At 67.7% G+C, this 57,344-nt stretch carries 44 protein-coding genes and 1 pseudogene; 24 read left to right on the plus strand and 21 right to left on the minus strand.

Annotated elements, in window-relative coordinates:
* Positions 1–229 precede the first annotated feature (229 nt).
* Together Aple_RS41250 and Aple_RS55125 are read left to right on the plus strand one after the other, a co-directional pair.
* Complete coding sequence (locus Aple_RS41250) at positions 230–1,981, plus strand: CHAT domain-containing protein (protein WP_155350221.1); 1,752 nt, start codon at positions 230–232, stop codon at positions 1,979–1,981.
* Positions 1,982–2,291: 310 nt separating this feature from the next.
* Positions 2,292–3,983 carry a PQQ-dependent sugar dehydrogenase gene (locus Aple_RS55125; protein WP_246265110.1) on the plus strand — a complete coding sequence of 564 codons (1,692 nt, stop codon included), beginning with the start codon at positions 2,292–2,294 and terminating at the stop codon, positions 3,981–3,983.
* A 70-nt stretch (positions 3,984–4,053) separates the two neighbouring features.
* On the opposite strand, the gene Aple_RS41265 is transcribed toward Aple_RS55125, so the two are convergent.
* From Aple_RS41265 to Aple_RS41280, 4 genes are all read right to left on the minus strand, one after another.
* Positions 4,054–5,508: a glycoside hydrolase family 3 protein gene (locus Aple_RS41265; RefSeq protein ID WP_155350222.1), complete on the minus strand. Its 1,455-nt coding sequence runs from the start codon at positions 5,506–5,508 to the stop codon at positions 4,054–4,056.
* A gap of 81 nt (positions 5,509–5,589) precedes the next feature.
* The gene (locus Aple_RS41270; protein WP_174889948.1) at positions 5,590–6,441 is read right to left on the minus strand and encodes a carbohydrate ABC transporter permease; all 852 of its coding nucleotides are present in this window, start codon (positions 6,439–6,441) and stop codon (positions 5,590–5,592) included.
* The gene (locus tag Aple_RS41275) at positions 6,438–7,454 is read right to left on the minus strand and encodes a carbohydrate ABC transporter permease (protein WP_155350223.1); all 1,017 of its coding nucleotides are present in this window, start codon (positions 7,452–7,454) and stop codon (positions 6,438–6,440) included. The genes Aple_RS41270 and Aple_RS41275 overlap by 4 nt, the downstream gene beginning before the upstream one ends.
* 4 nt (positions 7,455–7,458) lie before the next feature.
* A complete protein-coding gene (locus Aple_RS41280; protein ID WP_155350224.1) occupies positions 7,459–8,775 on the minus strand; it encodes an extracellular solute-binding protein in 1,317 nt (438 codons plus the stop codon).
* 205 nt (positions 8,776–8,980) lie between these two features.
* Between Aple_RS41280 and Aple_RS41285 the strand changes: the two genes are divergently transcribed.
* Together Aple_RS41285 and Aple_RS41290 are read left to right on the plus strand one after the other, a co-directional pair.
* Entirely contained in the window at positions 8,981–10,174 is a 1,194-nt protein-coding gene (locus tag Aple_RS41285) for an ROK family transcriptional regulator (RefSeq protein ID WP_155350225.1), read from the plus strand.
* 4 nt (positions 10,175–10,178) lie between these two features.
* Positions 10,179–10,835: a M15 family metallopeptidase gene (locus tag Aple_RS41290; protein ID WP_155350226.1), complete on the plus strand. Its 657-nt coding sequence runs from the start codon at positions 10,179–10,181 to the stop codon at positions 10,833–10,835.
* Here Aple_RS41290 and Aple_RS41295 read toward each other — a convergent pair.
* From Aple_RS41295 to Aple_RS55130, 4 genes are read right to left on the minus strand one after another with little or no spacing between them, the layout of a single operon-like run.
* Complete coding sequence (locus Aple_RS41295; protein WP_155350227.1) at positions 10,802–12,664, minus strand: N,N-dimethylformamidase beta subunit family domain-containing protein; 1,863 nt, start codon at positions 12,662–12,664, stop codon at positions 10,802–10,804. The genes Aple_RS41290 and Aple_RS41295 overlap by 34 nt on opposite strands.
* Positions 12,661–13,926, minus strand: coding sequence for a condensation domain-containing protein (locus Aple_RS41300; protein ID WP_155350228.1), 1,266 nt, complete (start codon positions 13,924–13,926; stop codon positions 12,661–12,663). Before Aple_RS41300 ends, Aple_RS41295 begins: the two co-directional genes overlap by 4 nt.
* Complete coding sequence (locus Aple_RS41305) at positions 13,923–14,153, minus strand: acyl carrier protein (RefSeq protein ID WP_155350229.1); 231 nt, start codon at positions 14,151–14,153, stop codon at positions 13,923–13,925. Before Aple_RS41305 ends, Aple_RS41300 begins: the two co-directional genes overlap by 4 nt.
* Complete coding sequence (locus Aple_RS55130; protein ID WP_246265111.1) at positions 14,113–20,127, minus strand: non-ribosomal peptide synthetase/MFS transporter; 6,015 nt, start codon at positions 20,125–20,127, stop codon at positions 14,113–14,115. The genes Aple_RS41305 and Aple_RS55130 overlap by 41 nt, the downstream gene beginning before the upstream one ends.
* A 303-nt stretch (positions 20,128–20,430) precedes the next feature.
* Here Aple_RS55130 and Aple_RS41325 point away from each other — a divergent pair, with 303 nt between their 5' ends.
* From Aple_RS41325 to Aple_RS41350, 6 genes are all read left to right on the plus strand, one after another.
* Complete coding sequence (locus tag Aple_RS41325; protein ID WP_155350230.1) at positions 20,431–21,813, plus strand: class I adenylate-forming enzyme family protein; 1,383 nt, start codon at positions 20,431–20,433, stop codon at positions 21,811–21,813.
* Entirely contained in the window at positions 21,810–23,459 is a 1,650-nt protein-coding gene (locus tag Aple_RS41330; protein ID WP_155350231.1) for a condensation domain-containing protein, read from the plus strand. Before Aple_RS41325 ends, Aple_RS41330 begins: the two co-directional genes overlap by 4 nt.
* Before the next feature lie 209 nt (positions 23,460–23,668).
* On the plus strand, positions 23,669–24,517 hold the full coding sequence (locus Aple_RS41335; RefSeq protein ID WP_246265112.1) for a thiamine pyrophosphate-dependent dehydrogenase E1 component subunit alpha: 849 nt from the start codon (positions 23,669–23,671) through the stop codon (positions 24,515–24,517).
* Positions 24,508–25,494 carry an alpha-ketoacid dehydrogenase subunit beta gene (locus Aple_RS41340; RefSeq protein ID WP_155350233.1) on the plus strand — a complete coding sequence of 329 codons (987 nt, stop codon included), beginning with the start codon at positions 24,508–24,510 and terminating at the stop codon, positions 25,492–25,494. Before Aple_RS41335 ends, Aple_RS41340 begins: the two co-directional genes overlap by 10 nt.
* Positions 25,487–26,860, plus strand: coding sequence for a 2-oxo acid dehydrogenase subunit E2 (locus tag Aple_RS41345; protein WP_155350234.1), 1,374 nt, complete (start codon positions 25,487–25,489; stop codon positions 26,858–26,860). The genes Aple_RS41340 and Aple_RS41345 overlap by 8 nt, the downstream gene beginning before the upstream one ends.
* Before the next feature lie 172 nt (positions 26,861–27,032).
* Positions 27,033–27,194, plus strand: a complete 162-nt coding sequence (locus Aple_RS41350) for a hypothetical protein (protein WP_155350235.1) — start codon at positions 27,033–27,035, stop codon at positions 27,192–27,194.
* Between the two features lie 69 nt (positions 27,195–27,263).
* On the opposite strand, the gene Aple_RS41355 is transcribed toward Aple_RS41350, so the two are convergent.
* Complete coding sequence (locus Aple_RS41355; protein ID WP_155350236.1) at positions 27,264–27,473, minus strand: hypothetical protein; 210 nt, start codon at positions 27,471–27,473, stop codon at positions 27,264–27,266.
* 253 nt (positions 27,474–27,726) lie between these two features.
* On the opposite strand from Aple_RS41355, the gene Aple_RS41360 reads away from it, so the two are divergent.
* The 5 genes from Aple_RS41360 to Aple_RS41380 all read left to right on the plus strand — a co-directional run bounded on the left by Aple_RS41360 (position 27,727) and on the right by Aple_RS41380 (position 30,946).
* On the plus strand, positions 27,727–28,053 hold the full coding sequence (locus tag Aple_RS41360; RefSeq protein ID WP_155350237.1) for a PadR family transcriptional regulator: 327 nt from the start codon (positions 27,727–27,729) through the stop codon (positions 28,051–28,053).
* Entirely contained in the window at positions 28,050–28,406 is a 357-nt protein-coding gene (locus Aple_RS41365; protein WP_155350238.1) for a DUF1048 domain-containing protein, read from the plus strand. The genes Aple_RS41360 and Aple_RS41365 overlap by 4 nt, the downstream gene beginning before the upstream one ends.
* Position 28,407: 1 nt before the next feature.
* Entirely contained in the window at positions 28,408–28,734 is a 327-nt protein-coding gene (locus tag Aple_RS41370) for a DUF1048 domain-containing protein (protein ID WP_155350239.1), read from the plus strand.
* A gap of 634 nt (positions 28,735–29,368) precedes the next feature.
* Positions 29,369–30,175 (plus strand): ABC transporter ATP-binding protein, encoded by an 807-nt coding sequence (locus Aple_RS41375; protein WP_155350240.1) that lies wholly within the window; start codon positions 29,369–29,371, stop codon positions 30,173–30,175.
* A 9-nt stretch (positions 30,176–30,184) separates the two neighbouring features.
* Entirely contained in the window at positions 30,185–30,946 is a 762-nt protein-coding gene (locus Aple_RS41380; RefSeq protein WP_155350241.1) for an ABC transporter permease, read from the plus strand.
* Between the two features lie 55 nt (positions 30,947–31,001).
* On the opposite strand, the gene Aple_RS56680 is transcribed toward Aple_RS41380, so the two are convergent.
* Together Aple_RS56680 and Aple_RS41385 are read right to left on the minus strand one after the other, a co-directional pair.
* Positions 31,002–32,363 (minus strand): Lhr family helicase, encoded by a 1,362-nt coding sequence (locus Aple_RS56680; RefSeq protein ID WP_444978889.1) that lies wholly within the window; start codon positions 32,361–32,363, stop codon positions 31,002–31,004.
* 126 nt (positions 32,364–32,489) lie between these two features.
* Positions 32,490–36,302, minus strand: a pseudogene (locus Aple_RS41385) (DEAD/DEAH box helicase); the annotation flags it as partial.
* Between the two features lie 386 nt (positions 36,303–36,688).
* Between Aple_RS41385 and Aple_RS41395 the strand changes: the two are divergent.
* Positions 36,689–37,177, plus strand: a complete 489-nt coding sequence (locus Aple_RS41395) for a VOC family protein (RefSeq protein ID WP_155350242.1) — start codon at positions 36,689–36,691, stop codon at positions 37,175–37,177.
* A gap of 20 nt (positions 37,178–37,197) precedes the next feature.
* On the opposite strand, the gene Aple_RS41400 is transcribed toward Aple_RS41395, so the two are convergent.
* Complete coding sequence (locus tag Aple_RS41400) at positions 37,198–37,374, minus strand: hypothetical protein (RefSeq protein WP_155350243.1); 177 nt, start codon at positions 37,372–37,374, stop codon at positions 37,198–37,200.
* A 95-nt stretch (positions 37,375–37,469) separates the two neighbouring features.
* On the opposite strand from Aple_RS41400, the gene Aple_RS41405 reads away from it, so the two are divergent.
* Positions 37,470–37,664: a DUF3046 domain-containing protein gene (locus tag Aple_RS41405; RefSeq protein WP_155350244.1), complete on the plus strand. Its 195-nt coding sequence runs from the start codon at positions 37,470–37,472 to the stop codon at positions 37,662–37,664.
* Between the two features lie 31 nt (positions 37,665–37,695).
* Here the strand turns inward: Aple_RS41405 and Aple_RS41410 are convergent, their stop codons facing one another.
* On the minus strand, positions 37,696–37,968 hold the full coding sequence (locus Aple_RS41410) for a hypothetical protein (protein WP_155350245.1): 273 nt from the start codon (positions 37,966–37,968) through the stop codon (positions 37,696–37,698).
* A 325-nt stretch (positions 37,969–38,293) separates the two neighbouring features.
* Between Aple_RS41410 and recA the strand changes: the two genes are divergently transcribed.
* From recA to rny, 5 genes are all read left to right on the plus strand, one after another.
* Positions 38,294–40,474, plus strand: a complete 2,181-nt coding sequence (gene recA, locus Aple_RS56505; protein ID WP_155350246.1) for an intein-containing recombinase RecA — start codon at positions 38,294–38,296, stop codon at positions 40,472–40,474.
* 636 nt (positions 40,475–41,110) lie between these two features.
* Positions 41,111–41,761 carry an HIT family protein gene (locus Aple_RS41420; protein ID WP_246265113.1) on the plus strand — a complete coding sequence of 217 codons (651 nt, stop codon included), beginning with the start codon at positions 41,111–41,113 and terminating at the stop codon, positions 41,759–41,761.
* The gene (gene recX / locus Aple_RS55135; RefSeq protein ID WP_246265115.1) at positions 41,761–42,705 is read left to right on the plus strand and encodes a recombination regulator RecX; all 945 of its coding nucleotides are present in this window, start codon (positions 41,761–41,763) and stop codon (positions 42,703–42,705) included. The genes Aple_RS41420 and recX overlap by 1 nt, the downstream gene beginning before the upstream one ends.
* A gap of 131 nt (positions 42,706–42,836) precedes the next feature.
* Positions 42,837–43,067 carry a hypothetical protein gene (locus tag Aple_RS41430; protein ID WP_155350247.1) on the plus strand — a complete coding sequence of 77 codons (231 nt, stop codon included), beginning with the start codon at positions 42,837–42,839 and terminating at the stop codon, positions 43,065–43,067.
* A gap of 1,211 nt (positions 43,068–44,278) precedes the next feature.
* Positions 44,279–45,907, plus strand: coding sequence for a ribonuclease Y (rny, locus tag Aple_RS41435; RefSeq protein WP_373869696.1), 1,629 nt, complete (start codon positions 44,279–44,281; stop codon positions 45,905–45,907).
* Between the two features lie 6 nt (positions 45,908–45,913).
* Here the strand turns inward: rny and Aple_RS41440 are convergent, their stop codons facing one another.
* From Aple_RS41440 to Aple_RS41465, 6 genes are all read right to left on the minus strand, one after another.
* A complete protein-coding gene (locus Aple_RS41440; RefSeq protein WP_246265114.1) occupies positions 45,914–47,821 on the minus strand; it encodes a S9 family peptidase in 1,908 nt (635 codons plus the stop codon).
* A 41-nt stretch (positions 47,822–47,862) separates the two neighbouring features.
* Positions 47,863–48,585, minus strand: coding sequence for a type 2 periplasmic-binding domain-containing protein (locus tag Aple_RS41445; protein WP_155350250.1), 723 nt, complete (start codon positions 48,583–48,585; stop codon positions 47,863–47,865).
* A gap of 68 nt (positions 48,586–48,653) precedes the next feature.
* On the minus strand, positions 48,654–49,520 hold the full coding sequence (locus tag Aple_RS41450) for an amino acid ABC transporter permease (RefSeq protein ID WP_155350251.1): 867 nt from the start codon (positions 49,518–49,520) through the stop codon (positions 48,654–48,656).
* Positions 49,517–50,185, minus strand: coding sequence for an amino acid ABC transporter permease (locus Aple_RS41455; protein WP_155350252.1), 669 nt, complete (start codon positions 50,183–50,185; stop codon positions 49,517–49,519). Before Aple_RS41455 ends, Aple_RS41450 begins: the two co-directional genes overlap by 4 nt.
* A 34-nt stretch (positions 50,186–50,219) precedes the next feature.
* Positions 50,220–51,026, minus strand: a complete 807-nt coding sequence (locus Aple_RS41460) for a glutamate ABC transporter substrate-binding protein (protein ID WP_155350253.1) — start codon at positions 51,024–51,026, stop codon at positions 50,220–50,222.
* Between the two features lie 56 nt (positions 51,027–51,082).
* A complete protein-coding gene (locus Aple_RS41465) occupies positions 51,083–51,838 on the minus strand; it encodes an amino acid ABC transporter ATP-binding protein (protein WP_155350254.1) in 756 nt (251 codons plus the stop codon).
* A gap of 133 nt (positions 51,839–51,971) precedes the next feature.
* Between Aple_RS41465 and Aple_RS41470 the strand changes: the two genes are divergently transcribed.
* On the plus strand, positions 51,972–52,601 hold the full coding sequence (locus Aple_RS41470; RefSeq protein ID WP_155350255.1) for a hypothetical protein: 630 nt from the start codon (positions 51,972–51,974) through the stop codon (positions 52,599–52,601).
* Here the strand turns inward: Aple_RS41470 and Aple_RS41475 are convergent.
* Positions 52,573–53,208, minus strand: coding sequence for a response regulator transcription factor (locus Aple_RS41475; RefSeq protein WP_155350256.1), 636 nt, complete (start codon positions 53,206–53,208; stop codon positions 52,573–52,575). The two genes, Aple_RS41470 and Aple_RS41475, sit on opposite strands and share 29 nt — an antisense overlap.
* Positions 53,209–53,217: 9 nt before the next feature.
* Positions 53,218–54,600, minus strand: coding sequence for an IS607 family element RNA-guided endonuclease TnpB (gene tnpB / locus Aple_RS41480; RefSeq protein WP_155350257.1), 1,383 nt, complete (start codon positions 54,598–54,600; stop codon positions 53,218–53,220).
* 710 nt (positions 54,601–55,310) lie between these two features.
* On the opposite strand from tnpB, the gene miaB reads away from it, so the two are divergent.
* Positions 55,311–56,789: a tRNA (N6-isopentenyl adenosine(37)-C2)-methylthiotransferase MiaB gene (miaB, locus tag Aple_RS41485; RefSeq protein WP_155350258.1), complete on the plus strand. Its 1,479-nt coding sequence runs from the start codon at positions 55,311–55,313 to the stop codon at positions 56,787–56,789.
* The last annotated feature ends 555 nt before the right edge of the window (positions 56,790–57,344 follow it).

The following is a 57,344-nucleotide window of genomic DNA, read 5'->3' on the forward strand; positions in this document are numbered from 1 at the left end:
AAGCGGAAGCCAATCTGGGGTTCTCCCATCCGCCTATGCCTTTGGTCTGTCCGGGCTTCGACCGACCCCGGCTGTTGCGCTGGTTCGCGTGGGCGACCACGGTGCTGGCGGGGCCGGGCGGAGCCCGGGGGGAAACAAAGGGAGGGTGGGTGGGAGATCCACCGGACCTTTAAGCGCGTTCTCTCGGCAACGGTCGGTGTTGGCGGGGCTTGCCGCCAGGGCCGCCCGATTGGCCGATCAATTTGGTGAGCTCGGTCTCTTCGACGAGGCCGAGTTCGCCCGCATGCTTTCGATTCGCGCGCTGCTGGCCGCGGGTCGTACTGCGGAGTCCCAGCGGGTGGTGTGGTCGCGTGACAACCGGAAGGTCTCGCTCGAAGTCCGGCTGATGCGGCATCTGACCGCGGCCGAGTTGGCTCGGGCCGATGGCCGGAGTGGGCAGGTTATGGCCGAATTGCGCGCGGGACTGTCGCTGGTGGACTCGCGTCGGGCCCGCATGGGCAGCCTGGACATGCGGACCGGAGCGGCAGGGCTTGGCCTCGATCTCGCTCGCGCCGGATTGGCCGCCGCGCTCGAACGCGGATCGCCGAGGATGGTGTTCGACTGGTCGGAACGTTGCCGCGCCCAGGCGTTCCGGCACCGCCCTGTCCGCCCGCCGCACGATGAGGCCAGCGCCGAGGCGCTCGCCGAGCTGCGCCAGCTCAGCCAGTGGATCAGGACCAACCCGGCACAGGCCAGGCAGGAGCCACGGCTGCGTGAACGCTGCCTGGAGCTGGAGCGATTGTTGCGCGAGAAGGTCTGGCAGTCGCCGGGGGAGCGGGAGGGCAACGCGCTCTCCTCCTCGCGCGCGGTGACCGACGAACTGGCCGCCGCCAACCTGGCCATGCTCAGCCTGCTGAACGTGGGCGGCCAACTGCTCGGCCTGGTGGTCCGCGATCACCGGATCAGCCTGCACCCGCTCGGCGACTACGCACCCATGGCCGAGGCGGCCCGCAAGCTGTCCGCCGACCTGAGTGCGCTGGCCGGACGGAACCGTCCCGCCCGCATCAGGGAGGTGATCGCCGCTTCGGCCCGCCGCCAACGCGCCATTCTGGGAGGCACACTCCTCGCACCTCTCTTGCCTGCGCTACACGGCACCAACCGCGCAGGTGGCACTAACCACACAGCTGGCGCTAACCGCGCTGACGGCACTAACCGCGTAGATGGCGCTAACCGCGCAGACAGCACCAACCGCGTAGATGGCACTATCCGCGAAGGTGGCGTCAGCGGTGTAGGAGGCGCCAATGGTGCGAGTAGAGCGAATCGTGCGAGCGGGATCGTGATTGTGCCTACTGGCGCACTTTCGGGAGTGCCGTGGTCCTTGTGCGATGAGTTGTCCGGCCTGCCGATCGTGGTGGCGCCATCCGCGCTCGCCTGGATGACCGCGCAGCGCAATCGTCGTGCCCCGGCTCCCGGTGGGGGTCCGGTTCTGGTCGCCGGTCCCGACCTGGACTACGCCGAGGCCGAGATCCGGACGGTCGCCGCGATCCATCAGGGCAGCCGTGAACTGGTCGGTGAGAAAGCCACCGTCGAAGACACCCTGGCCGCGCTGAACGGTGCCCAGCTTGTTCATCTCGCCGCGCACGGCCATCACGAACGCGAGAATGTGTTGTTCTCCCGGCTGGACCTCCGGGACGGGCCGCTTATGGCCTACGACCTGCAACGTCTGGAGCTCGCCCCCCGCCATGTGGTGCTCTCCGCCTGTGACCTGGGCCAATCTGTCGTCCGCTCGGGTGATGAGATCCTCGGCTTCACCGCCGCCCTGCTCTACCTCGGCACCCCAACCGTGATCTCCAGCGTCACCCCGATCCCGGACGACGTGGCCGCGCACGTCATGACCGCCTACCACCGCGAGATCGCCCGGGGAGCCGAGCCCGCGGCGGCATTGGCCATCGCGTGCGAAGGTCAGGAGTCCGCCAGCTTCCTCTGCTTCGGTTCAGGCTGAGAACGGGGCGCCAGGTTGCTCGCCGTTATCCAGCGCCGTCCACATGGGCGCTGGTTCTCGCCGCACCGGCGCCCAATGAGCCCGAGACTTACGCGCGACTCCCAGTGTGCCGCCCGGGCTTGGCCCACTTCGGCTGAAACTTTAGCAAGATTGGTGAAAGTTTCGAGCGGTGAGGTCTGTAAACGCAGGTCGGTGGCGTGTGCTCGGTCGGTCGATTGCTTGGGGTCAGGGGGACTGGTTACGTTTCGGGCCTCCTGTCGAAAGGCTCATGATGGCCAGACGCTTTCCGATTTTTCCTGTCTTGTTGTCGTTGACGGCGCTGTTGGGGGCGATCGGGGTCTCCGTGGCCATGCCCGCCAACGCGGCCGTCGTCGGCGGGTTCGATTTCGATCGGGCCCAGGTGTCCGTCACCGGGCTCCAGGTGCCGTGGGGGATGGCCTTCCTCCCGGACGGAAGCGCCCTCGTGTCCGAACGCAACACCGGGCGGATCATGCAGGTCCGTCCTGGTCAGACGCCGACCGCGGTGGCCACCATCAGCGGGGTGTCGGCGTCGGGCGAGAGCGGCCTGCTCGGGATCGCGGTCTCCCCGAACTATGCCACCGACCAGTGGGTCTACGCCTACTTCACCACCAGCACCGACAACCGCCTGGTACGGCTCCGCCTCAGCGCCCCCACCACCCAGAACGTGCTCTTCTCCGGGGTGCCCCGCAACACCATCCACGACGGCGGCCGGATCGCGTTCGGCCCGGACGGCATGCTCTACGTCTCCACCGGCGACGCCGCCACCACCGCCAACGCCCAGAACCTCAACTCCCCGGCCGGGAAGATCCTCCGGATGACCCCGGACGGCGGCATCCCCGCCAGCGGCAACCCGTTCGCGAACTCCCGCGTCTACAGCTACGGCCACCGCAACGTCCAGGGCCTGGCCTGGGACTCCCAGGGCCGCATGTACGCCTCCGAGTTCGGCCAGAACAACCTCGACGAGATCAACCAGATCGTGGCGGGCGGCAACTACGGCTGGCCGACCTGCGAGGGCTCGTGCAACAACCCGTCGTTCCGTAACCCGATCATCTCCTGGACCACGGCCGAGGCGTCCCCGAGTGGCCTGGCGTACGCCAACAACACGCTGTTCGCCGCCGCCCTGCGCGGCACCCGGCTGTGGACGGTCACCCTGAACGGCTCCGGCGGCGCGGCCTCCGCGCTCGCCCAGCTCCAGAACGCCTACGGCCGGCTGCGCGCGGTCGCCGTCGGCCCCGACGGCTGGCTCTGGGTCGCGACCAGCAACCGGGACGGCCGCGGCACCCCGGTGGCGGCCGACGACCGGATCATCCGGATCCCCCCGGCCGGCGTCTCCCCGTCACCCTCGCCGAGCGTGAGCCCGCCGGTCGACACGATCCCGCCGACCACCCCGGGCGCGCCCACCGCGTTCAACGTCACCAACTCGGCGGCCACGCTCAACTGGCCGGTCTCCACCGACAGCGGCGGCAGCGGCCTGGCGGGCTACAACGTCTACCGGGAGCAGGGCGCGACCGACCCGCTGCTGGCGCAGACCACGAGCAACTCCTCGACGCTCACCGGCCTGACCGCCAACACCCAGTACCAGGTCTACGTCCGAGCCCGGGACGGCGCGGGCAACCTGTCCGGCAACTCGCCGACGGTCACCTTCACCACCACGGGCGGGACCACCACCGGCGGCTGCTCGGCGGCCGGCACGGTGCAGACCCAGTGGGGCAACGGCTACGTCATCCAGCCGCTGACCGTCACCAACACCGGAACCACCGGGATCAACGGCTGGACGGTCACGTTCACGCTCCCGGCCGGGCACACCGTCACCGGGTCGTGGAACACCACGCTCACCGTCAGCGGGCAGACCGTGACCGCCCGCAACGTCGGCCACAACGGCACCATCGCGGCCGGCGGCAACGTCCAGTTCGGCTTCCAGGTCAGCCGCCCCAACGGCAACACCGCGACGCCGTCCGGCTACACCTGCACCTCTCCCTGATTCGGGGCGCCCTTGTCCGGTACGGCTCCCCCCTTGAGGGAGGGTGCGGGAGCCGTACCGGCTGGGGTTATCAACTGGCGGTGAGGAGTTCCACCGCCGCCTGCGCGTTGGCGCGGGCCGCGCCGTAAGTCGCGATGTAGGCGGCGGCGTCGGGACGCCAGATCGGCAGGCCCATCTCGACCACGATCGTGTCCGGCCGTGCCGCCAGCAGCCCGCTGATCAGCGCCTGGCTCTCCGGGTAGCGGTGCGCGTCCTTGACCACCACGATCAGGGACCGGCCGACGGCGGCGGCGAGCAGCGCGCCGGGGCTGGCGTCCGCGGGTTTCACCCGGACGATCTCCGCCTCGGGCAGCCAGGGCGCGACCCCCCACGGCACGTCGCCGACCGCGATGGTGGGCGGCGTGTCCACCTCCACCACGTACGGATCGACCAGCGGCGCGGCCGAGCCGGTCAGGCGGACCGCGCGGCGGGCCGCGTCCAGGCCGACCACGTTGTCGTCGGCGGAGTCCTGGACCAGCGCGAACCAGTCCCGCATGCGGTCCACCCGGGCGGCGGCCTGCTCCAGCCGCGCCACCGGCAGCACCCCGTCGCGAACCGCTTCGACGATCGCCGCGAGCACCCCGCGGATGTCGTCGTAGGTCGGCACAGGACCCAGGCAGAGCAGGTCGGATCCGGCCAGCAGCGACCGCACGGCGCCGCCGCCGAGGCCGACGCTCTTGGTGATCGCGTGCATGTCCAGGGCGTCGGTGATCACCACCCCGTCGTAGCCGAGCTCGCCGCGCAGCAGCCCGGTCAGCGCGGCCCGGCTGAGCGTGGCGGGAGCGTTCCCGGTCAGGTACGGCACCGACACGTGCGCCGTCATGATCGACCGGGCCCCGGCCTCGATGGCGGCCCGGAACGGGACCAGTTCCCGCTCCCAGAGCAGCTCGGGCGCGGCGTCCACCAGCGGGATCTCCAGATGCGAGTCCTCCCGGGTGGCCCCGTGCCCGGGGAAGTGTTTCACGCAGGCGGCCACCCCGAGCGACTGCAGCCCGCGCACGGCCGCGACCGTGTGCCGGGCCACCAGCTCGGCCCCGGCCCCGAACGACCGGGTGCCGATCACCGGGTTGTCGTCGGCCGTGTTCACGTCCGCGACCGGCCCCATGTCCAGGTTGACCCCGCACCTGGCCAGGTCGGCCGCGATCGACCGGTAGACCCGCTCGGTCAGCTCCACGTCGTCCACGGCGCCCAGCGCCGCGTTGCCCGGGTAGGGGCTGCCCGTGTGGTAGGCGAGCCGGGTGACGTCACCCCCTTCCTCGTCCAGCGAGACGATCGGCCGCGCGGCGCCGCCGAGCTGCCGGGTCAGGGCCGCCAGCTGGGCGGCGTCCTCGACGTTGAAACCGAACAGGGTGACGCCGCCGAGCCCGTCCTCCAGGTCCCGGAGGACCCAGTCGGGCGCGGTGGTGCCGGGGAAGGAGGCGAGCAGCGACGCGGCCGCGAGACGCCGCAGCCCCCGATCGCCGATGCTCGCGCTGTTTGCAGGCATGGCTGTCTCATGCTCCTTGGATGGATGGGATGCCGGGTACGGCCGCCGCCTCGTGAGCGGCGGCCGTACCGGCTCAGGGGATCAGCCCTTGACGGCGCCCGCGACGAGGCCGGAGACCATGCGCCGCTGCACCAGCAGGAAGAAGATGACGACCGGGATCGTCATCAGGGTGGAGCTGGCCATGATGGCGCCCCAGTCCGTGCCGCGCTGCCCGAAGAAGTACTGCAGGGCGACGGGCATGGTGTAGCCCGACGAGTCGGACATCAGAATCAACGCGAAGATCAGTTCGTTCCACGCGGTGATGAAGGAGAAGATGCTGGTCGCCACCAGTCCAGGCGCCACCAGCGGGAAGAGCACCTTCCAGAAGGTGGTCATCCGGGAGGCGCCGTCGATCCAGGCCGCCTCCTCCAGCGACTTGGGCACCGCGGCGACGAACGTGCGCAGCATCCAGATGCCGAACGGCAGGGTCAGGCCGACGTTGACCACGATCAGGCCGAGCAGCTGGTCGTACAGGCCGAGGCGCTTGACGCTGAGGAACAGCGGGATGAGCAGCGCTTCGGCGGGGATCATCTGGGCCATCAGCAGCGCGATCAGGAAGCTGGTGCGGCCCTTGAACCGGAACCTGGCCACGGCGGTGGCGGCCAGCAGCGCGAACATCGAGCCGACCAGCACGGTGCCGAGGGCCACGATGGCGCTGTTGCGCAGGTAGAGCCAGATCGAGTTGCCCGCCACACCTTCGGTGAGCACCTTTGTCAGGTGGTCGAACGTGAAATGGGTGGGGAACGGGACGAACTCGGTGGTGAAGATCTGATCGTTGTCCTTGAACGAGGTCGCGATCATCCAGTACACGGGGAACACCGCGAACAGGAACACCAGGGTCGCCGTGGTGTTGAGCACGATCTTGTTCAGGCGCTTGCGGCGGAGCGGGTTCACTGGATCTCCTCCGACTTCACCATCTGCCGGATGTAGAAGGCGGTGACGACGAGCAGGATCACCGTCAGCACCACCGCGATGGCCGCGCCGCTGCCCATCTTCGGCGGGCTGCGGAACGCCTCGGCGAAGGAGTACATGGACAGGTTGAAGGCCTCCCGGTTGGTCGGGCCTCCGATCAGCACGTAGAGCTGGCTGAAGACCTTGAAGTCCCAGATGATCGACAGGATCGTGAGGACCGCGAAGACCGGCTTGAGCAGCGGGAAGGTGATCTTCCAGAAGGTCCGCCAGGGCCCGGATCCGTCGACCGTGGCGGCCTCGTAGAGCTCGGCCGGGATGCCCTTCAGACCGGCCAGCACGGAGACCGCGATGAACGGGAAGGACGCCCACAACACGGTCAGGATGAGCACCAGGTAGACCGTGATCGAGTCGTTCAGCCAGGGTTCGCCGGTCCAGTCGGCCCGGCCGAACAGCATGGTGGAGAGCCAGTCGGGGAGCAGGTTCAGCGCCCAGTTGATGATTCCGGCCTCGGCGTCGAACAGCCAGCGCCAGATGACGCCCTGCGCGACCGGGGGGACGGCCCACGCCGACATGATGCCGATGATGACGAAGGTGGACATCCGCTTGCTGAGCTTGTTCAGCAGCACGCCCACGGCGGTGCCGAGGATCAGCGTGAGGGACACGGTGATCACGGCGAAAGCGACGGTGTTTCGGAGCGACGACCAGAAGATGTCGTTATCAAAGATCTTGGTGTAGTTCTCCCAGCCCAGCCATTCCGCCGGCCGCTTCCCGCTGATCTGCGGCAGTCCCACCTTCTGGAAGGACATGACGACGACCTGGATCATCGGGTAGAGCAGCAGACCGGCGATCACCAGGATGCCCGGGATCAGCAGCACGTAGGGGATGGCCTTGGGTGGGAGTCCACTCGCCTTTGTGGGGCGGTGGGACCTTCTGCGACGCCGCTCCGGGGCGGAGGAGGTGCCTCCGCCCCGGGCGATCGTTGACGCGTTCGTCATGTCGCTACTGGTTCAGGATCTCTTCGAGTTCCTTGTTGGCCGCGGCGAGCGCCTCATCGGCCGTGGCCTTGCCCTCGATGACCGAGCGGGCCGCGTTCTGCAGGACGGCCTTGGTCTCGTTGGCCTCGGTCCAGTTGGGGTCGGCCGGGAACGCCTTGGCCTTGGCGAAGGCCGCCGCGAAGGGGGCCTGCACCGGGTCGCTGGCCAGCGAGGCCAGGGTGTCCGGGTAGACCGGGAGCAGGCCGCCGTCCTTGGCGTAGCGGTCGGCCCACTGCTTGCTGGTGGCGAGCTTCACGAACTCGGTCGCCAGCTCCTTGTTCTGGGCGTTGCCCCAGACGGCGATGTCGTTGCCGCCGAAGAACGCCGGGGCCTCGCCGCCGGCCTTGGCGGGCAGCGGGAAGAAGGCCAGCTGGTCGGCCTTCACCTTGCCCTTGCTGTCGGTCTCGATGCCCGGGATGTCCCACGACGCGGTCAGGTACATGCCGACCTTGTCGTTGGCGAAGCGGGTCCGGATGTCCACCGTGTTCTGGGTCAGCCGGGCCTTACCGGACAGGCCCTCGGTGACCAGGTTGGTGTAGGTGGCGAAACCGGCCTTGAAGGTCGGGTCGGCCAGCTTGCCCACCCACTTGTCGCCTTCCTTGACCGCGTACTCGCCGCCCTCGGACCAGGCCAGCGCGCCGAGCAGGTGGTTGGCGTCGGAGCCGCCGTTGAAGGCGAAGCCGTCGACGTCCTTGCCCTTCTCGGCCTGGATCTTCTTGGCCGCCGCGATGACGTCGTCCCAGGTCTTCGGCACCTCGATCTTGAGCTCGTCGAACCAGTCCTTGCGGTAGAGCACGGCGCGGGTGCCCGCGCCCCAGGGCAGCGCGTAGACCTCGCCGTCGATGGTCTCCAGGCCGAGCAGGTTCTTGGGGATCTGCGCCTGCTCGCCCGCGCCGACTACGGCGGTGATCGGCTCGAGCGCCTCCTGGCTCTGCCACAGCGGCACCTGGTCGTTGCCGATCTCGGTCACGTCAGGGCCGGCGCCGCCCGCCGCCGCGGCGGTGAACTTGTCGTTCACCTGCGGCCACGGGATCCACTCCAGCTTGACGTCGGCGCCCGTCTGCGTCTTGAACTCCTTGATCAGGTCGTCCATGTACGCCTGCGACGGCGGGTTGGTGTCGCCGAGCCGCCACATCGTCAGGGTCTGTCCGGCGAACTTGGGCCCGGTCGCGGTGGGCGCGGCGGCGGCCGAGGGCTCGGTGCTGGCGGGGTCAGTGCCACCACAAGCGGCGACACCCAGTGCTAGCGCGGCGGTAATGCCCGCGATCTTCACGATCTTCACGTTGGGTTCTCCCTTCCCGGCTTCACGTCGAGGTGTGGGGTGGTCGGCGAACCGCGCACCTCGGGGTTCCCGACGGTCGGCGTCTGTGGCATCCCGGGGCTTGATCGCTTGCCTACGGGATGACTGCCGCTAAACTAACAAGAAACTTTCTTAAAAGAAACCTGTGTTAGCGGATCGTGACGAGAGACGAGAGGGGAGGCGGCCAGTGTCCCAACGACCGGGAACGCCCAGGCTGCTACGCCAGATCAATGACAGAGCGGCCCTGGAGCTCCTCCTCTCCCAAGGCCCGCTCACCCGGGCTGAGCTGGGGGAACTCACCGGGCTTTCCAAGGTCACCTCTGGCCAGCTGCTGTCCAGGCTGGAGGATCGCGGGCTGGTGCGGACCGCCGGGGAACGGGCCGGCGGGCGTGGTCCCAACGCCGCTCTGTACACGGTCAATCCGTCCAGCGCGTACGTGGCCGGGCTCGAGGTGCTGCCGGACCGGGTGACCGCCGGGGTGGCCGACATCACCGGGCAGACCGTGGCCGAGGTGACGGTCGACCCGACCGAGGCCGCCGATCCCGTCAAGATCGTGCACAGCGCGGTGCAGCGGGCCTGCGCGACGGCGGACGTGGCGATCTCGCAGCTGCGCTCGTTCGTGATAGGGACCCGGGGCGTGGTGGATCCACGCAGCGGGGATGTGCGGTACTCGTTCGACCTGCCCGCCTGGCACATGGGCGTGCTGGCCGGGCTGCGGACCAGCCTCGGGCAGCCGGTGCGGATCGAGAACGACGTCAACCTGGCCGCCCTGGCCGAGCAGGCGTATGGCGCGGCGGCCGGGCAGGACGACTTCGTGATCCTGTGGGCGGGGGTCGGGCAGGGGCTCGGGGTCATGCTCGGCGGGCGGCTGCATCGGGGGATCACCGGGGGCGCGGGGGAGATCGGGTGGCTGCCGGTGCCGGGGGAGCCGCTGCCGCTGAACGTGACCGAGCCGCAGTCGGGGTCCTTCCAGCGGCTGGTCGGCGGGCACGCGCTGTCCGGGCTCGCGGCCACGCACGGGATCGACGGCCCGGCGTTCTTGCCGACGGCCGCGCCGCCCGGGTTCGACGTCGCCCATCTGGTCCGTACGGCTGTCGCCACCGGCCAGGACGACTTCCTGACCGAGCTGGCCGGGAGGCTGGCGGTCGGAGTGGCGGCGGTGGCGGTGGTGCTGGATCCGGGGCTGATCGTGTTGAGCGGGGATGTGGGGCGGGCGGGGGGTCCGGCGCTGGCGGCGCTGGTGGAGGAGGCGGTGGCCCGGGTCTGTCCCAGCAGGCCGAGGGTGGCGGTGACCGAGGTGGAAGGGAATCCGGTGTTGCGGGGGGCGTTGCTGGCCGCTCTGGACCAGGCGAGGGAGCAGGTCTTCTCCGATACCGTCTAGCGTTATGGATGATGTTGTGCTGATCTCCGATCCTCGGGTGGCAGGGGTTACGGTCGAGGAGTGCGGGGAGGTGTTGAGCGATGTGCGGGGGCGGCTGCGGGTGGATGACCGGCTGGCCGATCCCGCGGGGGCGTTCGCGTTGTTACGTGAGGGTCTGGTGACCCGGCTGGAGGCGGCGGAGCGGTCGCTTCCGGCGGGGTATCACGTGGTGGTCGTGGAGGGATACCGTCCGGCGGCGCTGCAACGGATGTACTTCACGGACTACCTCAACGACTTACGGGCGAAATTTCCGGAAAAATCGGAAGATGAGTTGTTTGTGGCGGCCAGTCGGTACGTGTCGCCGATTGAGGTGGCTCCGCATACCGCCGGGGCCGCCGTGGATTTAACGCTTTGTGATGATTTAGGCGTCGAGTACGACATGGGGACGCAGGTCAACGCCACCCCGGAGGAGAGCGCGGGCGCGTGTTACACGGCGGCGCCCGGCATCTCCGGGGAAGCGCGGCGGAACAGGAAGATCCTGATCGCCGCGCTCGAGGGGGCGGGCCTGGTGAACTATCCGACCGAGTGGTGGCACTGGTCATATGGGGATCGGTACTGGGCGATGGTCCGGCATGCCCGGGCCGCCCTTTACGGGCCGGTCGAGTCGCCCCTTCCCGCCTGACGCCAGCGCAGGTGACCGGCCGGATCCACGGTGATCAGGTGACCGGCGTGGGCGGTGAGGGTTAGCGCTCCGGGCGCGTGGCCGAACGGGGACCATTCGGTTTCGCGGTCGGTGAAGGGCAGGCGCGCGTGGATTCGGCCGCGGCTGTCGAGAGCGTACAGGCGGCCGTTCATGCCGCTCATCGAGATCGCTCCGGCGGCGGGCCCGATGTCGCGCCACCCGGGTGAGCCGGCCTCGGCGAACGGCAGCGCCCAGAGGCGGTCGGCCGCGGTCGCGGCGAAGAACGTGCCGTCGGAGACCGCCAGGGCGATCGTGCCCTCCGGCGTCCGGGTCACGTCGGTCCAGAGACTCGTGCGGGTGCGGAGCACACCGTCGGGCGTCACGCCGTAGAGGTTGGTGCCCAGCCCGCCGACGGCCTCGCGGGGGGAGTCCAGGCAGCTCACATCCCCTGCCCAGCCGATCGGCTGCCAGGGCAGGTTCTGGGCGCACAGTTCGCGGTGCATGAGCACGCCGTCGGCGGTCACGCCGTACAGGACGGACCCGGCGGCGGCCAGCGCGCGGATGTCGGCGGCGGGGCCGATCACCTCCCAGCCCGGCTCGGCCGGACGGGACAGCCGGTCGATCACGTTGCGGGTGATCCGCTCCACCATCGGATCGTGGATCGTGTTCCCCCAGTTCACCGAGGCGGCGTTGAACACCGTGCCGAGGCCGCTGGTGAACACGCCCATGGTCGCCCAGCCGCCCTGCCCGCCGACACTCCAGTGGCGCAGGTCCGCCGTGGCCAGCACCACGAACGACGGAGGCGTGCCATCCCGGCAGGTCGCCCTCGGCACGCCCATGACCTCGGCGAACTCGGCCGCGTCGGTCTCGTAGCCGAGCGCGCCCAGGCCGAACTTGTCGCCGTCGGTGAGTTCCGTCCCCGCGAAGACCCAGTGGTCGGCGAAGCGCGCGGTGTACGACTCCTCCCGCATCAGCCGCATGTACGGCCCCCAGGTGCCCGCCCCCGCCCGGAAACTGGTCCCGGTCAGCGTGTTCTCCGGGCGCAGCACCGGCGCGTTCGACCACTCGACGGTGGTCAGCCGGGGATCCTCGACCGGATCGGTGGCCGCGTCGCGGTAGCAGACCATCTCGCGGCCCTCCATCCTGATCTGCCACCAGCAGGTGTTGCCGGACAGGAACGCGATGTTGCCGCCCCGCCGGACATACTCCTCGCAGGCGTCCCGCATGCCCGCCGTCCAGTACTCGTCGTGCCCGTTGACGATCAGCAGCCGGTAGCGGGACAGCAGCTCGAGCGACAGGTCGAAGCCGGAGCAGTATTCGACCTGGTATCCGGCCGGGCCGAGCCAGCGCAGCAGCCCGTCCTCCCAGCGCTCCGGCGGCGGGCCGCCACCCGGCCGGTCGAAGGTGACCCTGGCCGCCCGGTCGGGCTGCTCGGTCCAGTAGATGCTCTCCCCTGGCACCCCACCCCGGTTGTACGCCTGCCACGTCGCGAACGGGATCGACACCAGGATCGGCGCGACCGGCTCCGCCTGCCGCACCACGAAATACACCTCGTCGTCCTGCTCGTGCGGTGTTCCCGGAAGATCTCCCGTGGCACGGGGCACCAGCACGTCCGGTTCCGGATCCCCTTCGGTGAACCGGGCGCGATACAGCGAACTCGGCCAATCCTCCGGAATGTCCAGAACCCACGAGGGCCCTTCGACCCGCGCCGTCAGCATCAGGCGATCATTGGTCGCGTCGTGCACGGCCACCCCGGCCGGACCCTCGAAGCGGAACTCCAGGCGCTCGCCCTGCGCGCGGGACATCGCCGTCGCGTACGCCGCGATCACCGCAGCGCCGCCTCGACCAGCAGATCCTCCAGGCCCCGCAGGAAACGTTCCATGTCGGAACGCGCCAGCCAGCGCGTGTCGGCCGTCACCGACACGTCCATCGTCCCGCTCACATGCACGCAGAACCGGCAGTTCAGCTGATCCTGGCTCATCGGCCAGGTCAGCGAGGTCTCCCCGAGCGCCCGCCGGATCAGCACGTCATCCCGATAGACCGCGTGATCGGCGAACCGCATGTCATTGAAACAGCAGTACGGATGCACCGGCGTCCCCCGATCCTCGCTCACCTCCGCCAGCACCCGGGCCCGGTCGGCGGGATCGTGATACGCGCTCCGATACGCACGCAACGCCGCCGGCCTGGCCAGCGCCAGCAACTCGTCGAACCTGACCTTCTCCACGTCCAGCACGAACAGCCCCTCCTGCGCCATCGTGCTGACCGCGCCCCGGGTGTCGGCCCTGAACCGGTTGCTCACGATCGGCAACATCGCCACCGTGTCATGCCCGGTCGTCTGCGCCACCAGCGCCGTCACCGCCGTCAGCAGCACGTTCGAGGTGCTCGTCCCGTGCTTGACCGCGATCCGCTGCGCGGCCAGGTCGATCGCCGGAGAGCGCAGCGAAGCCCGCCAGATCGGCGGATCCTCCCCGGCCTCCGACGGCACCTGGAACATGGTAGGCGGGATCCGGCGATGCTCCCGCTCCCAGTGCGCCGCCGCCTCGGCCGCCACCCGGCGGCCGTCCCGCGACCGCTGCCAGCGGGCGATGTCCAGCGGCTGCGGCGGCCGGGACCCGCGCGGCTCCCCCCTGAGCAGGAGCAGGCGCAGGTCCCTGACGGCCTCTTCGGCGCCAAGGCCGTCCGCCGCGAGATGGCAGAACACCATCACGATGTGGGTGACGTCCGGCCCCGAGGTCACCAGCCCGGCCCGCAGCGGCCACTCGCGCGCGTAGTCGTAGGCGGGGGCGGTCAGCTCGGCCAGCAGCTCGTCGGGGTCGTCCCCGAGGGCGACCGGGAACTCGCCGGCGGCGTGCAGGCGCTGGTGGCCGTCCTCGACCAGGGTGCGCAGGGATTCGTGCCGTTCCACCAGCCTGGCCAGCGCCCAGCATGCGCCGTCGACCGAGGCGGGGCGGGCGCCGAGCCGGATCACCCGGCCGAAGTTGAAATAGTGGTCGTCGGGGACGGTCCGCTGGATCGCCTCCCAGATCGCCCGCTGGCCCCAGGTGAGCGGCGCGTCACCGCTCCGTTCGCCCGCGAAGGGCACGCTCGTCATCGGGCGGCCAGCCAGTCCGCCAGACCCCCCACGCTGTCCAGGAACGACACGTCCGCGCCCAGGTCGATCTCCACGTCGTACTCCCGCTCGACCGCGTCGATCAGCCGCATCTGGGCGAGCGAGGTCACCCCCAGGTAGGACAGCGGCACCGACGCGGCGAGCACCTCGGCCGGGGTGAGCTGGCCGTCACACGACTCCGACACGAGCTGCGCCAGTCTTTCCTTCATTGCTTACCTTTCGTTCCAGGCCCACGAGATCGTCGGGGGTAGCGTCGGGCACCTCGTCGTCGAACCGCGCGAGCGTGCGGGTGGCCATCGCGCCCGCCGCGACGATCGCGATGAACGCGCCGAAGACCAGGTACATGACCCCGATGTCGCCCAGCAGCCGGGTGCCGAGCGGGGCGATCACGCCGACGCCGATCGGGATCGTCGACCACGCCACCATCTGGTTGAGCGCGAACACCCGGCCGTGGAACCGTTGCGGGACCTTGGTCTGGATGATCGTCGCGTATACGCCGTTGACGAGGGCGAGGCCGAAGGAGACGCAGAACGCGCCGATCCCGATCACCGGGAGCGCGTCGGTCAGGCCGACCAGCACGCAGGATACGGCGATGAGCAGGGTGGTCAGGAGCATGCCGCGCATCCGGCGCCGGGCGGGGCCGCCCCACAGGCCCATGGTCAGGCCGCCCGCGACCGCGCCCGCTCCGGCCGCCAGGGCGATGGCGCCCGCGTCGGCGAGGGTGCCGAACTCCAGGACCAGCGGGGAGTACATCAGGAAGACCGGGGAGAGGCCGAGCGAGAGCAGCGCGAAGAAGATCACCATGGCGCGGAAGCTGCGGTTGCCGATCGACATGCGGAAACCCTCGGCGATCTCGCGGCCGACCGGTTCGCGGCGGCGGTGCGCCATCGTGGCCGGGAAGGCGATCAGGGCGAGCACGACCAGGGTGGCGAGATGGCCGGCGACGTCGATGATGAGGATGCCCTGCAGGCCGACGACCGACATCAGGCCGACCGCCGCGAGCGGGGCGATGAACTGGGCCACGCCGAGGGTCATCTGGGCGACGCCGTTGGCGTGGCCGAGGTAACGCTTGGGGACGAGTTGCGGGACGGCCGAGGTGAAGGCCAGGCGCTGGCAGGTGAGGGCGATGGAGAGGGCGGGGAGCAGGGCGTAGAGGTGCCAGACCTGGAAGGCGGAGGTCCAGATGAGGACGGCGGTGGCGGCTTGTACGGCGAGGGCGGCGGTGTTGCCGGCGATCATGATGGTGCGGCGGCTCGAGCGGTCCACGAGGGCGCCGGCGAGGGGGGCGACGAGGATGCCGGGGATGACGGCGAGGACTTGCAGGATGGCGAGCTGGGTCATCGAGCGGTTCTGGAGGTAGACCCAGAGGGGGAGGGCGAACTCGGTCAGCGTCGAACCGACCAGGCAGATCATCTGGCCTAGGGCGACGGCGAGGAATCGGCGAATCGTCGGTTCGGGACTCTTTGACGCTCTGCCGCTGGTCGCTGTTCTGGTGGTCGTTCTGTCGTGGGTCGCTCTGCCGCCGGTCGCTGTGTCGTGGGTCGTTCTGTTTCCGTTCGGGGGATTGGCGGTCATGTTCTTGCCGCGCGGATGATCCCCTGCCACGACGGTGGTGGCTTTGACGAGGGTCCTGCTGGAAGCCTGGGCAGCCGTGTGTGGACCTGTGTGGTCGATCGTGGGATCGGCTGTTTGGTTGGTCGTTTGGTCAGCCGCGTCGTCGTCCGTAGGGGCGGGCCGGGTGACGATCGCGGCCAGTTCTTGGGGGCGATATTTCAGGAAATAGTGGCCGCCTTCGTCGAGGACGACGAGGTGGGTGCTGTCGGTGATGAAGCCCCACTCGCGGTAGCGCTCTTCGTAGTAGTCGGTCGCCGGGTCGTACTCGCCGACGACGGAGATGATCGGGGCGCTGAGCTTGCGGACGTTCGCGTCGATGAGGCCGGTGAAGTAGTCCTCGGCCGCGCGGGCGTCGTGGCGCATGTTGCGGATGACGAACGCCTTCTGCTCGTCGTCGAGGCCGGAGAGGTCGGCGCCGAGCGCGGTCAGCCAGGTGAGCTGGTTGCGGTCGCTGCGCAGGCGTTCGAGGCGGGTGAGCTTGGCCCAGCGGCCCATCAAGCCCTTGGTCGGGCGGGCGAACGGGAAGATTCCGCCCAGGTAGATGGCGTCGATCGGGCGGCCTCGCGCTTCCAGCTGCCGGGCGATCTCGATGGTGAGCGCGCCGCCGACGCCGCAGTGGCCGTACAGAGCGAGCGGGCCTGTGACGGTCGAGATGATCTCCTCCGCGCACCGCTCGGCCACCTCCGCGAGCGGCCGCGGCTCCTCGACCAGCCCAAGATCATGCCCGGGTACGGCTACCGAATACAGCGCCCATCCATCGGGGAGCGCGTCGGCGAGCGGCTGGTAGACGACCGCACTCCCACCGCCGTAGGGCACACAGACGAGGTTCCGCACACCTGTTTGCGGTCCGCCTGGTTGCCGTGCCCCTGCCTTCGGTGCGCCGGCATCCGGTATGCGGGCTTTCGGCGTGTGGGCCTTCGGTGCGCTGGCTCCTGGCGTGCGGGGTTCTAGCGCGCCGAGGGCTTGTCCGCCCGATCCGCGTTCGCCCGATCCGTGTCCGGCTGGTCCGTGTCCGGCTGGTCCCCGTTCACCAGGTTTCGGGGAGGCTGTTTTCGTCAGCCGGTATAGCAACCCTCGGGAGACCGGGGCAGACCTGGCCAATGCGGCAAGTTCGCGGACGGTTGGATGCTGGAACAGGTCCATCAAGCCGACCGGGTTGCCGTTCTCGGGGAGTTCGCGGCGTAGCCGGGCGATGATCCGGGTCGCCAGCAGGGAATGGCCGCCCAGGTCGAAGAAGTCGTCCAGCACGCCCACCCGCTGGAGTCCGAGCGCTTCGCACCAGGCCGCGGCGATGATCTCCTCGATCTCGTCGGCGGGCGGCTCGAACGGGACGTCCTGGTCTGGACGGGTGTCCTCGGGGGCCGGGAGCGCGGCCCGATCGACCTTGCCATGGCCTTTGAGTGGAAGTTCATCGAGCCAGACATAGCGGGTGGGGATCATGTATTCCGGCAGCCGGAGTCCCAGCACCCGGCGCAGCTCGCCCACACTGGGACGCTCCGAGCCCGCTTCCGCGACGAGATAGGCGACAAGCTCCCCGTCGCGCGCGTCCACGACACCATGCGCGATGGCCGGAATCCGCCGGAGGTTCTCGTCGATCTCCCCAAGCTCCACCCGGTAGCCCCGGATCTTCACCTGAAGATCGCTACGACCAAGAAACTCGAGATCCCCGGAGGGCAACCAGCGTGCGAGGTCACCGGTCCGATATATCCGGCCATACGGCGAGGAGACGAACTTCTCCGCCGTCAGATCGGGACGACCGAGGTACTCCCGCGCCAGCCGATCCCCACCGATGCAGAGCTCACCCGCCACCCCGATCGGCGCCGGCCTGCCATGCCGATCCAGCACGAACAGCTTCGCGTGCCCGAGCGGCTGCCCGATCGGCGTGATCGGCCCGGTCGGCTCCTCATCCGCTGAGATCCGGTACGTGGCGACCCCGACCGTGGCCTCGGTCGGGCCATAGTGATTGACCACCGGCCCATGCCTGGCCAGTTCCCGCGTCCACTCCCAGCTCGATCCTTCCCCACCCAGGATCAGCAGCCGCCGCGGCAACAGGCTCCGCACATCAGCCACATCAGCGGCAAGCGCCGCCAAATGCGACGGAGTCATCTTCAGGTAGTCGATCCCACCCATATGCTCAGCCAACTCGGGCCCAGAGATCCTGGACGGAAGCAGCCGCAGCGTCCCACCCGTCATCAAGGACAGGTAGAACACCGTCATCCCAAAGTCGAACGCGAGCGACTGCAACAGCGCGAAACTCGCCCCTTCCCCGACCCCGAACCGCTCCCGCACATCAGCCAGGTAATTCATCACCTGCCGGTGCTGAACCGCGACCCCCTTCGGCCTCCCGGTCGACCCCGAGGTGTAAATCACATAAGCGAGATCGTCCGGACCCGCGACCGCGGGAACTTCGGGATGCCGGCGAGGGTTTGCCTTTGCTCTCCCGTCGGAGCCTTCGATCGAACTCTCCCCAGGACCGGCCTTTGTGCGATCGCTGGAGCCCCTGGGCGTGGGTTCGTGGGTGGCCGGTGTGCTTCCGCTGGAAGTTTCGGGGGCGAGTTCTACGCGACCTGCCTTTGTGTGATGGCTGGGGCTCTTGGGCGTGGGTTCGTGGGTGGCCGGTGTGCTTCCGCTGGAAGTTTCGGGGGCGAGTTCTACGCGACCTGCCTTTGTGTGATGGCTGGGGCTCTTGGGCGTGGGTTCGTGGGTGGCCGGTGTGCTTCCGCTGGAAGTTTCGGGGGCGAGTTCTACGCGACCTGCCTTTGTGTGATGGCTGGGGCTCTCGGGCGTGAGTTCGCGGGGATATGCCTGTGCGCTTCCATCCGGTCTTGCGGTGAAGAGCTTGCTGGAACTTGTCGTTCGGATGCCGTTCGAACCTTGGGCCGCGTGTTCGTCGGGGTTTGCTGTTCTCGTGAGTAACGCCGGTCCCGCATCCGTGATCAGGACTTGGGCGCCTGAATCCGCCAGCATGTACGCTCGGCGGTCTTCTGGCTGGTCCGGGTCGAGGGGTACGTACGCGCCGCCCGCCTTCATGACCGCGACGATCGACACCGCGATATCGATCGACTGCTCCTGGCAGATGGCCACGCGCACGTCGGGTCCTACGCCGAGCGCGCGCAACTCTTTGGCCAGAGCGTTTGCCTTGGTGTTCAGGTCGGCGTAGGTGAGGGACGCGTTGCCGTACCGGATGGCGGGGGTTTTCGGGACGCGGCGGGCGGTTGTTTCGATGAGTTCGGCCAGGGTTTCCGCTGGGCCGGTCGGGGGAGTGGAGGGTGCTGTGCTCCAGCTGGTCAGGAGGGCGGTTTCATCGTCGGCGACGAGGGCGAGCTCGGATATCGGCTGGTCCGGGTCGGCGGCGATCGCGTGGAGCAGGGTTTCGAAGTTGGCGGCGAAGCGTTCGATGGTGGGGCGGTCGAACAGGTCGGTGCTGTAGACGAAGAATGCGTCGCCGGTGGGGCTGATCTCCAGGGAAAGGTCGAATTTCGCCTGGTGGAAGCCGGGGTCGTAAGGCTCGGCAATGATTCCGGGGAGGGCGAGCCCGGGATTGTGCTCGTTCCGGAAGCTGAACTGGGTCTGGAAGACGGGGGTTCGGCTGAGGTCGCGGGTGACGCCGAGTTCGGTGACAAGGCGGTCGAATGGGGTGTCGGCGTGAACGAACGCGTCGATCGCCGTGCGGCGAGTTCGTTTCAGCAATTCACGGAAACTCGGGTCGCCGGAGAGGTCGGCGCGGAGGACGACCGTGTTGAGGAAGAAGCCGATAAGTGGTTCGACGTCCTCGGTATCGCGGGCGGAGACGGGGGTGCCGACGCAGAAGTCCTCGGCCCCGCTGTAGCGGGACAGTTGCGTCTGGAAAGCGCTCAGGAGCAGCATGAACAGGGTCACCCGCTCGCGCCTGGCAAGCTGGGTGACCTCGGTGATCAGGGCTGCGGGCAGGCGATGGGCGACGCAATCGCCGCGGGAGGCCCGGATTCTTGGGCGCGGCCTGTCCGTGGGGAGATCGAGGGTGGGGGCGTTGGCCAGGCGCTCGCGCCAGTACGCGGTGTCGATCGGGCGGTCGTGCTGGTGCCTGGCGTGGTCGGCGTACTGGAGGGGGAGGGCGGGGAGTTCGCCGCCCGCGTACAGGGTGGAGATCTCGTCGAGGAGCAGGCCCAGCGACCAGCCATCCCCGGCGATGTGATGCAGAACGATGACGAGGATGTGTTCCTCGGGATTTATCGCGATAAGAGCGGCCCGTAGGACGGGACCGGTGGCGAGGTCGAACGGCTGGTTGCTCAGCTCGCTCACCATCGTCCGCGCGTGCTCCTGGCTCGTGGCGGCGCGGCGTTCGAGGCCGGGCAGGGTGTCGCCGACGAGTTGCACCGGCCGGCCGTCGATCGCCGGATAGCTGGTGCGCAGGATGTCGTGACGTCGGACCACCTCGGCGAGCGCGCGGTCCAGCGCGTCCGGGTCGAGTGGGCCGAGCAGGCGCTCGGTCACGCAGATGTTGTACGACGCGTCGTCGGGGTTCAGCTCGTGCAGGAACCAGAGACGCTCCTGGCCAAGCGAGAGCGGTATCGCCGTGACGGCAAACATCGTTCCTCAAGTGATCGGACGAATGCAGCACGAAGTGCCGAGCGTAGACAGGCTCGGTCTGTTAACTGGAAAGATTCTTTGCAATTAGCTGACGGCGTCAGTCTGGCACGGAGCCGCGCTGGCCACAACCCCATCAATCCCTTTGCTGGTCGGGGCTGCCGATGGCGCTCCCCCTTGTGGCTGGGACATTTCCCATGCCAGACTGGCCGCGTCGCTAACTGGAAAGATTGTTTTCAGTAAGGCCATTTTGGGAACGTTCTCTAATGGTCTTGAAGGCATTCATCCGATCATTAAGGATCTTTGATGACGCTTCCGGAGCTGCTGGCGGCGCGGGCCGTCGCCGACCCCGATGGCGTTGCCATGATCGTGGACGGGGTCGGGGAGCTGGCGTACCGGGATTGGGACGCGCGGGCGAACGCGGTCGCGAACCGGCTGATCGGCCAGGGGATCACTGGCGGGGATCGGGTTGGGCTGGTCTTCCCCGCTTCGGGGTGGATTGAGTACGCGGTCGCGTTCCTGGGGGTGCTTCGGGCCGGGGCGGTCGCGGTGCCGCTGTCGGACCGGCTTCCGGCGGCAGAGATCGGACAACTGTCGGCGCACTGTTCGATGGCGGCGATTGTGCGGGATGCGGCGGGGTCGGATGTGACGCCGCCTCCGGTGGTGGTGCGAGCGGGTGATCCGGCGCAGATTCTCTACACCTCGGGGACGACCGGGGCGGCCAAAGGGGTCACGGCCACACATGCCAACCTCGCGTACGGATTGCGGGCGGAGCCGCGTTACCGGGCGTTTCGCCACTCCAAGCATTTGGTCCACGCGTTTCCGATCGGGACGAACGCGGGGCAGATGATGCTGGTGAACGCGCTGGGGGCACATCCGGCGGTGGTGACGTTGCCACGGTTCACCCCCGGCCGGTTCGCCGGATTAATCCGGAAATATCGGGCGGGGACGGTGTTCGTCGTGCCGGCTATGGCGATCGAGCTGATCAATGCCGGGGTCGAGCCGCTGGAGAGCGTGCTGCTGCTGGGGTCGGCCGCGGCGCCGTTGCCGTCGGCGGTGGCGTCGGAGCTCGGCGGGCTGTTCCCGCAGGCGATGATCACGAACTACTACACCTCCACGGAGGCCGCGCCCGCGCAGACGATCATGCTGTTCGATCCGGAGCGGCCCGGGTCGGTCGGGCGGCCGGCCGCCGGGGGCGGAGTGCGGGTCACCGCGGCGGACGGGTCGCCGGTGGGGGTCGGCGAGACCGGCGAGGTGTGGATGCGGTCGCCGGCTGCGCCGCGCGCGTACTTCGGCGATCCCAGGTCCGGAGTGTTCCGGGATGGGTGGGTACGGATGGGGGATCTGGGCTATCTCGACGACGAGGGGTACCTCTACCTGGTCGATCGGGAAAGTGATGTGGTGAAGTCGGGGGCGTACAAGATCTCGACTTTGAAGATCGAGGAGGCGCTGCACGCGCATCCGCTGGTGAAGGAGGCGGCGGCTTTCGGAGTGCCGCATCCGGTGCTGGGGACGGTCGTGGTCGCGGCGCTGGTGGTTCGGGATGCGGTCGCGCCTGAGGAGGTGCGGGCGTTTCTGGGGGAGCGGCTGGCCGGGCATGAGGTGCCCGCGCGGTTGCTGACGCTGGAGACGCTGCCGCGCAATCGGGGCGGCAAGGTGGATAAACGTGCTTTGCGGGCGCTTTCATGAGTGAGGCGTCGTTCGCGCAGGTGGGGATGTGGATCACCGAGCGGATGGGGCGGGCTCGGTCGGCCTATCACATGCCCGTGCTTATCAGGATGGATGGTGCGCTGGACGCGAGCGCGCTGATCCAGGCGTGTGAGGCGGTCATCCGGCGGCACCCGGTGCTGTCCAGCGCGATCGTCGAGGATGACGGGCTACCGGTGGAGGTGCGGGGGGCACGACCGAAGGTTCGGGTCACGACATCTGGCGATCTGGACGCGTTGGTGTTGGAAGAGACGCTTCGTCCGTTCGATGTGGAGCGGGGGCCGCTGGCGCGATTCACGCTGGTACGGCTGGCGCCTGAGCGGCATGTGCTGGTTTTCGTGGCGCATCATCTGGTTTTCGACGGGGAGTCGAAGGATGTGCTGGTGCGGGATCTGGCGGCGTTCTACAACGGGCGCACGCTGCCGCGGTTGACGGAGACGTATGCGGGGTTCGCGGCGGATGAGCGGGTTCGGGTGGCGGGTGACCTCGCGGAGGCCCGCGAATTCTGGGGGGCCCGGTGGCGCGAGCCGGACGATGTGATCATCCCAGGACTACCGGAACAGCGTTTGTCCGAGGCGCGTTCGCCCGAGGCGAGCTTGTCCGGGCCGCTTTCGTCCGGGCGTCCTTCGCCGGAGCCGCGTCATGCTGGCGCGGAGGCGCAACAAAATCAAGGGTGGGTGCTTGGGACATCTACCCCAAGTCGCCTCGCGAGCGAAGGCACGGCGTCTAATCCGCGGATTTCCGGGCAACGGCGCGGGGCTGCCTTCGCGAAGGCGTACAAATTCCGCGTGGAGCTTCCTGAAATTTCGGATATTTCGCGGTTTGAGTTGTTTTTGGCTTCTGTGCAGGCGTTGCTGTTCTCGTATGGGAATAGCGAGCCGGTTTGTGCGATTGATGTGTCTACCCGGACTTCCTCGGTTCGGGAGAATATTGGGTTGTTCGTCAACGAGTTGCCCGTTGCCTCTCGGCCTTCTCCTGATATGTCCGTCGTTGAGCTGGCGCGCTGGCTCCGTGCAGAATTGCGGGAGATTTATAGGTTTCGTGCGGTGCCGGTTGCTCGTGCCGTACGCGGGCTAAGGCCGCGAACGGCGCTTGCGGCTGTATCGGTGAGTTACCGGAAACGGCGCGACGAACCCGATTTTGCCGACCTTCGGACCAGTGTGGATTGGGCTGTTTTTAATCACGCCGTCCGCAGTCTTCTGCACTTTCAGGCCGTCGACACTTCTGACGGCCTCTTCGTGATCATGCAATATGGCTCAGATTCCGGCTCTCCCGACGAGACCCCGGAAATCGCTCAAATAGCGGAGGACCTTCTCACCATCATGAAAAATCCGGATAACTCCGTCTCCCTTGACCTCCGGAGTGACTCCGAGGTCACCCCCGACGCCACCGACCTCGCCGGCGCCATCCGCGAAATCTGGCAGGAAGTCCTCGGCATCGACCAGATCGGCGACGACGAGGACCTTTTCGACCTGGGCGGACACTCTCTCACCATCACCCAGATCATCGCCCGCATGCGCAAACGCCTCGGCATCGAGGTCGCCCTCGACGTCTTCTTCGACACTCCCACGATCGCCGGCGTGGTCGACTCCATCCACGCCTCCGAACCCGCGGTCAGCACGACGTGACCCTCGCCCCCATGCCCGGCATGTCCCAAACCATCCCGGCCACCGAATCACCGCCAGCCACCGCAGGCCGAGCCAGCCTGGACACCGAGCCACGGCCAGCCACCACAGGCCGAGCCAGCCTGGACACTGAGTCACCGCCAGCCGCCACGGACCGAGCCAACCTGGATACCGACTCACACGAGGCTGCTGTCACCCGAGCCGATCTGGAGTTGTTGCTCCTGATCCGGCATTTCGAGCTGGCCCTCCTCGACCTGTTCGCCCGCGGCGAGCTGAACGGCACCACGCACACCTGCCTCGGCCAGGAATACGTGCCGGTCGCCCTCACCCCGCTGCTCCAGCCCGACGACTACGTTTTCAGCAATCATCGCGGTCACGGCCACTATCTCGCCCGATACCAGGACCCAGAAGGTCTGCTCGCCGAGATCATGGGCCGCGAGGGCGCGATCTGCTCCGGGGTCGGCGGCAGCCAGCACATCCTTCGCGACCGCTACCTGTCCACCGGCGTACAAGGAGAAAGCCTGCCCGTCGCGGCGGGCGCCGCGCTGCACCTGCGCGGCACCGGCGCCCTGGCCTGCGTCTACATCGGTGACGGCACCTGGGGCGAGGGCTCGGTCTACGAAGCGCTCAACCTGGCGTCGCTGTGGAACCTCCCCCTGCTGGTGATCGTCGAGAACAACGGCATCGCCCAGTCCACCCCCACCACCCGCCAGCTCGCGGGCACGATCCGCGACCGCGCGCACGCCTTCGGCATCCGCCACCACGGCGTCACCTCGATCGACCTCACCGAGATCCGATCCCAGATCGCCGCGCTCATCGCGTCGGTACGCACCGATTCGCGCCCGCTGGTCATCGAGTTCGCCACCCACCGCCTCGGCCCGCACAGCAAGGGCGACGACACCCGCTCCCCTGACCAGGTACGCCAGCTTCCCGACTGGTATCGCCGCGTCGAGCCCACTCCGCTTTTCGCCCAGGCCGATCAAGCCGCGCGAACCCGAATCGCGGCAATCGTCGGAGAGGTCTCGGCCCGCCCGCTGTCCCGGTGGTCCGCGTGCGGGTAGCGGAGAACCTGAACGCCGCCCTCGGCGACCTGCTCGAACACGACCCGAAGGCGTACCTGATCGGCGAGGACGTCCTGGACCCCTACGGCGGTGCCTTCAAGATCACCCGCGGCCTGTCCACCCGCTACCCCGGCCGTGTCCTCGGCACCCCCATCAGCGAATCCGGCCTCACCGGCCTGGCCGCCGGCCTCGCCCTCTGCGGCGACACCGCCATCGTCGAGATCATGTTCAGCGACTTCGCCGCCCTCGCCTTCGACCAGATCATCAACTTCGCCGCCAAATCCGTCTCCATGTACGGCTCGCGCGTGCCGATGCGCCTGATCGTGCGCTGCCCCACCGGCGGCGGACGCGGCTACGGCCCCACCCACAGCCAGAGCCTGCAGAAACATTTCATCGGCGTGCCCGGCCTCGCCGTATACGAGATGTCGGCATTACACGACAATCACGCGGTTCTCGCGGCGATGGTGGCCTCCGCCCAGCCCTGCGTGTTCTTCGAGGACAAGGTCCTGTACACGCGCCGCATGCACGCCCTCGACCCCCTCTTCAACCAGGACATCCTCCACGATGTCGCCCGCGTCTTCATCGACGACCCGGCCACCTCCGACTGCGTGATCATCGCCCCCGGCGGCGTCGCCGACCGGGCGCTGGCCGCGATGCGACAGGTCTTCCTGGACCGCGAAGTGACCTGCTGCCTGCTGGTCCCCTCTCGCCTCTACCCGTTCGACGTCGAACCCCTGCTTCCTGCACTCCAGAACGCGAAAGCCATTCTCGTCGCGGAAGAAAGCACCGCGGGCGGCACCTGGGGCGCGGAAATCGCCCATCAAATTCACCAGCGCCTCTGGAAAACCCTTCCCCGGCCGGTGACCCTGGTCCACTCCGCTGACAGCGTCATCCCCACCGCCGCCCACCTGGAGCAACAAGTCCTCCTCCAGGAATCCACCATTCACACCGCCATCATGGAGGCCCTCCATGCCTGAAATCAGGGTCCCCAAACTCAACAACAACGACACGTCGTACATCGTGGTCGAATGGCTCGTCGAAACCGGCCAGCACGTAAAAGCCGGAGACCCAATCGCCGTCCTCGAAACCTCCAAAGCCGCCGACGAAATAACCACAGAAACCGACGGCTACGTCTGGCCATCAATACCCCTAAACGCCGACTGCACACCGGGCCAACTCCTAGCCCATCTAACAACCACCCCCGAATCACCCCAACCCGCCACAGCCGCAAATCCTCCACCATCCACGCCGCCCTTAGCCGCCAAATCATCTGCCTCCACGGCTGATGTCAGAATGGGGCTGTCCGCAGACTCGTCTGCCTCGCTTTCCGTATTCGCATCCCCGCCCGTGTCGCCTTCGGCTATTGAATCGTCTGCGTCGCATGCCGGCATTGGACCGTCCGTGCCTTCCGTAGACGCGTCAACGTCGCTCTCCATCTCGGCTGGCGCTTCGACGGCTCATGGCGGAATCGCATCGGCATCTTCGTCGGCCGCTCCTCGTTCGGCCGGTTCCCCTTCGGCTACGCAGCCGCCCTTGATCACGGTTCCCGCGCAGGCGCTCCTCGACGAGTTGGGGATTCCCGTGGAGCGGGTCTATTCCCTTGGGCTCAGCGTGATCAGACGTGCAGATGTCGAGCGCCTTGCCGCCGAGAACGTGCCCACCGCCACCTACGAGCTACCCAAAGTGCAACGGGCCGTGGCCAAAGCCGTCCAGTTGTCTCATGCGACGATTCCCGCCGCCTACACCGTGATGGCGATGGATCTGGACGACACACTCGACCTCGCCGCCCGGCTGACCCGTGAGGTGCGTCGCCCCGTCGGATTAGCCGAACTCTTCGTGCTGGCGGTCGCCCGGCTTCACGCCACGTTCCCGATGTTCTTCGCCACCCTCGCCGACGACAGAACCGCACGCCTGTCCGAAGCCCCCAATATCGGCGTCACCGTCGACACCGGCGAGGGCCTCTACGTTCCGGTGATCCATAACGCGGCCGACCGCACGCTGAAGGAGGTCGCGACCCGTCTGATGGAATTCCGCCTGGCCTCGACGACCGGCGACTTCCGCGAATCCGACCTCGCCAACGGCAACATCGCGGTCACTCTCCACCACGACGCCGACGTCTCCCTGGCGATCCCGTTCATCTTCCCCGGCCACGCCTGCGCCCTAGCGATCACCGCTCCCCAACCCGTCCTCACCCTCAACGACGACACCCTGACCACCAAAAAGGTCGCCAACATCGGCCTCGCCTACGACCACCGCCTGATCAACGGCCGCGAAGCCGCCCTCTTCCTCCGCGCCCTGAAAGACACCATCCACGAACCGTTCCCAATCAGTGAGCAGGAGTGAGTCTTGGACCCACGCCCCGGGCACTGCGCGGATCCCGAACGGTTTTGGGTGCGCTGGTCGCCCGCGTTCCTTGCGTGTTCCCTGTCCGGGCACGTGCATCGTGTGCACGCTCCGTGACGGGGCGGCGGGTTTCCTCATTCCCTCGGCCGTCCCGATTGGCCTGGACGGTCCGATGCCCACGACGATCGCTCTGGTCGTCATGGGGCGGTGCCGTCCGTCGCCGGATCGGATGCCCGAGGGCGCGTCGTCCGATGCCGCATCGTGCCGGGTGGTGGTGCGGCGGGGCGCGGCCATGGGCTTCTGCCAGTGCTGCGCGACCCACTGCGTGGTGTAGGCCGGTCGCCGCTGGACGAGCGTATTTCGCACGGATGCTTGAGGAACGCGCGCCGCGGCTACATCCCCGCTAGTCCCCGGCCATCACGGTAAAGGTGAACCCGGCGCTCGTCGGACGGCGCAGCGGAATGTCAGGTGCTGTCATGGTGGGGGAAGCCCCCTTCTCCTTCCTCGCGCCGGCCGTCGGCGGCAGGCTCCCGATGGCGCTAAGGACGACCGCGGCGCGGTAGGTGATCGCGTGCTTGTCGTAGCGAGCCGCGAGCCCTCCATCAGGGACCACGCCAACACCTGCACAGACGAGGTCACTTGGTCGTCATGTCCGAACAGGGCTCATGGATCGCGTTCGGCCTGCACAAACAACGCCCCGCCGCCAAGCAACCTCCAGTCCCCCTCACTCGCCGCGCACCGAGTGCGGTGCCGATGATTCGAATCGCTTCCGTGGCCTGCGCTCGCTAGGCATGGTCCACTACTCCGTGGTATCGTATAGTGGTACTCGGTACTACGAAGTACCAGGAGACCGAAGAGGACCCACGATGGACGACCTGACGGAGATGCTGAAGGGCACGCTTGAGGGCTGCGTGCTTGAAATCATCGGCAGCGAGGAGACCTACGGGTACGCCATCACGCGTCGGCTGAACGAACTCGGCTTCGCCGACGTCGTCGAGGGGACTGTTTACACCATCCTGCTGCGGTTGGAGAAGAACGGACTCGTCCAGGCGACGAAACGACCGTCCGGGCTGGGCCCGCCGCGCAAGTTCTATGCGCTCAACGACGCGGGGCGCGAAGAACTCGCAACGTTCTGGGCTAAATGGGAGTACATCACATCACGGATCGACAAGCTCAAGGAGGGCGGGAGATGAACTTCTGGGAGACCATGACAGGCAGCGATCTCACCAGGGAATGGAAGGCGTTCGAAACCCGGGCCGAGGCATTGCCGGCCGACTACCGGGCGGCGTGGGAGGAGATCAAGGGTCATCTTTCTCTCTACTCGGACTTCACAGGTCGAAACCTGATGCCGATTCTCGACAATGCTCTGGGGCTGCTCGAAGAGACAGCGTCCGATGGGCGGAGCATTCACGAGGTGCTGGGTGACGACATCGAGGGCTTCTGCGCGGCGCTGGCCGGCGGAGAAGGGGCCCGGAGCTTTCACGACCGGTGGCGCGAGCAGTTGAACAGGAACGTGGCAAGGAAATTGGGCCGGCTAGGAGGCTGACGTGGGCATCCAAGACATCATCGAGGGCAAGAAGCAGTGGCGGGCGCACATGGCGCGGGTCAAGGCGCTCCCGCCGGACTATCAGATCGTCTACAAGGAGATTCAGAGGTACTTCTTCAAGGTTGGACCGATCGACTTGCTTGACGGGTCCCTGCTCTCAGGGATCGTCGATTTCTTCGGGGAAGGCGTCGCGGCCGGCAAGGGAGTCCTGGAACTCATCGGCAACGACGTCGCTGCCTTCTGCGACGACCTGGTCAAGGACTCGCGCACCTACGCGGACATCTATCAGGAGTCCATCAGAGGGGAACCCGGCACAGCCGAGAAGTAACACCCGTCGACTCGGCCCTATACCGCTTGATCAGCGCCAGCGCCTGGATCATCGGCGCATGTACGGTGTTGGTCGACCGAACTCCAGCGCCTCGATGATCTGAATCAAGCCCGTGCGGTATAGGAGGTCTTGAACACGCGCTGCTTGTGCTGCCGGTACGAAGATCCCTTGGCCTTTACTCGTGCAGCAGCGTCACCAGAGTCTTATAGCCGCCGCGCACTCACCTACGAAATCAGCCGAGCGAGCGAGCCGAAGCGGCGCTACCAGTAGCCCTGGAGACACTCACCGGGCCGACTGAGGACGACGGCGCCATCGGCCATCCAAGGCGGTTTCCCGCCACCTCTCACACGGCGATCAATGCGCTGCAGCGGTACCCGCAGTCCTTCAGGCCGCCGGACAAGGCGGACAGCCTGCCAGCGACGCCGGAAGATCTCGCCGACCTGGTCGAGCAGAGAGCGGCGGACGGAACTCCCATCCGCGAAGCCGCCGGGCAGGGCTGGCCGGAATTCGCCGAGGCATTCCTAGCGAACCATCCGCCGGGACAGCGGATCAGCCGCGAGCGAGAACGGCTGACCAACGCCATCGATCGCGCCACGGGCGACAAGCCGTGACCAAACAGAGAACGGATATCTGAATGACAGCCAATAGGGTCCGAGGGCCTGTGATCCACGTGCAGGGCCTGCAGAAGTCGTACAAAGAGCTGCAGGTGCTGCGCGGCGTGGACTTCGACGTGGCGCGGGGCAGCATCTTCGCCCTGCTCGGCTCCAACGGGGCGGGCAAGACCACGGTCGTGAAAATCCTGTCCACGCTGCTCAAGGTTGACGCGGGCACGGCCAGCGTCAACGGCTTCGGCATCGCCACGCAACCAGCGAACGTACGGGAATCGATCAGCCTGACGGGGCAGTTCGCGGCCGTCGATGAGATTCTCAGCGGGCGGGAGAACCTGGTGCTGGTTGCCCGGCTGCGGCACCTCAAGGATCCGGGCAAGATCGCCGATGACCTGCTGAAGCGTTTCTCGCTGACGGATGCGGGCGCGCGGAAGGTGTCGACGTATTCGGGTGGCATGCGCCGCCGCCTCGACATCGCGATGAGCCTCATCGGCAATCCGCCGGTCATCTTCCTCGACGAACCGACCACCGGACTGGACCCCCAGGCGCGCATCGAGGTGTGGCAGGCCGTCAAGGAACTCGCCCACCACGGTACGACGGTGCTGCTCACGACGCAGTATCTGGACGAGGCCGAACACCTCGCCGACCGGATCGCGATCCTGCACCAGGGCCGGATCATCGTCAACGGCACCCTGGCCGAGCTCAAGCGACTGCTCCCGCCGGCCAAGGTCGAATACGTCGAAAAGCAGCCGACTCTCGAGGACGTCTTCCTCGCCCTCATCGGTGACAACGGCAAGAACGGCCATGACCGCAATGTTGGTACGAACGCGTAAGGAACCACGATGACCAAGCATTTCTTCGGCGACACCGCCGTCCTGCTGGGACGATCCCTGCGCCACATCGCGCGCAGCCCGGACACCATCATCACCACCGCGATCATGCCGATCGCCATGATGCTGATGTTCGTCTACGTGTTCGGCGGCGCGATCGACACAGGGTCGGAGTCGTATGTGAACTACCTGCTGCCCGGCATCCTGCTCATCACCGTTGCCTCGGGCATCGCCTACACCGCGTTCCGGCTCTTCACCGACATGAAGAGCGGCATCTTCGAGCGCTTCCAGTCCATGCCGACCGCACGCTCGTCCGTACTGTGGGCGCACGTGCTGACCTCGCTAATCGCCAATCTGATCTCGCTCGTGGTCGTCGTGCTCGTCGCCCTGCTGATGGGCTTCCGCTCGGCGGCGGGAGTGCCGGCATGGCTCGCGGTGGCCGGCATCCTGATCCTGTTCACCCTGGCATTGACGTGGCTGGCCGTCATCCCCGGCCTCACCGCGAAGAGCGTGGACGGCGCGAGCGCGTTCTCCTACCCGCTCATCTTCCTGCCGTTCCTCAGCTCGGCCTTCGTGCCCACCGACACCATGCCCGGCCCGGTGCGCGCCTTCGCCGAGCACCAGCCGGTGACCTCCATCGTCGACGCCCTCCGCAACCTGTTCACCCAGCAGCCGGTCGGCACCGGCATCTGGATCGCCCTCGCCTGGTGTGTCGGCATCCTCATCGTCGCGTTCGCCTTCGCCATGAACACCTACCGCCGCAGGACCGCCTAGGTAGGTTCGCTAGCCCCACCGGGATGAAACGGGGAATTCCCAGGACTTGCGGTGCTCACCCGCGAATACGCAGCCCACGAGGCGTGGGATGGAACCCCGCTGCCTCCAGGGCGGCCCCCAGCGGTGACGATGTGATCGCGGTCCCATCCGCTCGCTCAACGGTCAGCTTGCCCAGCGCCCCTTCTCGTACGGCGGTCGCCAACGCGGTCACCGCCGGGCGAAGGTCGTCCTCCGCCCCGAACGAGAGCAGCGTCTTCCCCCCACGCTCCACATAGAGGATGAGCCGCCCGTCGACCAAGACCACCAGCGACCCCGCCTTGCGCCCCGGGCGATGCGTGACGTCCTCGGCCCGATCGGGCCACGGCAAAGCGGCTCCGTAAGGATTGGCCGGATCAGCGGCCGCCAGCACGACCGTGCGCCGAGGCGGTCGACCATGCGCCGTCACCCCGGCCTGCCACAGCGAATCGAGCGGCGACCCACCCTGGCTCGCCGCCTCGGCTTCCGCGGCGCCTGACGGCGCCATGGCCCGCATGCGATCGACGGCCCCCGGACTGGCGAACTGCGCTCCGCCCAGACCTTCGACGAAGTAGCCGCGACGGCATCGCCCGCTCTCCTCGAACGCCCGAAGCACCTGATAGACGGCCGAGAATCCGCCGGGCAGACGCTCAGAGGTGACGCCGCCCCTGGTCAGCACGCCATGCCGCTCAAGCAGCACCTCGGCCTGCGCGTGGACGCGCTGGGTGCCGTCCCCGGCGGGCTCCGGCAGCAACCACCACCGGCCGCCAACCGTCGGCGGCCCCGTACGCGTCGGCAGGACCGCGCGCCGTCGCCGGGTCGCCGCCGGTCGATGCGCGGGCCTGCCCGTGCCCAGCGTCGCCCGCAACGGCGCGAGCGTGTCCCCGGTCACCCGCCCCGACCAGACGAGATCCCACAACACCGCCGCCAGTGTCTGATCATCCGGCACCGCCCCCGCGCCGGGCGTCACCCGATTCGAAAGATCACGGAAGAAGAGTGCCCCACCTCCGCTGAGAACCTCCAGCACAAGGTCGTGCAACGGCGTCATGGTGATCTCGGCAGGCTCCGGCATGAGCAGCGGAGCCGTATCCGCGAAATACAGCGAAACCCACCCGTCCCCACCCGGCAACGACCCCTGTCCGGCCCAGATGACATCACCCGAAGCCGTCAGCTCGTCCAGCAAAGCCGGCGAATACCCCGGAACCCGCCCCGGCAGCACCAACGTCTCCAACGCCGAAGCCGGAACCGCCGCCCCTTGCAGCCGCTCGATCGCATTCACCAGAGCGTCCATCGCCTGCATCGGGCTCCGGCCGCCCTGGAACCCCCGATTCTCCGACCCGCCAGACGCCGACGCCATCCGGCCGGGGCCATACTGAGCCCCCGAGCCGTCGTACGTCCGCATCGGGCTGCCGTCGCCACCGAGGTCGTCTCGATTCGCCGACCTCCCATAGGCGCGGGTGGCTCCCCGGCCGTCCCTGGAAATCTCCGAATTCTCCGAGGCGTCGAACAATTGTGTGCTGACGCCATGCCATTGCGGCAGGAAGGCGGCCAGCACCTCGGGCGGAACCGGTTCCACTTCCTTGCGGAGCCGGGCCAGCGATCTGCGCCGGAGCAGGCGGAGCACGCCGGAGTCGCACCACTCCTCACCGCGACCCCCGGGCCGGAACTCGCCGCTCACCACACGTCCGGACGCCGCCAGCCGCCGCAGGGCGTCGTTCACGACGGCGATGCCCACGCCGAAGCGGGCGGCAGCCGTACCGGCCTCGAAGGGTCCTCGGGTGCGGGCGTGCCGGGCGACGAGGTCGCCGATCGGGTCGGGGGCGGAGGATCGTTCGCCGCGGAGGGTCGCGTCGGGCGGATCCAGGAACTCCAGCGGCACGCCGACCGGGAGCGGCGCGCCGAGCGCGTCCCGCAGCCGCCAGGCGTCCTCGATCGCGGCCCACTGCTCCTGGCCCGCGACCCGCACCCTGATCACCCGTCGTGCCCGTTCCAGCTCGGCCAGCCACCGGGGGTCGCCCTCGCGGATGGACACGTCCTCGGTCAGCAGCGGACCGTGCGACCGGAGCAGATCGGCCAGATCCTCCGCGTCCCGCAGCGGCCGGTCGAGCCGGGCCAGCTCGCGTTCCGACTCCGCGATCACGTCAGGATCGAGCAGCTCCCGCAGATCCGCCTGGCCCAGCAGCTCGGCGAGCAACGACGTGTCCAGCGCGAGCGCCTGCGCCCGTCTTTCGGCCAGCGGCGCATCCCCTTCGTACATGAACGCGCCGATGTAGTTGAACAGCAGCGACGCCGCGAACGGCGACGCCTGACCGGTCTCCACCTCGACCACTCTGACCCGCCGCGCCGAGATGTCCCGCATCAGCTGGACCAGCCCGGGCACGTCGAACACGTCCTGCAGGCATTCGCGCATGGTCTCCAGCACGACCGGGAAACTCGCGTACTTGCTGGCCGCGCCCAGCAGCTGGGCCGCCCGCTGCCGCTGCTGCCACAACGGGCTCCGCTTCCCCGGCATACGGCGAGGCAACAGCAGCGCCCGCCCCGCGCACTCCCGGAACCGGGACGAGAACAGCGCGGAACCGCCCAGCTCCTCCACGACGATCTGCTCGATCTCCTCCGCGTCGAACGCCGCGAGATCCGAGGGCGCGTCGTCCAGCGTGTCCGGCACCCGCAGCACGATCCCGTCGTCGGAGTGCACGGCCTGCACGCCCACCCCGTATCGTTCGCGCAGCCGCCGCCCGATCGCGAGCGCCCACGGCGCGTGCACCCGTGCCCCGTACGGCGAGTGGATCACCACTCGCCAGTCGCCCAGCTCGTCGTGGAACCGCTCCACCAGCAGCGTACGATCATCCGGCACGTAGCCGGTGGCGTCGCGTTGTTCCTTCAGATACGCGAGCAGGTTCGCGGAGGCGAAGGCGTCCAGCCCGGCGGCCTGGACCCGCTGGTCGGCCGCCCCGCCGCCCGCCGACAGTTCGCGGACGAACGCGCCGATCGCCCGGCCCAGCTCGGCGGGCCGGCCAAGCGTGTCACCGTGCCAGAAGGGCAACTTCCCCGGCAGCCCAGGAGCGGGCGAGACCAGCACCCGATCCGCTGTGATCTCCTCGATCCGCCACGAGGTCGCCCCCAGCACGAAGACGTCCCCCACGCGGGACTCGTAGACCATCTCCTCGTCGAGTTCCCCGACCCGGCTGGACTTCTCCCCGACCAGGAACACCCCGAACAGCCCACGATCGGGAATCGTCCCGCCATTCGTGACCGCAAGCCGTTGCGCCCCCGGCCGCCCCTGCAACGTGCCCGTCACCCGATCCCACACCAGCCGGGGCCGCAGTTCGGCGAACTCCTCGCTGGGATAACGCCCCGCCAGCATGTCCAGCGTCGCCTCCAGCGCCGACCTGGGCAGAGTCGCGTACGGCGCTGCTCTCTTCACCAGTTCTTCGAGCTCGTCGACCGTCCACTCGTCCACGGACGTCATGGCGACGATCTGCTGAGCGAGCACATCGAGCGGATTGCGCGGATACCGCATCTCCTCGATCTGCCCGCTCTTCATCCGCTCGGCCACTACCGCCGTCTGAACCAGATCCCCCCGATACTTCGGGAAAATCACCCCCCGCGACACGGCCCCCACCTGGTGCCCCGCCCGCCCGATCCGCTGCAGCCCACTGGCCACACTCGGCGGCGCCGCCACACACGCCACCAGATCGACCGCCCCCATGTCGATCCCCAGCTCAAGGCTCGACGTGGCCACCACAGCCGGCAACCGCCCCGACTTCAGCGCCTCCTCGATCTGCGACCGCTCTTCCTTGGAAACCGACCCATGATGCGCCCGCACCACCTCAGGCACCGCCCCCTTGGACGCCCCCGCCTGCGCCATCATCGCCGCCGGCGTCCGCAACGACCCAGCGGGCCCCCCTTCCCGCCCCCGAGCCAACACCTGCTCAAACCCCGAAGCCCAATGCACAGGCTCCCGCTCGACGGGCGCTATGTCGGTTTCATCGTCATGCGCCTGGTCAGCCGCATGCTCCCGCTGGCCGAATATCTCGCCGGTGGGGTCGTCGGGTTCGTGGTCAGACGTTTGCTTGGCCCAGTGAGCGGGCTTCTGTTGGTCGAGCGTCTCGCTGGTGGGGCCGTCGGGCGTGCGGCCAGACGCTTGCTCACCCCCATGAACAGATTCCCCCTCGACGGATCCTTCGTCGGCGAGATCGCTAGGCATATGGCCAAACGATTGCCCGGCCTCGGTCTCCTCCGGGTATGAGCCCGTCTCACCTCCTGCGGCGAGGGATGTTCGGAAGGTCCGGCGTTCCCAGGCCAGTTCGTTGAGGCGGGTGCAGAGGCGTTCGGAGAGGCGGCGGGAGTTGGCGAAGATGATCGTCGAGTGGTGGGACTCGATGAGGTCGAGGAGGTGTTCCTCGACGTGGGGCCAGATGCTGCGCTGGGCGGGTTCTCCGTGGGCGTCTGAGGGCATGCCGGAGACTTCGGTCATGTCTTCGACGGGGACGACGACGTCGATTTCGAGGACTTTGTCGGAAGGGGGTTGCACGATCGTGGCCGGGCGGGAGCCGCCGAGGAAGGCGGCCACCTCGCTGACCGGGCGCACCGTCGCGGAGAGGCCGATTCGCTGGGCGGGGCGGGGGAGCAGGGCGTCCAGGCGCTCCAGGCTGAGGGCCAGATGGGCGCCTCGCTTGGTGGGCGCCACCGCGTGCACCTCGTCGATGATCACCGTCTCGACGCCGCGCAGGGCTTCGCGGGCCTGCGAGGTCAGGATCAGGAACAGGGATTCCGGCGTGGTGATCAGGATGTCGGCCGGGTTAGCGGCGAAACGGCGCCGATCCTCGGCCGAGGTGTCCCCAGACCGAATAGCGACGGATATATCCGGCACCGGAAGTCCCAGCCGCCTCGCCGTCTGCTTGATCCCGGTCAGCGGCGCCCGCAGGTTCCGCTCAACGTCCACCGCCAGCGCCTTCAACGGCGACACGTAGAGGACCCGGCAGAGTCGTTTGGGCTTGGCTTCACGCTTGCCCCGCCGACCCGCCCCGGGACCTGAGCGACCCGATCCAGGACCTGGCCTGCCGGATCCAGCAGCTGGGTGGCCTGATCCGGCACCTAGTTGGCTCGGTTCGTGACCGTGCCGGTTTTTGCCGTGCTTATCTTTGCTGGGCTGGTCATCGCCCTGTCGGGCTGGTTCTGTTCCAGAATCCTTTGCTTCGCCCGGGTTTGCAGAGGTGTCGACGGAGCTTACGGGTGACATTTGCCCGGCGGCGAGCCGATCGAGGGACCAGAGGAAGGCCGCGAGGGTCTTGCCGGAGCCGGTGGGGGCCACGACGAGGGTGTTGTCGCCGCGGGTGATCGAAGTCCACGCGCCTTCCTGGGCGGCGGTGGGTACGGCGAATGCTCCGGCGAACCATTCCCTGGTCACCGGGTCGAAGCACTCCAGCGCGCTGCCGCTCATCAAATCTCCTTGAGCGTCGGAACCTCTGGCTTCGACCGTGGCGAGGAAGTCAACTCAACCCCGGCCGCCGGTCTGCCCCCCATCATGCATGCCAGCACCGACACAATCCCGCGACGCCCGCCTTGATCCTTCTGTCATCGTATTACCGATATGTTCCGTTTTGTCCCAGCAAAGAAGGGGCCGACGCCAGCCTGTTCAGGGCACGCCAGTGGACCGCAGATGGAGGAGATTGTGGGCTGCCGTGACGGATTGATCGCCCTTTTCGGGGGACAATCACCTGAACTATGGACATTGACTATGCGGCCATCGAGTCAACACGTGAAGGAATCCGCGACCGCTACCTCCAGGAGCGGCGGCCGCCCAGCAGCGCACGTGGCCTCCACCACTTCGCCCTGCTCTCCTCCAACGTCGAACGTACGATCCAGTTCTACCAGGAACTGCTGGAGTTCCCGCTAACCGAGATCTTCGAGAACCGGGACTACAAGGGCTCCAACCACTTCTTCTTCGACATCGGCAACGGCAACCTGCTGGCCTTCTTCGACTTCCCCGGCCTCGACCTCGGCCCGTACCAGGAGGTTCTCGGCGGCCTGCACCACATCGCGATCTCCGTCGACCCCGTCAACTGGGAACGGTTGCGGGGCAAACTGGAGGCGGCAGGCGTACCACACGTCCTGGAAAGCGGCGCCTCGATCTACTTCCGCGACCCCGACGGAGCCCGCCTGGAACTCCTCGCCGACCCCCTCGGCGAAATGTACGGCTCCCGCGTCCTCTAACCCCTCGTCGGGTTCGACCTTCAGCGGCGGGAAGCGCGGCGGGTGCGGGGGACTCCTTCGCGGGGGACCGGGGCGTTGGCGGCGTGTCGTTCCGCGCGTTCGGCCTTCTGGTCGATGACGGCCTGGCGGATCAGGTTCCGCAGGCGCTTCTTCCTGGCCTTGCGCGCGTGCCGGATCGCGGGGGTGAGCTTGGGCATGGGGGCCTCCCAGTGCTTGCGCCTCGGCGTGTCCCCCGGTCGCGCCCGTTCCGTCGTGGATTCTTCCTATCCCAGTCGCGGCCATACTTGAACCCATGCGCCTCACTGAATTCTGGGAACGGATGAACACCCACTTCGGCGCGGGGTATGCGGAATCGTGGGCCCGTGACTACGTCATCGCCGACCTGGGCGGCCGGACGGTGGAGCAGGCCCTGGCCGACGGCGTGGGCGCCAAACAGATCTGGCGAGCCGTCTGCCAGGCCGTGGACGTGGACACCCGCCTGCGCTGACATACCCCTCCTCACCGAGGCACGCGGCGGATCAGGACTCGGCCAGCAGTTTCTTGACCGAGTCGGCGGTGAGGTCGAGGTCCTCGGCGCTCTCCTGGCCGTCGGGCGACCAGAGGAAGAGCCAGCCGTCCTTCGCGGGCGTGGCGAAGACGATCGTCTGCCTGCCGGTGTGCGGATGCCAGACCCAGAGGACGGGGTCGTCGCCCCCCAGCATGCGGCTCACGAGTCCGCGCTCCGGTAACTGCTCGGCCAGCGCCTCCAGATGGGTACGGCGTTGCCGGGCGTACGCGCTGGTGCTCGCCACGTCGCCACCTAGGGGTTCGCAGTTCCTCGGCCGCGCGAACGGCCCGTTTCCTCAAGGATCGCTGCAGGTCAGTGGCATGGCAACAGCTCAGACAGAATGCCCGGGAATGTGACTCTGAGGTTGGGGTGGCCAATGGCATTCGTGGGTGTTTGCGCAGCCCCGGCGGAGCGCATCTCGCGTTCCGGGTGAGATCGAACAGTCGTTCGGCTATATTTGACCTGCCGCCTTGGTACGTCGCCTCTTCCGTGAGGCCCGGAAAATGTCGGCGGCACCCCGTAGCTTTCCGGTGACCGAGAAAACCACGACCCTCACAGGGGGCACCCCAATGGCAATCAACGACCGCGAGAAGGCCCTTGAGACCGCCCTCGCCCAGATCGAGCGGCAGTTCGGCAAGGGCTCCGTCATGCGCCTCGGCGATGATGCCCGAGCCCCCATCGAAGTGATCCCGACCGGGGCGATCGCGCTGGACGTCGCGCTCGGCATCGGCGGCTTCCCCCGCGGCCGGATCGTCGAGGTCTACGGCCCGGAATCCTCGGGTAAGACCACGGTCGCCCTGCACGCGGTGGCCAACGCCCAGCGCGGGGGCGGCATCGCCGCCTTCATCGACGCGGAGCACGCGCTCGACCCGGAATACGCCAAGAAGCTCGGCGTCGACGTGGACGCGCTCCTGGTCTCCCAGCCGGACACCGGCGAGCAGGCACTGGAGATCGCCGACATGCTGATCCGCTCCGGCGCGGTCGACATCATCGTCATCGACTCGGTGGCCGCCCTGGTCCCGAAGGCCGAAATCGAGGGCGAGATGGGCGACAGCCACGTCGGCCTCCAGGCCCGCCTGATGTCCCAGGCCCTGCGCAAGGTCGCCGGCGCCCTCAACAACACCGGCACCACCGCCATCTTCATCAACCAGCTCCGCGAGAAGATCGGCGTCATGTTCGGCTGCTTCTCGTACGGGACGCGGGTGACGCTGGCCGACGGCACGCAGGAGAAGATCGGCAAGATCGTCAACCAGCGTCTGGACGTCGAAGTCCTGTCCTACGACCCGGAAACCGACCGGGTGGTGCCCCGCCGCATCGCCAACTGGTTCGACAACGGCAACGCGGAGCGTTTCCTGCAGTTCACCGTCGCCAAATCCGGTGGCAACGGCAAGGCGCAGTTCGCGGCCACGGAGAACCACCTGGTCCGCACCCCCGGCGGCTGGGCCGAAGCCGGCGAGCTCATCGCCGGTGACCGTGTCATGATCTCGGAAACCCATCGGCTCAGCGATTCGCAGTGGCAGGTGATTCTCGGCTCGGTCATGGGGGACGGCAACCTCTCGCCCAACCGCCGGGGCCGGTCCGGCGTTCGGTTCCGGATGGGTCATGGGGCCGAGCAGGAGGCGTATCTCGACTGGAAGTGCTCCCTTCTGGGCAACGTCGGCCATTCGAAGAGCACCAACGCGACGGGGGCGGTGTTCGCTGATTTCACCCCCCTCCCCGAACTCGACGAGCTTCGCCAGGTGGTCTACTTCGGCGACGGCAAGAAGCACCTGACGTGGGAGTTCCTCAAGGCGCTCACCCCGCTCGCCCTCGCTGTGTGGTACATGGACGACGGCGGGTTCACGGTTCGCTCCAAGGGTCTTCAGACGCGCACCGAAGGCGGTTCCGGGCGGATCGAGATCTGCGTCGAGGCCATGAGCGAGGGGTCGCGGGATCGGCTGGCCGACTACCTGCGCGACACTCATGGGCTCGACGTCGAGCTCCGGCACGCGGGCGCGCGTCAGGTCGCGGTGCTCCAGTTCAGCACCGAGTCCTCGGCGAAGTTCCAGCAACTGGTCGCCCCCTACGTGCATCCGTCGATGGCCTACAAGCTGCTGCCCCGCTTCCAGGGCCGGTTCGCGGTCGAGCCGCGGTTCGCCGAACCGGAGAACCGGCTGGTCCCGGCCGCGATTCTCGATGTGCACGTCAAGCCGGAGACGCGTTCGATGAAGAAGTTCGACCTTGAGGTCGAGGGCACGCACAACTACTTCGTCGACGGGGTCATGGTTCACAACAGCCCGGAGACCACGACGGGCGGCAAGGCGCTGAAGTTCTACGCGTCGGTCCGTCTCGACGTCCGCCGGATCGAAACCCTCAAGGACGGCACCGAGCCGGTCGGCAACCGCACCCGCGTGAAGGTCGTCAAGAACAAGATGGCCCCACCCTTCCGCGTCGCCGACTTCGACATTTTGTACGGCTTCGGCATCTCCCGCGAAGGCGGCCTGATCGACATGGGCGTCGAACACGGCTTCGTCCGCAAGGCCGGCGCCTGGTACACCTACGAAGGCGACCAGCTCGGTCAGGGCAAGGAGAACGCCCGCAACTTCCTCAAGAACAACCCCGACATCGCCAACGAGATCGAAAAGAAGATCAAGGAAAAACTCGGCGTCGGCCCCCGCATCGACACCCCGCCCGCTCCTCCCACCACCCCCGCCCCCACAACCACCTCCACAGCCCGCACCAAGTCCACCCCCAAGCCCGGCGACGTCTAAACCACCTCACGACCCTCAGCGCCAGCGCCCATATCTAAGGGCTAACCGTGGTCCTCCCACCCACCCCCCTTGTAGGGCGCTGGCGCTCGGTCCCTCGTGTAATGGATCACGTCTCGATGTAGGCCTTAGAACCGCTGACCTGATCACCATGGCCACAGAAGCGACAGGCCGCTGGCTGGAAAGCGACCGAGATTCACGACCCGTCCACACTTGACTACTCGGCGACTCCCACCCCACACCAAACAGAATGCCGCCGGAGCCCGGCCGCTCGGCGGCTGCGCCGCCGCCAACTCGCGGCTGCGGCAGCCCGCTCGTGGCGCCGGTGCGGCGAGAACCACCACCAGCGTTAACGGCGCCGGATAACGGTGAGCAACCCGGCAACCTGCTCATTGTGTTAGGTGCTCTTACACAGGAGAGCTTTAGCACTGATGTCGAGTTTAAGTGGAGGTGGATTCCGGGAAGGGGATTCTCTCGCTTGTGCTCTCTTTGGGGTGGGCGCTTGACCTTGCCAGAGGCGATGGACCAGGTCCATGACGATGGCCACATGCGCAGGCGCGGGCTGGCCGTTGGTGCACGCCGAGGGTCAGCGCCGTCTGGTCGGCGCTGGGCTTTCCACCCTGGAGTTGGTGTGGCGACATGGCCTGGAATTTGGCGTTTTATGCGCGCGCGTATAAGTCGAATATCAAAGTTTATACTGAGCGGAAGTTAGTTTTGGGGGCGGGTGCCATGGGTGGGTCCGGTGCTCAAGGTGTTGAGGCTCAAGGTGTCAAAGCGGCTGAATCCAGTGCGCTCCGGAATGTGGCGTTTGACCTTGATGCATATGTGCGGCGTATTCGGAGCGGATCTTGCTTCGTCTGTGCCGTGGTCGAGGGCAAGCCTGGATACGACCTTGAGCAGATCGTGTACGAGGACGAGCAGCACATTGCCTTCTTGGATCGTTACCCAACGATGCCCGGCAAGGTGCTGGTCGCTCCGAAGACTCATGTCGAGCACGTGGTGCGTGATTTGGATGAAGACGCATATCTGCGGTTGATGACGATCGTTCGTCGAATTGCTCTCGCTGTTGAACAAGTTGTCCCGTCCGAACGCACCTACCTGCTCACGCTAGGCAGTCAGCAGGGCAATTCGCATCTCCACTGGCATATCGTCGCGTTGCCGCCTGAAACTCCGTATGAGCAGCAGCAATATCACGCCCTGATGACCGAGAACGGCGTAATCCCCTGGACGCTTGAACAGGCGGTCACCCTCGCCCATCAGCTCCGGACAGCCCTGGCCAGGCGGCGATGATGGACCATTGGGAGGATTCGGACGGCGGGACTTCCAACCGCAGGACACCGGGGCGCGAATCATCCGCGCGCGAATCGTCCGAGCGCGGGTCGTCCGCGCGCGAATCGTCCGCGCGCGGGTCTTCCGCGGGCGAGTCTTCCGAGCGTGGGTCTTCTAACCGCAGGACGTCGAGGCGTGGATCGGCCGAGCGTGAATCGTCGGAGGGTGGGTGGTTCGGGGGCGGGCCTTCTGAGCGTGGGTCTTCTAGCCGCAGGACGTCGAGGCGTGAGTCGTTCGAGCCTGAGTCGTTCGCGGGTGAATCGTCGGAGGGCGGGTCTTCCGCGGGCGGGTCTTCTAACCGCAGGAGGTCGAGGCGGGAATCGGCCGAGCGTGAGTCTTCGGGGCGTGGGTCTCGCGAGCGCCGAGATGAAGGTAGTCCGGAGGCCAAGGCGCGAGCTGTTTGTCTGCGGCTGCTGACGTTGGCGCCCAGGACTCGGGCGCAGTTGGCGGAGGCGTTGCGTAAGCGGGAGGTGCCTGAGGACGTGGCCGAGGCGGTTCTGGAACGGTTCTCGGAAGTTGGGCTGATCGATGATGAGGCATTCGCCGCCGCATGGGTGAGTTCGCGGCACACAGGACGAGGTCTCGCCAGGAGGGCTCTGGCTCAAGAGCTGCGTCATCGGGGAGTGCCCGAGGACACGGTGAAGGACGCCGTGCAGCAGCTCGACCCAGACGAGGAAGTGGAAACCGCCCGGCGCTTAGTGGCTCGAAAGCTCCCCGGCACCAGGAACGCCGACCCCCAGGCGCGAACGCGCAAACTGGTCGGCATGCTGGCCCGCAAGGGCTACTCACCCGCCCTGGCCTTCCGCATCGTCCGCGAGGCACTCGAACAAGAAGGCATCACCGACCCCGACAGCACTCAAGACGACGACATCCTGCAAGCCGAGATCCACGACGACGAAATCTAGAGAGACCGTAGCGACCGCATGGCGGATGCATCAATGGCTTGGTGATCATCAAGCGGTGTGCAACCGGAGGGCTCTATCAATGGGGAACGGAGAGTGTCACTCCGGTAAGAGCGCCTTCGAAGGAAGATGCCATGAGCCGCCTGACCGCATACATGATCGTCTTGTACCGGAACATGACCCGCCCGACCCGCTACATCGTCACGAGCGTCATCGCCGTGCTCGTCGTCGGCGTCGCGATCGCCGGAATCACCAGAACCTGGAACACATACGTCGTGTACATGCTGGTAGTGGCTGGGACGATCACCATCCTTCAAATTCTTCGCGCAGGCCCACCCGACAAGGAACCCGATTCCGAGCAGTGACACCGTATTTACGCCGAACGCCCTGAAGCGGATCGACGGGTCCAGCGACCTGCCAAAGATGGATGCCCGGCCTCTCCCGTGGCCCCCGCCGTGATCGTCGACCTCGTCACGGACTGCTTCGACCCGTGCCTCGATGCGTTCCCGAGTTGCCGGTGAGGCGGCCGTGCAGCTCTTCAGGTAGTGGGCGGGGTGGTTGCAGATCTGCTTGAGCCCGGTCAGGAGCTTCCCCGCCAGGCCGCGCCTGGCCATACCGTCGGCGTCGGCGATCTGCGCCATACCCTCGCGGACGGCGGCCGCGTAGCGCGGGACTTGGAGACGAGAGCACTCCCGGTCTCCCCGGCGCTGGCGGTCCGGGGTGAGGGCGCGCCTTGGACTTCGCGGCGCCTGGTGGTCTGCGGCAAGGGCACGCCTCGGTCTCTCCGGCGCTGGCGGGTCTGAGACGAGGGCCTGCACGTACTTCCGCGCGGGGCGCTGCCAGCCGGGCCACCGCGTCCGCGACTGCTCGCAGCATGTACTTCCGCGCGCGGGCGCGGCCACGGCTTGGCCGGGCAGATCGGCGATGCCGGGCAGATCGACGACGCCGAGGAGGCGAGACGACGCCGAGGAGTGCGCCGGACGACCGTGCGAGAGCCTTGATCTTGTCATGGGGCATGTCCTCGGCTCGTGATCAACGAAGAGCGGCCCACGCCCGGCTCCCCCGGTGCTAGTGGTCTGGGTGGCTTGCGGATGGGTGGCCATCTTGACAGAGGCGGTGACATCAATGATCTCGAAGGCCGTCCCTCAGCGACCGCGACCGGCTTCAGGTCGGGTGGGGACTGGAGGGTGGGGTGGCGTTGGTAGGGGGTGAAGGTTGAGGGTGAGGTGGTTGGGGGAGGTTTGGGGTGAGGTGTATGGGGTGTTAGGGGTTGGGGTTTTCGGGGGAGGGCTGTGGGTTGGGGACTGGGGCTCCAGAGGTTGTGGGTTGTCGAGATGATCGAGGAAAAGTCGCTTGACAGAGCGTCTTTGCTTGCTCGTTACCTCTCTGACGCTTAATCTCGACCGCAGTGAGGAGTTACTCCGCGCAGCGCGGATTGCCATAACGGTGAGTTACGGACCCTGACCGCTCTTGGGTGCGATATTTGCCCTGGTGACGCCAGTGTGACGCCACCAGGCGTTGCCGTGCTGTGCGTGTGACCCCTTTACCGGCTGACGCTAGGAGGGGTGGGCGCGCAATGGATATGACGATCGTGATCGTGCTGGCAGTGGCGGTGCTGCTGGCGGCGTTCGTAGCGATTGCCGCCCTCCTGGTTCTGTTGCTGCGCCGTACCGCTCCGAAGGAGACCGGGCCGACAGCCGAGCAGATCGCTCAGTTGAAGGCGGAGTTGACTGAGAAGGAGCTGGAGCAGGCGCGGCGGGACGCCGATGAGATCCGGGTGCGGGCTGAGAGCGACGCAGGGGAGATCATCCGCAAGTCTGAGGCGCTGGTGGAGAACGCGGCGCTGATGCGGCGGGAGGTCGAGGAGGAGTCGCGGATCCTCAAGAACGAGTTGAAGGAGCTGCGCGCCGATCTGGAGCGCAGGGAGAACCGGCTGGGGGAGCGGGAGCAGCGGCTCGACGAGGAGGCGCGGCGGCAGGCCGAGCGGGCCAGGCAGCTGGCGGAGACCGAGACCGAGCTGGCCGATCGGCGGGTTGAGCTGGATCAGGTGGCGGAGAAGCGGCGGCAGATCCTGGAGCGGGTCGCGGGGCTGACAGCCGAGCAGGCCAAGAACGAGCTGGTCAAGGAGATCGAGAACCAGGCCAAGCGGGAGGCCGCGCTGATCGTCCGGGAGATCGAGAGCGATGCCCGGAAGGAGGGGGAGAAGCGGGCCTGCAAGATCGTGACGCTGGCGGTGCAGCGGGTGGCGACCGAGCAGACGGCCGAGTCCGTGGTGAGTGTGCTGCACTTGCCGGGGGATGAGATGAAGGGCCGGATCATCGGGCGCGAAGGGCGGAATATCCGGGCGTTCGAGTCGACCACCGGGGTCAATCTGATCATCGATGACACGCCGGAGGCGGTGCTGTTGTCGTGTTTCGATCCCGTTCGCAGGGAGACCGCCAGGTTGACCCTGGAGAAGCTGGTGCTCGACGGGCGGATTCATCCGCAGCGCATCGAGGAGGCCTACGAGCGCAGCAAGGCCGAAGTGCAGGATCTTTGTGTACGCGCGGGGGAGGATGCCCTGGTCGAGCTGGGCATCACCGACATGCACCCCGAACTGGTCACCTTGCTCGGCCAGCTCCGCTACCGCACGTCGTACGGCCAGAACGTGTTGAAGCATCTCATCGAGTCGGCGCACATCGCCGGGATCATGGCCTCGGAGCTGCGGCTCGACCGTGATCTCGTCAAGCGCTGCGCGCTGCTGCACGACATCGGCAAGGCGCTCACCCACGAGGTCGAGGGCAGCCACGCCCTGATCGGCGCCGAGATCGCCCGCCGGTATGGCGAGCACGAGGACGTCGTGCACGCCATCGAGGCCCACCACAACGAGGTCGAGGTCCGCACCGTCGAAGCCGTCCTCACCCAGGCCGCCGACGCCATCAGCGGCAGCCGCCCCGGCGCCCGCCGCGAATCCCTTGAGGCCTACGTCAAGCGCCTGGAGCGCCTGGAGGAGATCGCCCAGTCCTACGAGGGCGTCGACAAGGTCTTCGCCATGCAGGCCGGCCGCGAAATCCGCGTCATGGTGCGTCCCGACAACGTCGACGACATCCAGGCCCAGGTGATCGCCCGCGACGTCGCCAAGCAGGTCGAAGAGGAACTCACCTACCCGGGCCAGATCCGCATCACGGTCGTCCGCGAATCCCGGGCCACCGAATTCGCCCGCTGATCCCACTCAGTTTTCTGGGCGGAAGAGTTGTTCGTAGAAGGCCAGTTCGGCTGCCAGGGCCGCGGTCTTGCTTTCCAGGCGGCGGAAGCCGTGGCTTTCGCCCTCGAAGGACAGGTACGTGCAGGGGACGCCACGATCGGTCAGGGCGGTGGCGAAGGCTTCGGCTTGGGCGGGGGGAACCACCGGGTCGGCCAGGCCCTGCATGAGGAGCATGGGGCAGGAGACCTCGCCGGCCCGGGAGAGGGGTTCCCGGGAGGAGTACAGGGATTCCGGGCCGACCAGCCATTCGACGTAGCGGGATTCGAAGTCGTGCGTGGCGGCGACCAAGGGCGCCAGGGCGCTGACACCGGCGATGGAGACGCCGCCGCAGAAAACGGTGGAGGCGGCGCAGGCGGCCATCACGGTCCAGCCTCCCGCGCTCGCCCCCCGCACCGCGATCCGAGCCGGGTCGGCGAGACCTTCGGCCGCGAGCCACTGGGCCGCCGCGACCGTGTCCTCCACGTCCACCACGCCCCACTGCCCGCGCAGCCGCTCACGATAGGCACGCCCGTATCCGGTCGAACCCCCGTAGTTGACCTCAAGAACGCCGATCCCCCGCGTGGTGAAGAACGCCTTCTCCAGGCTCAACTCGGTCGTGGCATGCCCAGTCGGACCCCCATGGACGAAAACCACATAAGGCGCAGCGACGAACGAGGGCTCGGCCGACGGGTCTGCGGCGGGTGAGCCTGAATCCAGCGAGTTCGCCGATGGGGAGAGGGCGGGCGGAGGTGGCTTGTGCTGTTGGTGGAAGGGCGGATAGAGGTAGGCGTGGACGCGGCGGCCGAAGCTGCCTTCTATCTCGACCGAGCGCGGTATGGGCAGGTAGGCGATGTCGGGCAGTTCGGGGATGTCACGGCGCAAACCCTCGACGCGCCCGGTGACGGTGTCGACGCGAACCACCGAGCGAGGCACGTCGGCGCCATAGGCGATGCCCACCAGAGTGGTCCCGTCCGCACTCAGGGCGGGCCGCCAGCCCGAATACGGGACGTCGAGGTCGGCGAGAGATCCGGTCTCCGGATCCAGGATGCCCAGGCGCAGGTCCCCCTGCCCGTGCAGGACCGCGAGCCGGCCGTCCCCCAGCACGAGGTACGGCAACCCGCCCAACTCCCACAACGGCCACGCGAACTCCTCCTCAGCCGGATACAACGCCTGCGAAGAAGTCCCGAAGATCCCGATCTGATAGAGGTTCCACCACCCCGACCAATCAGAGATCAGATAAAGGTTCCGGTTATCCCGCCACTGCGGCGCGAGCACGGACTCGCTCATCCCGCCCTTGACCGTCCACGAACTGCCGTCCTCAAGCCGCGTGATCCGCAACTCGGTCCCCGTCCACGGCAACCGCGGATGATTCCAGCAGATATAAGCGAGATGCTCCCCGTCGGGCGACAAAGCCGGAGAAGCATAGAAATCGCTGCCGGTGACCACCTCCGTCACCTCACCCGCCAAGGTCACCGAAGCAAGCGCCCGATCCACCTTCCCGTCAAGATGCCGCTCCCGCACGCACCAGATCACCCCGGCGGCGAACAGCAGATCGCCGTACCGATGCTCGGAAGCCGCCGTCAACGCCCGCGGCGTACCCCCGTCGGTCAGGTAGAGCCGCTGATCGGAATGGTTGACGAAGACCACGCCCACGCCGGGCACGACCACGTAGGACCGCCCGCCGTACTCGTGCACCCGCGACCGCGCGTCCCACGGGGCGGCGATGAGCTCGCGGCGGGTTCCGTCGGCGGCGCGGTGGACGATGGTGCGGCGGCCCGCTTCGGCCGGCCGGTCCTCCTCCCACCAGACCTCCTCGCCGAGCACGGTGGGGAAGCCGAGGCGCAGCCCTGACCTGGCCACGTCGGCGGTGGAGATCGGCGGTCGCTCGGGGGACATGACTGGCATCCTGCCGGAAAAGCGGGGCCGAGTGTGGCCGGTTATCCCTTTTCGAGGACGGGCGGCGACAGGTACCTCGTGGCCAGCAGCCCCAGGTAGTCGATCACCGCCCGATGCCATGACCCGTCCTCGTACATCGTCCGCAGAGCCTCCTCCACGTCGTCCCGCAACCCGATCGCGTTCGGCGCGAGGCGAATGCCGTACCGCACCTCGGCGAGATCGCGGCCGAGGAAGCGGAAGCGGCCGGGATACTGCGCGGAGATGCCGGCCAGGACGGGGGCGTCGGCGATGATCGCGTCGATGCGCCGGTCGGCGAGGAGCGGGCCGCAGGCGGCGGGCACGTTCGCCTCGGCGACGAAGACGTTCTGCCAGGCGGTGCCGAAGCGTTCGACCAGCGGCGCGACGTCGGCGCGGGTCCCGCAGACCCGCGACGATCGCAGGGCCCGCAGCGTGCGCAGCTCCTGCGTGCGGACCAGCAGGTCCTTGGTGGTCACCAGGTACGGCCCGGCGTAGCGTCCGCCGACCGTGCCGAGGCTGAGATCGGCCTCGCCGGCGTCGAAGGTGTAGCGGATCTGGTCGTCCCGGTATCCGAGTTCGCGCGCCACGTAGTGCGCCACCGCGATGTCGAACCCGGCCCAGCCGCCCCCGGGCAGCTTGTCCACCAGCCCGGGCTGCCCCGCCCGCACCCCGATCACGAGGCTGCCGCTGCCCCCACACGCGGTGAGGAAAACGGCCGCCATACCCAGAACAACGACGCGCCACACCCGATCAGGATCAGATCAGGCGCGCGCTACGCCCCGCAATGACACGTCAAACCTTGACCACCCCACGTCTACAACGTCGCCGGGGCTGTCACGGAATCGGGTGGCGCGACCGGTTTCGCGGTGGTCTTGCGGCTGCGCCGGCTGCGCTTCTCCAGCCACGTCGCCACCTGCCCGACCGCCACGTTGATCAGGATGTAGATGAGCGCCATCACGATCACCGACGGGATCAGGTTGCGGAAGTTGGAGGGCAGGATGCGCGCCCCGGCGTTCAGCAGGTCCTCGTAGGCGACGATGAAGCCCAGCGCGGTGTCCTTGAGCAGCACCACGAGCTGGCTCACGATGGCCGGCATCATCGCGGTGACCGCCTGCGGCAGCAGGATCAGCCGCATCGCCTGGCTCTTGCGCAGCCCGACCGCGAGGGCGGCCTCGGTCTGCCCGCGCGGCAGCGACGAGATGCCCGCCCGGACGATCTCGGCGAGCACCGAGCCGTTGTACATGACCAGGCCGAAGACGACGGCGCTGAAGGAGGTGACGGTGAGGCCGAAGACGGCGCTGCCGCCGTACTGGGCGAAGAAGATCATGATGAGCAGCGGGATGGCCCGGAAGAACTCGACGATCGCCCCGGCCGGGATGCGGATCCAGACGTGCTCGGACAGCCGGGCCATGCCGAACACGAACCCGAACGGCACGGCGATCAACGCCGCCGTCGCCGCCGCGCTGAGCGTGTTCCACAGTCCGGGCAGGATCAGATTGACCCAGACATCCGCCCGCAGGAACGGCTCCCACAACGCCGCATCAAACTGGCCTTTTTCGTCAAATTTCCGATATCCCAGGTAGGCCAGCACGACCAGCAGCACCGCGAACAGCACCGTGAGCACCAGGTTGCGCCGCCGCCCGCGCGGCCCCGGGGCGTCGTAGAGAACACTCGCCCTCATCGTGCCACCGCCAGTCGTCTGGCCAGCCAGCCGAACAGCAGCCCGACCGGCAAGGTGAGCACCAGGAACCCGAGCGCGAACCCGAGGAAGATCGGAACCACCGCCTCCTGATGCCGCTCGAACAGGGATTTCATGGTGAGCGAGGCCTCCGCGACGCCGATCGCGGCGGCGATCGTGGTGTTCTTGATCAGCGCGATCAGCACGCTGCCCAGCGGCGCGATCACCGCGCGGAAGGCCTGCGGGAGCACGATGTGCCAAAGGTTCTGGAGGAAGGTCAGCCCGAGCGCACGGGCGGCCTCCGCCTGCCCGATCGGGACGGTGTTGATTCCCGATCTGATGGCCTCGCAGACGAAGGCCGCCGTGTAGAGCGACAGGCCGATGATGGACAGCCAGAGGTAGTTGACGGACAGGCTCTCGGCGAACGAGACGTCCAGCACCAGCCCGAGTCCGAGCCCGCAGAACACGATCACCAGGGTGAGCGGCGTGTTCCGCAGGGCGTTGACATAGGTGGCGGCCACGGTGCGGAGCACGCCCAGCGGGCTCACCCGCATCGCGGCCAGCACCGTGCCCAGCACCAGGGCGGCCACGGCGGTGGCCAGCGTGAGCCGTACGGTCAGCCAGAACGCGCCCAGAATGACCGGCAGCTCGTCGAAGAGAGCGGACACCGCCTACCTACCTACCTCCGCTACCGGCGTTCGATCAGTACCGCTCCAGCGCCGGAGGCGAGGCGAAGAACTGGCCGAACTCGCCGAAGTTGGCGTCGACGTACTTCTTCCAGGAGCCGTCCTTGAACATCTTGTCGATGGCGTTGTTGATCTTGTCGCGGGTTTCCTTGTCGTCCTTCTTCAGGCCGATGCCGTACTTCTCCTCGGAGAAGGGCTGGCCGACGAGGCGGAACTTGCCGGGCGACTGGGCGGCGAAGCCGGCCAGGATGGTGGCGTCGGTGGAGATCGCGTCCACCTGGCTCTGCTCGAGCAGCGGCAGGCAGGCGCCGTAGCCCTGCTGCTCGGTCAGGTACTGGCCCTTCCACGGCTCGCCGAACTTCTCCACCAGCCGGGCGGGCGAGGAGGAACCCTGCGCGCCGCAGACCTTCTTGGTGGCGAGCGAGTCGACGTTGGCGATCCCGGTGTCCCCGGCCCGGGTCAGGATGTCCTGCCCGGTGATCAGGTACGGCCCCGCGAAGGAGATCACTTCCTTCCGGGCATCGGTGATCGAGTAGGTGGCGACCACGATGTCGACCTGGCCCTGCTGGATGAACGGCTCGCGGTTCGCGGAGACGGTCTCCTTGAACTCGATCTGGTCGTCGCTGTAGCCCAGTTCCTTGGCGACATACTTGGCCACATCCACGTCGAAGCCCTTGACTGAGCCGTCCGGCTGCTTCAGGCCGAGCCCGGGCTGGTCGAACTTGACGCCGATCACAAACTTGTCGTCGCCACTGCAGGCGGCAAGACTCGTGGCCAATGCCGCTGCGGCCAAAAGAACGGCTCCGAGTCGGCGGACTCGCATAACTGCCACCTCTTCCAATTCACTGAGCCGGGTCTCGGCTCGGGGGAATGTGCGATTCAGTGCGTGAGGATCTTGCTGAGGAAGTCCCGGGCACGGTCGGTGCTGGGATTGGTGAAGAACTCGTCGGGGGCGGCCTGCTCGATGATCTGGCCGTCGGACATGAACACCACGCGGTTGGCGGCCCGGCGGGCGAAGCCCATCTCGTGGGTGACCACCAGCATGGTCATCCCGTCCCTGGCCAGGGAGATCATGACGTCCAGCACCTCCTGGACCATCTCGGGGTCCAGCGCGGAGGTGGGCTCGTCGAACAGGATCATCTTCGGGTCCATGGCCAGCGCCCGGGCGATGGCCACCCGCTGCTGCTGGCCGCCGGAGAGCTGCGCGGGGTACTTGGCCGCCTGGGAGGCGATCCCGACCCGCTCGAGGAGCTCCATGCCGCGCTGTTCGGCCTGAGCGCGGGCGATCTTGCGGACCTTGGTCGGGCCGAGGGTGACGTTCTCCAGGATGGTCTTGTGGGCGAAGAGGTTGAACTGCTGGAACACCATGCCGACCTCGGAGCGGAGCCGGGCCAGCGCCCGGCCCTCGACCGCGAGGGAATGTCCGTCGAAGGTGATGGACCCGGAGTCGATCGTCTCCAGGCGGTTGATGACGCGGCAGAGCGTCGATTTGCCGCCACCGGACGGGCCGATGACCACGACCACCTCGCCACGCGTGACGTCCAAGTCGATGTCTCTCAGCACGTGCAGCGCGCCGAAGTGCTTGTTTACCTTCTCCAGACTGACAAGTGAAGTCGATCTGTCGGCTTCCGTCATGGTCAACAAAAGTAAGGGGGTCTTCATAACCAAGTCACTAACCAGCCGGTACCGATCCCATCACGGCTTTTCCCGGAATCTTCCTGGTCGGTGGCCCATGCCGCCCAGGACAGGCGCCCGATTCAGTGGCGGCATGAGTGATTCCTTCCGTCGCCACGCCGCCGCCGGGTCGTTGGTGGCCTGGCCCGTCCTGCTCTTCCTCGCCTTCCTCACCTCGCCTCCGGGGACCGACCACAACCCCGCGATCTTCCTGGCTCACGCGACGAAGGTGCAGGTCAGCGCCGTGCTCTTCCTGTGGGCCGCGGCCGCGATGATCCCCGGCATGCTGGCCCTGGCCGGGCTGCTGCGGGAGCGCGCGCCCCGGCTGGCCAACCTGGGCGCGGCCGTCGGCATGATCGGTTCCGCCGCCGCGGTGAGCCTGTTTATGACCGACTTCTACGACCTGGCGCTCGCCCAGACCCTGCCCGCCGACCAGGCGGTGGCGGTCACCGCCGCCGCGGGCGACCTGGCGGGGTTCGTCTACGCGATCCTGCTTCCGGCGTTCCTGTCGCATGTGGGGGCGCTGATCCTGACGATCTCGCTGGCCGCGACCCGGATCGGGCCGTGGTGGCTGCCGGTTCTGGTGGTCGCCGGGATCGCCATCCCGTTCCTCACCGTCACGCAGCCGCCCGCCGTGCAGTCCACCGGGGCGCTGTGCCAGCTCGTCGCGTACGGCTGGGCGGCGTGGCGGGTGCTCAGAACCCCGATTCCCGGGCGCGGCTGACCGCGCTGACCCGATCGCCCACATGCAGCTTGGCGAAGATGTTGGAGACGTGGTTGCGCACGGTCTTGTGGGTCAGCGCCAGCCGCTCCGCGATCTGCGGGTTGGTGAGATGCGAGGTCATCAGCCCCAGGATCTCCCGCTCCCGGGGCGTGAGCTGGGGCAGGCTCTGCTCGCGCCTGGCCAGCCCGGAGAAGTAGCCGATCAGGCGGTTCGCGATGGCCGGGCCGAACACCGCGTCTCCGGCGGCCACGGCCCGGATCGCCCGGGACAGCTCCACCCGGCGGGCGCCCTTGACGACATAGCCTCGGGCGCCCGCGCGCAACGCCGCGAACACCGACTCGTCGTCGTCGGACATGCTCAGGATCAGCACCCGGATATGCGGGTTGTCGCGCAGGATGCGTTCGGTGGCGGCCACGCCGCCCATGCCCGGCATGGTCAGGTCCATCAGCACGACATCCGGCTGGAGCTGGTTGATCAGCGCCAGCGCCTGCTCGCCGTTGGCGACCTGATCGACCACCTTGATGCCGTCCAGCGGCGAGAGCAACGCCACCAGTCCCGCCCGGAACGCCGGATGGTCGTCAACGAGCAGGATGTTGATGGGTTCCATGGTTTCCGTTCATTGAGTTTCAGTGTTTCTCAGTGATCCGTCCATTACTGGGCGGAGGTCCCCGTCCGATCTGGGCGGTGCCCGGTGCGGGGTAGACGTTTCGCAGCCACCGGCCCCGGCAGGCGGGGTCTTATGGTCGGCTCCACGTCCGTTTGTCGTCTCCGGGCCACTCCCGGCGACGGTGTGCTTCACCAGGGAAGCCAGATTGAGCGCCGCGTTCACGTCCCGGTCCAGGACCAGGCCGCAGCAGGTGCAGGTGTAGGTGCGTTCGGAGAGGGCGAGTTTGGCTTTCACCGCGCCGCACCCGGAACACGTTTTGCTGGAGGCGAACCAGCGGCCGGCCACCACCAACCGGCCGCCGCCCCACTCGGTCTTGTAGGCGAGTTGGCGGCGGATTTCGCCGAATCCGGCGTCGGAGATCGCGCGGGCCAGCCGCCGGTTCCGCACCATCCCGGCGATGTTGAGGTCTTCGACCACGACCGTGCCGTACTCGCCCGCCAGCGTCGTGGTGAGCTTGTGGATGGCATCGCGGCGCAGCGCGGCCACCCGGTAGTGGACCCGGTTACGGGAGGCATTGGCCTTTCGCCACCGGCCGGACGGCTGCTGCCCGCTGCGCCGGTCTGGGCCTTGTTTGCGGGAGACCGCCCGGGACAGGCGGCGCAGCTTGCGTGAGGCGGCGGCCAGGTGCCGGGGGTTGTCGACGGGTGGGCGGCCGTCGGAGTAGACGGCCAGGGTCTTGACGCCCAAGTCCACCCCGACCACCGCCTCTGGTCGTGAGGGCGTGGTGGTGGCGCGTTCGACCTGCACGGAGAAGGACACCAGCCACCGTCCGGCTTCCAACCGGACGGTGGCCGAGCGGATGCGTGCGGTGCCCGCCTCGATCCGGCGGGCCAGTTTACGTGTGGACTCGTGGGTTTTGATCCGCCCGAGCACCGGCAGCATCACGTGGGTGCGGCCATGCAGGCGGACCGCCCCGGTGGTGAACCGCACCGACATGGCCTTCCCGCGTTTGGACCGGAATCGGGGGAAGCCCACCTTCGGGCCTTTACGGGTGCCTTTGCGGGACTCGTTCCAGTTCGTCAACGCGGTGGCCAGCCGGTCCAGGCCGCAGGCGTAGGCCTCTTTGGAGTTCTCCGCCCACCACGGCGCGACCTGCTGCTTGGCACCGTTCCAGGCTTTACGCAGCGAGAACATCGACCACGACAGCGACGGGGTCAGCTGGGCGTCGGGGATGCCGTAGGAGCGTTCGGCCTCCCGCTGGGCCAGATTGGCCTTCACCCGCGCCAGGCCCCAGTTGAAGGCCAGGCGGGCGGCGCCGCAGTGGGAGCGGAGCAGACGTTCCTGGCGCGGGGTGGGGTCCAGGGCGTATCGGTAGGCGTGGACTGCCTGCATCAACTCTCCCCGGCCATGGCAAACCTATGTATACCCATGGTGAACAAGTGGCTACAGTTTACCAGGGTGATCGTGATTGACTGCCATCTGAGCAGCGAAACAAGGGTGCGCCTAGTCTGGGGATCACCTGACGCATCCTCGACAACCGGTCCAAACGATCCGAGGTTCCCGCAATCCGTCAAGGTGAGCCTCGCCTTTCTCTGGCCTGCCGGCCAATTCCACACCTGGCGAACCAATCACCCCGCCAGACCCAGGAAACCGAAACCGGACTGATGAACGCTGACGAACCGCGCAGCAGTTCGTACCCTCTGGCCGGGAGTATCGCGAGCACGCGTGTGCCGCCCTCCCGGCGTGGTTCGATCGTGCGCCATCCGCCCAGCTCGGCGGCACGGTTGCGCATCGACAGCGGCCGACTCTGGTTTGCCTTCCAGCCCGCAGCCGTTGTCGCACACCTCGAGGCTAAGCGTCTCGTCGATGGCGGACAGGCGCAACCAGGCCCGCGACACGCGTGGCCAGCGCCTCGACCGCGATGTGATAGGCCGCGATCTCGGTCGCGCTCGCCCGGGCGGGGCCAGGACCAGACCTGCTCGTTCTGGTAGGTCAACGGGACCACGATGCGGCCGGGGGAGCGGGTCGCCGTCGTTCTCGCTGAGGTTGATCGCCGCATACGGGAGTTACGCTCGCGGGAGCGCCTAGGCTTGTGGGTTGAGATGACTGCCACGACTCAGGAGAGCACCAGGACGTACGAGGTACGGACCTATGGGTGCCAGATGAACGTTCACGACTCCGAGCGCCTGTCCGGGCTGCTGGAGGACGCGGGATACGTGCGCGCCCGCGAGGGGCAGCCCGCGGATGTCGTCGTGTTCAACACCTGTGCGGTGCGGGAGAACGCCGACAACCGGCTCTACGGGAACCTCGGGCATCTGCGGCCCCGCAAGCTCAGCAATCCGGGCATGCAGATCGCGGTCGGCGGGTGTCTGGCGCAGAAGGATCAGGGCGAGATCGTGCGGCGGGCGCCGTGGGTGGACGTCGTGTTCGGCACGCACAACATCGGGTCGCTGCCGGTGCTGCTGGAGCGGGCCCGGATCGCCGAAGAGGCCCAGGTCGAGATCAAGGAATCCCTGGAGACGTTCCCGTCGACGCTGCCGACCAAGCGCGAGTCGGCTTATGCGGCGTGGGTGGCCATTTCGGTCGGGTGCAACAACACCTGCACGTTCTGCATCGTGCCCGCGTTGCGGGGCAAGGAGAAGGATCGCCGTCCCGGTGACATCCTCAGCGAGATCCGCACCCTGGTCGATCAGGGCGTGCTGGAGATCACCCTGCTCGGGCAGAACGTCAACACCTACGGCGTCGAGTTCGGCGACCGTCTCGCCTTCGGCAAGCTCCTGCGCTCCTGCGGGTCGGTCGACGGGCTCGAGCGGGTCCGGTTCACCTCGCCGCATCCCGCCGCGTTCACCGACGATGTCATCGCCGCCATGGCGGAGACGCCGAATGTCATGCATCAGCTGCACATGCCGTTGCAGTCCGGGTCCGACCGGATCCTGAAGGCGATGCGCCGTTCCTACCGGGCTGAGCGCTATCTCGGCATCATCGAACGTGTGCGCGCCGCCATGCCCGACGCCGCCATCTCCACCGACATCATCGTCGGCTTCCCCGGCGAGACCGAGGACGACTTCCAGGGCACCCTCGACGTCGTCCGCGCCGCCCGCTTCGCCAACGCCTTCACCTTCCAGTATTCGATCCGGCCCGGCACGCCCGCCGCGACCATGCCCGACCAGATCCCCAAGGCCGTCGTCCAGGAGCGGTACGAGCGACTGGTCGCCCTTCAGGAAGAGATCGCCTGGGCGGAGAACAAGGTGCAGGTCGGCAAGGTCCTGGAAGTCCTCATCGCCGAGGGCGAAGGCCGCAAGGACGGCGCCACCCACCGCCTCTCCGGCCGCGCCCCCGACAACCGCCTCGTCCACCTGGCTCCCGCCGACGCCCGGCCCGGGGACATGGTCACCGTCGAGGTCACGTACGCGGCGCCGCATCACCTGGTCGCTGACAAAGTCCTTTCGGTGCGCCGCACTCGCGCGGGCGACGCCTGGCTAGCCCGCCAATCCCAGCCCTCGGCCCCGGCCGCGGTGAACCTCGGCATGCCCAGCATCGGCCGCCCCGCCGCCACGACCGAACCCCTCGCCTGCTCGTAACCGGACTCCTGCGAGGCTATGCCGCAGCAGGAGGGTGACTGCGAGCGCCTCCACCCACAGCCCCAGGCTGTGCTGCCGAGCAGCCCGGCAAGGTCCCAGACCGGGAAGCTCTCGCTGACGCCGGTCTCGAGCCCGCTGACGCGGCGCGGGCGGCTTACCTGTTGGTTCGGTTCGGGCGCCCTGGAGATCGCGGATGTCGACGAGCCTGGCTCGCTGCCGCCGGAACGGATAGCCGGTCGGCGCAGCGCTTTTGCCGTGATATCAGCGGACCGCTACCCCGCTGTCCGCCGCGGCTGCCCGCACCATAGCTGGATAAATATCTGTACCTCTGAGGGCTGCACCGGCTGCTTGACGGAATCACCACCGTTGCTGACCGGTGATGTCGTGCAGGACCTCGTAGCAATAGTCGCGGCGGATGTCGTGGAAGGTGGCGCAAGGGTCGGGGATTCTTGTGGTCGGTTTGTTTGGTTTTGGTTTTGTTGCCCGGGTTGTTGAGGGTGAGAGGGGCCTGAGGGGTGGGCTGATCTTGCTTTTGGTGGGGTTTGGGGCGGGTGG

Source organism: Acrocarpospora pleiomorpha (genome assembly GCF_009687885.1).
Lineage (GTDB): Bacteria > Actinomycetota > Actinomycetes > Streptosporangiales > Streptosporangiaceae > Acrocarpospora > Acrocarpospora pleiomorpha.

Coding starts and splice junctions, on each gene's coding strand:
- Aple_RS41265 (WP_155350222.1), bottom strand. CDS start 5,508: ATGCCTGCAAACAGCGCGAGCATCGGCGATCGGGGGCTGCGGCGTCTC.
- Aple_RS41275 (WP_155350223.1), bottom strand. CDS start 7,454: ATGACGAACGCGTCAACGATCGCCCGGGGCGGAGGCACCTCCTCCGCC.
- Aple_RS41290 (WP_155350226.1), top strand. CDS start 10,179: ATGGATGATGTTGTGCTGATCTCCGATCCTCGGGTGGCAGGGGTTACG.
- Aple_RS41300 (WP_155350228.1), bottom strand. CDS start 13,926: ATGACGAGCGTGCCCTTCGCGGGCGAACGGAGCGGTGACGCGCCGCTC.
- Aple_RS41305 (WP_155350229.1), bottom strand. CDS start 14,153: ATGAAGGAAAGACTGGCGCAGCTCGTGTCGGAGTCGTGTGACGGCCAG.
- Aple_RS55130 (WP_246265111.1), bottom strand. CDS start 20,127: ATGTTTGCCGTCACGGCGATACCGCTCTCGCTTGGCCAGGAGCGTCTC.
- Aple_RS41325 (WP_155350230.1), top strand. CDS start 20,431: ATGACGCTTCCGGAGCTGCTGGCGGCGCGGGCCGTCGCCGACCCCGAT.
- Aple_RS41330 (WP_155350231.1), top strand. CDS start 21,810: ATGAGTGAGGCGTCGTTCGCGCAGGTGGGGATGTGGATCACCGAGCGG.
- Aple_RS41345 (WP_155350234.1), top strand. CDS start 25,487: ATGCCTGAAATCAGGGTCCCCAAACTCAACAACAACGACACGTCGTAC.
- Aple_RS41350 (WP_155350235.1), top strand. CDS start 27,033: ATGCCCACGACGATCGCTCTGGTCGTCATGGGGCGGTGCCGTCCGTCG.
- Aple_RS41360 (WP_155350237.1), top strand. CDS start 27,727: ATGGACGACCTGACGGAGATGCTGAAGGGCACGCTTGAGGGCTGCGTG.
- Aple_RS41365 (WP_155350238.1), top strand. CDS start 28,050: ATGAACTTCTGGGAGACCATGACAGGCAGCGATCTCACCAGGGAATGG.
- Aple_RS41375 (WP_155350240.1), top strand. CDS start 29,369: ATGACAGCCAATAGGGTCCGAGGGCCTGTGATCCACGTGCAGGGCCTG.
- Aple_RS41380 (WP_155350241.1), top strand. CDS start 30,185: ATGACCAAGCATTTCTTCGGCGACACCGCCGTCCTGCTGGGACGATCC.
- Aple_RS56680 (WP_444978889.1), bottom strand. CDS start 32,363: ATGCGGACGTACGACGGCTCGGGGGCTCAGTATGGCCCCGGCCGGATG.
- Aple_RS41395 (WP_155350242.1), top strand. CDS start 36,689: ATGGACATTGACTATGCGGCCATCGAGTCAACACGTGAAGGAATCCGC.
- Aple_RS41400 (WP_155350243.1), bottom strand. CDS start 37,374: ATGCCCAAGCTCACCCCCGCGATCCGGCACGCGCGCAAGGCCAGGAAG.
- Aple_RS41405 (WP_155350244.1), top strand. CDS start 37,470: ATGCGCCTCACTGAATTCTGGGAACGGATGAACACCCACTTCGGCGCG.
- recA (WP_155350246.1), top strand. CDS start 38,294: ATGGCAATCAACGACCGCGAGAAGGCCCTTGAGACCGCCCTCGCCCAG.
- Aple_RS41420 (WP_246265113.1), top strand. CDS start 41,111: ATGGCCTGGAATTTGGCGTTTTATGCGCGCGCGTATAAGTCGAATATC.
- recX (WP_246265115.1), top strand. CDS start 41,761: ATGGACCATTGGGAGGATTCGGACGGCGGGACTTCCAACCGCAGGACA.
- Aple_RS41430 (WP_155350247.1), top strand. CDS start 42,837: ATGAGCCGCCTGACCGCATACATGATCGTCTTGTACCGGAACATGACC.
- rny (WP_373869696.1), top strand. CDS start 44,279: ATGGATATGACGATCGTGATCGTGCTGGCAGTGGCGGTGCTGCTGGCG.
- Aple_RS41440 (WP_246265114.1), bottom strand. CDS start 47,821: ATGTCCCCCGAGCGACCGCCGATCTCCACCGCCGACGTGGCCAGGTCA.
- Aple_RS41450 (WP_155350251.1), bottom strand. CDS start 49,520: ATGAGGGCGAGTGTTCTCTACGACGCCCCGGGGCCGCGCGGGCGGCGG.
- Aple_RS41460 (WP_155350253.1), bottom strand. CDS start 51,026: ATGCGAGTCCGCCGACTCGGAGCCGTTCTTTTGGCCGCAGCGGCATTG.
- Aple_RS41465 (WP_155350254.1), bottom strand. CDS start 51,838: ATGACGGAAGCCGACAGATCGACTTCACTTGTCAGTCTGGAGAAGGTA.
- Aple_RS41470 (WP_155350255.1), top strand. CDS start 51,972: ATGAGTGATTCCTTCCGTCGCCACGCCGCCGCCGGGTCGTTGGTGGCC.
- Aple_RS41475 (WP_155350256.1), bottom strand. CDS start 53,208: ATGGAACCCATCAACATCCTGCTCGTTGACGACCATCCGGCGTTCCGG.
- tnpB (WP_155350257.1), bottom strand. CDS start 54,600: ATGCAGGCAGTCCACGCCTACCGATACGCCCTGGACCCCACCCCGCGC.
- miaB (WP_155350258.1), top strand. CDS start 55,311: ATGACTGCCACGACTCAGGAGAGCACCAGGACGTACGAGGTACGGACC.